Below are 57,522 nucleotides of genomic sequence, written 5' to 3'. Positions count from 1 at the left end.
CGTTTGAAATCGTATTTTTTGTTCCGTGCAGGAAGGTGAGCAGCATCGCAGGCCACGGTCCGGATCGTCGATTGGCCCGATATACGCCTTGCCTGACAAGCCGCACTCGAGCCGACCTTGCCGTAATGCCGTCCAAGGCGCGGTCCGCTCCGCTGTCCCCATCGTCGTTCGCGACGGAGCCATGGCGAAACGAGCCTTCAAGACGTCCGGGCGCGCTCCTAGATTGCAGGCGGCCTGACCCCCCGGTCTCGGCAACGGCGAGTGTCTGGTATCCAGTCGCATGCGCCGTCCGGCGAGTGTCCGCGGCAGGCAACCAGGCGCTGCCGCGAAGAGGTCACCATGGCGAAGACATTGTATGAGAAAATCTGGGACGCGCACGTCGTCAAGCCACTGAGCGACGACAGGGCCATGCTTTTCGTCGATCGGCACCTGGTCCACGAAGGTGTGGCGACCTACGCTTTTTCGGGCCTGCGCGCGCACGGGCGCAAAGTCCACCGCCCCGATCTGACGATCGGTGTGGCCGATCATGTCGTGCCCACTACGCCCCGCATCAACGGGGTTGCCTACGAGGACGAGGACGCCCGCAAGATGGTCGAGGACATCGAGGCCTATTGCAGGGAGGCCGGCATTGACGTTTATTCGGTGGGCAACCGCCGCCAGGGCATCGTCCACGTAATCGGGCCGGAACTCGGCTTCGTCCTGCCGGGCGCGCTGCTGGTGTGCGGCGACAGCCACACCTCCACCCATGGCGCCTTCGGGGCGCTCGCCTTTGGCATCGGCATCTCCGAGGTCGAACATGTGCTGGCGACGCAAACCATCGTGCAGCGCAAGTCCAGGTCGATGAGGGTCAACGTCAAGGGCGAGTTGCCTCCCGGCGCGACGGCGAAGGACCTGATCCTGTCGATCCTGCACACGATCGGCGTTTCGGGTGGCACCGGCCATGTCATCGAGTATCAGGGGGAGGCGGTCCGCGCCCTGACCATGGAGCAGCGCATGACGCTGTGCAACATGTCAATCGAGGGCGGCGCGCGCGCCGGCATGGTGGCGCCCGACGAGAAGACCATCGCCTATTTGGAAGGACGCAAATACGCCCCGAAGGGGGAGATGTGGGATAGGGCGGTAGAGCACTGGCGCTCATTGAAATCCGATCCAGATGCGATTTTCGACAGGGATGTCGAAATCGCCGGGTCCGATGTGATGCCCTTTGTCACCTGGGGCACCAACCCCGGTCAATCGGCGCCGATTGGCGGCAGGGTGCCAGATCCGTCGTCCTTAGACGACGAGGGCGAGCGCGCGAGTATCCAGAGCGCGCTCGACTATATGGGCCTGCAGCCGGGACAGGCGCTGGCGGATATCCGCATCGATCACGTCTTTATCGGCTCTTGCACAAATGGCCGCATAGAAGATTTGCGCGCCGCTGCCGCTGTGGTGCGAGGGCGTAAGGTCGCCGAAGGTACGAGTGCCTGGATCGTGCCCGGTTCGGGGGCGGTCAAGGAGCAGGCGGAGCAGGAGGGCCTCGACCGGATCTTCATCGAGGCCGGCTTCGACTGGCGCGAGCCGGGCTGCTCCATGTGCCTGGCGATGAACGGAGAACGCCTGAATCCCGGCGAACGCTGCGCATCGACATCGAATCGGAATTTCGAAGGGCGACAGGGGCGCGGTGCGCGTACACATCTCATGAGCCCGGCCATGGCCGCGGCCGCGGCGGTCGCCGGCCATCTGACAGACGTGCGCGAACTGACTTGAGGCGAATATGGAACCGATCTCCATGCACAGCGGCATCGCCGCGCCCTTTCCGATGTCCGACGTCAACACGGATCTGATTTATCCCCAGCAGTTCCTGCGCAAGCCGGATCGCGGCGCGATGGCTCCCTTCCTGTTCCACGGCCTGCGCTATAGGTCGGACGGCACGCTGAATCCGGATTTCATCCTCAACAAGGAGCCTTATGACGAGGCAACGATCCTCATCGCCGGCCGCAATTTCGGCTCCGGTTCGTCGCGCGAACACGCACCCTGGGCATTGAAGTCGTTCGGCATACGTTGCCTGATCTCCTCCATGTTCGCCGACATATTTAAAGCGAACTGCATCAACAACGGCATCGTTCCCGCGACCGTCAGTGAAGGACTATTGACGGCCTGCCTGCACGCGGCCGCGAACCCGCAGGAATCGCGCTTCACCGTCGATCTGGAGAGGCGCGAACTCAGGAACCGGTTGGTCGGTACGGTGCCGTTCGAGATTTCCGATTCTGACCGGGACCGCTTGCTCAAGGGCAATGATTTCATCGACGATACGCTGGCGCAACTGCCGGCGATCGAAAACCATGAGAAGGTTTCGGCGGAAGCAGCGCCGTGGCTTAATCTCGGCGCTTCAGTCGAATGATCCCAGAGACGAGCGGCGTTGGCGGCCGCTCCCCATATTCAAACTAACCGGTGCGGCTCAGGGCAGTAGGCGGGCAACGTCGAAAATGTCGTCGGAGATGATGTAGCCGTTACCCTGCATGCGGCCGACGATGCGCATCTTCTCCGTGTCGACATAGAATCGTTCCGGATCGATAAGCAAATCGTCGCGGATATGCATGACTTGCACGAGGCCGAGGATCAGGGACCTATAAGGACCGAGCTCGACGATCCGCATCAGCTTGCACTCGAAGGATACCGGGCTTTCTACGATACGTGGCGCGCCGATCGACAGCGACGGAGTGGAGGTCAGTCCCGAGGCGCTGAATTCATCGATGCCCGGACCGTATTCGGTGGCTGTGACGTTCATCGCCTGCAACCGGTCCTCATCAACCAGATTGACGACAAATTCGCCAGTGGCGCGGACGTTGCGGCCGGTGTCCTTGCGGTCGCCCGGCGTACGGTCATTGATCGAGAATCCGACCACCGGCGGCTCCTCCCCGAAGACATTGAAGAAGGAGAACGGCGCGGCGTTTCGCTCGCCGGTTTCGCTGACCGTGGAAACCCAGGCGATCGGACGGGGCGTGATTGTGGAGGACAGGAGCTTGTATCGCTCGATGGGCTTCAGGTCGGAAAAATTGAAATGCATGCCTGCTCCGCTAGGTCTCGAAATCGGCGGTCTGGGCGCCCATTCGCCGGGACCGCTACGCCTGTATGCACTCCTGGCGCTGTTCGCCAAGACCCTCAATGCCCAGGGTTATAACGTCGCCGGCCCTGAGGAAGACATTCGGCTTCTGGCCAAGCCCGACGCCGGGCGGGGTGCCGGTGGAAATGATGTCGCCGGGGCGAAGGCTCATGAAATGCGACAGATAGGAAACCAGGTAGCGCACGCCGTAGACCATCGTCGCCGTCGAACCGTTCTGAAAGCGGTGGCCGTTGACCTCGAGATGCATTTTCAGGGCTTGTGGATCGGAGATCTCGTCGGCGGTGACCAGCCATGGACCGATCGGCCCGAAAGTGTCGGCCGACTTGCCTTTCGTCCACTGGCCTTGCCGTTCGGCCTGGAAGGCACGCTCCGACAGATCGTTGACCACGCAATAGCCGGCGACATGGTTCATTGCCTCGTCCTCGGAGACATACTTCGCCGTTTTGCCGATGATGACGCCAAGCTCGACTTCCCAGTCGGTCTTTTCGGAGCCGCGCGGAATCTCGACCCGATCGTACGGTCCGGTGATCGCCGACGTCGCTTTCATGAAGATGATCGGCTCGGGCGGCACCGTGGCGCCGGTTTCCTCGGCGTGGTCGGAATAGTTCAGCCCGATGCAGATGAATTTGCCGATGCCGGCGACACAAGGGCCGATGCGCGGATTGCCGTCGACGACCGGGAGGCTGTCGATATCGATCGCACGCAGCACGTCGAGGCCATCGGGGTACAGCGTCTCGCCGGCAATGTCGGCGACATGTTTGGAAAGGTCGCGAATCCGGCCATCGCTGTCGAGAATGCCAGGCTTTTCCGCGTCCGGTTCGCCGTAGCGCAGCAATTTCATCGGGTCTCGTACTCCAGTTGAATGTCTGTCGGGGTTTTCGGTCTGTCAGGAAGCCTGAATGGACACGCCCGGGCAGGAGACAGCCTCTTCTCCGGGCGCGCGAGGGACGCAGGACAGCTCAGCCGACCGCCCGCCTGCTGGTTTGGGCCAGGAGGGCCTCTACAACTGCGTCGCCCATTTCGCTGGTGCCGACCTGGCGGCAGCCGGGCCGCATGATGTCGGCGGTGCGGTAACCTGCGGAAAGCACCGAGCGGACCGCCACCTCGATGCGTGCCGCCTCGCGTTCCAGGGAGAAGGAATAGCGCAGCATCAGCGCCGCCGAGAGAATCGCCGCCAACGGATTGGCGATGTCGCGGCCTGCGATGTCGGGCGCGGTGCCGTGGACAGGTTCGTATAGTCCCTTGTTTCCGGCACCCAACGAGGCCGACGGCAACATGCCGATCGAGCCCGCCAGCATCGCCGCGGCATCGGAAAGGATGTCGCCGAAGACGTTGCCGGTGACGATGACGTCGAACTGCCTGGGATTGCGGATGAGCGCCATGGAGGCCGCATCGACATAGAGGTGCGTCAGTTCCACGTCCGGATAGTCCCTGCCGACCCGGGTAACCACCTCGCGCCACAGCATCATCGTCTCCAGTACATTCGACTTATCGACAGAGCACAGCTTCCTGCCGCGCTTCTGCGCCGTCTTGAAGCCTACGTGGGCAATGCGCTCGATCTCGCTCTCGGTGTAGCGCATTGTGTTAATGCCTTCGCGCTCGTTGGCCGCGTTGACCGAGATGCCGCGCGGCTCGCCGAAATAGAGATCGCCGTTCAGCTCCCGCAGGATCACCATGTCGACCCCGTCGACCACTTCCGGCTTCAGCGTGGAGGCGTCGAGCAATTCGGGATAGAGCACGACGGGGCGGAAATTGGCATAGAGCGACAGCGCCCGGCGGAGCCGCAACAGACCGTTGCCGGCGCCGTCGGCCGGCGGACGATGCTCGTCAGCGGGCACGCCGGTGCCCCCGAGAAGGATGGCGTCGACCTCGCGGCAGAGCTCAAGCGTTTTCGGTGGCAACGCATCGCCGACCGTCTGAATGCCTTCGTCGCCGATCACGGCTTCGATCATCTCGAAGGCCAGGCCTTTGCCGGCGAGTGCGCGCAACACTTTGACCGCCTCGGCGGTCACCTCCTTGCCGATTCCGTCGCCGGGAAGTACCGCGATTTTCACGTCCTGTTTCTCCAGATAGCTCGCTCAGCAGCGCAACCCACCATGGCCCGCGCCCTGTCCGGCGTCTTATAGGTGTGGCGTGCGCATCCTCGAAGTCGTCCTTCGGAAGCAGTCCATCGCCATAGGCGAATGCGCGGCGAGCGGCGTCGGCACATCGCGCCGACGCCGGAGGCGGTCGAGGAACCGGCGGAGGGAGCGTTATCGGGTTTCGCTGTTGGTGAGGTGGTTGAGCAGCAGGCGCACGGACGGCGGCATGGTCTGGCTTTCCTGCACGCAGAGGTTCCACTGTCGCTCGGACCAGGGTTCGTCAAAAACGATGGCAACGGTGTTGCCGCTGGTCACGTAGCGCTCCGCGCATTTCTCCGGCACCAGGCCGATGCCCAGCCCTGCTTCAACCATGCTGAATACGGTCTCGAAACCGTTGACGCGGACCGGCATCCGCAACGAGCGGGTGAGATCGGCGGCCGCGCGTAGCACGAGCGAGTCCAGGAAAGACCCCTTCATTGGCCCGATGAGGTCGAAATCGGTGAATTCGGCAAATTTGACGATCTCGCGATCCGCCAGCGGGTGGTCCTTGTGAACCAGTGCGACAATGCGATCGACCCGATAGGGAATGACCTTGAGGCCCTGGCGCGGCACGACGCCGCCGAACACGCCTATGTCAGCGGCGTTCTCCGCCACTGCCTCAACGGCCTGCTGGCTGGTCCCTTCCTGCAAGTCGATGCGCACGCCTTTATGCAAGGCTAGGAACTCGCGCAGGTCTCGCGGAAGGTGTTGGATGATGGTGGAAACGCTGGCGTGGACGCGGATATGGCCGCGCATGCCGCTGGCATGGTTAGAAAGCTCCGATTCCATCTGGCGCAGGTCGCGCATGACCACGCGGGCGTGGTGCAGCATAGAATGGGCGGCTGCAGTCAGTTCCAGCCCTTTTGAGCCACGCACGAACAACGGCGTCTTCAACCGGGCTTCGAGATCGGAAATGCGCTTGCTGACCGCCGACGCGGCTATGTGCTCGCGGTCGGCGGCCTTGGCTATGCTCTGCTCCTCACAGACGGCGACGAACAATTCCAATGACAACAAGTCGAAACGCACGCGCTACCAATCTCCATGCTTCGATTGCACGATTACCATCTGCGATCCTCGTGCAAGGGAGAGCAGCAATCGCCAATATTCAACCCGGCCGGGCACATCGCCGATCACGACGGGCCCGTTCCCAATAAAGGCTTCGCGCTGCCCGCCGTATCTTCAATAAGGTCGTATTCCGGTCTGGAAGACAATACAAAATCAAATTGCTCACGTCCGGCGAAGCGTGGCGCCAACGGAAGAAGTCAGGATCCGTCCACACATGAATCGATATGATCTCGAAGGCCGTACCGCAATCGTCACGGGCGGCGCTCAGGGCATCGGATTGGCCGTCGTCGAGCGCATGCTCGAATCGGGCGCAAGCGTTTCGATATGGGATCGCGACAAGACGGTGCTGAATGCCTGCGCCGACAAGATCGGACAGCCCGACCGCGTGCAGTGCCTGACGGCCGATATCGGCGTGCTTGCATCGGTAGAGGCGGCGGCGAAGGCGACGCTCGATCGTTACAGCAGGATCGACATCCTGATCAACAATGCCGCTCTTGTCGGCCCTAACATGCCGACTTGGGAGTATCCGCCGGAAGCGTTCGCGGAGGTGGTCCAGGTCGGTCTCAACGGCACCTTCCACTGCTGCCGTACCATCGTGCCGCACATGATGGAGAAGGCCTACGGACGTATCGTCAATCTCAGCTCCATAGCCGGCAAGGAAGGCAATCCCAACGCAGTCGCCTACTCCTCGATGAAAGCCGGCGTGATTGCGCTGACAAAGTCGCTTGGCAAGGAATTGGCTGGTCGCGATATCGCGGTCAACTGCGTGACGCCGGCCGTCGCAAGGACATCGGGAGCAATGGCCCAGGCGCCCGAGCACATAGCCTATATCCTCGGCAAAATCCCGCGCGGGCGCATGCTCGAACTGGAGGAGGCGGCGTCGATGATCTGTTGGCTGGTGACGCAGGAGAACTCCTTCACCACCGGTGCGGTCTTCGACCTGTCGGGTGGACGGGCGACGTACTAGGTCGCCGCAGCAGGAATGATTGAAGAGGAGATTCCCGTGGATTCATTTGTTTTCGAGAACGCACGCGTGCTTGACGGTTCCTCGGACGAAGGCGAGTACGATCGTCACGTACGAGTGTCGGAAGGCATCATCGACGAGGTCTCCGACAAGCCCATCAAGGACACCAACGCCATCAGGATCGACCTGAAGGGCAAGACGCTTATGCCCGGCCTGATCGATTGCCACGTCCACGTCTATTCGGCGGCTGAAGATCCGTCCACCAGTTCACGTATGCCCAACGAACTGGTTGCGCTGCATGCGGCCAGGATCGTCAAGGGCATGCTGATGCGCGGCTTCACGACGATCCGCGACGTCGGCGGCGCAACGCTTGGCTTCAAACATGCGCTCGAGACCGGTCTGATCGAGGGACCTAGGCTGATCATGTGCGGCAAGGCCTTCGTCCAGTCGGGCGGCCATACCGATCCGCGCGAGCGCGGCGAACTGATCTCGGCCGAGACCTTCAACAATCAGCTCGGGAACGTGTCGAAGATCGTCGACGGCGTTGACGAATGTCGCCGCGCGGCGCGCGAGGAGATCCGTAAGGGCGGTCAGTTCATCAAGGTGATGGCTGGCGGTGGCGCGGCGCAGCTGCGGATGCCACGCTCATGGAATGCCTATTCGATGGACGAACTTCGCGCCTTCCAGGAGGAGGCGGACAATGCCAAGACCTATGTCTGCGTGCACGCCCATTCCGACGAGTCGATAGCGCGCGCGCTGGCCTGCGGAATCAAGTCGATCGAACACTGCACGCTGATCACCCCTGAGACGGCCGCGATCATGGCCGGGAAGGGGGCCTATTCGACACCGACGATCAGCGCCTACGAGGCGCAAATCGTCGAAGCCGATCGACTGGGATTGGACGCGGGCGCCGTCGAGCGCCTGAAGTGGGTGCGCGATCGTGGACCGGAATCGCTTGAGATCATGCACAAGGCGGGTGTGAAGATCTGTCACGGCTCGGATCATCTCGGCTTCCTTCACCCTTACCAGAACCTGGAATTCAACATCCGGGCCGAGGCGCTGCCGCCCATCGAAGTGATCCGCTCGACCACTCTTAACGCGGCTGAACTATGCTTGATGCCTGGCAAGGTCGGCACCATTGCCGCTGGCGCCTACGCCGACATGATTGTCATCGACGGCGATCCGCTAAAGGACATCTCTCTGCTCGGCAACGAAGGCAAAGCCTTCCAGGCGATCATGAAGGGTGGTGCCTTCTACAAGAACGAACTTGCCCACTAGCCATGGGCGGATTTGGCAGAGATGAGGGCCGCAGCGGAGCGACGGCGAAATTCCGCTGCATCTCTTCTCGCATTGTCGTGCAATGCGCAGCCGAAGGACAAGAGGTTTTTTTACCGGACTATGCGGTCCAGTGAGCTTAATCTGGTGCCTGAAAACTTGGCGGCTGGCCAGCTATGTCCGACATAGCCAAAAGCCTCGAACGTGATCCGCAACTGGAATCCATCCTTGCCAATCACAAAAAAGGCGCTTGGCATCCAGGTTGAATCCGACAGGCGTCTTGGCGTCGAACTCGCCTTCAACCACGCCATCGGGCTCGGTAGGGGCTGTGATATCGGACTGTGATCCGTCCAATTGCAGCCATCTCTGCGCCGAGGCCAGCGGCAAGCCGATGCTGACGCAATATATCCGCAATCTCCGCGACAAGGCGCGCATGGCCTATGTCGTGCGCATGGAGAAGAAGTTCGAGCGGCAGGCGCTTGAGCACATCGCCGTCCTGCAGGCGGTCGCCGATAAGAGTTCGGACGAGGCCCGTCTGGCTATGTCGCTCCATATTGACCGCGTTCGCGAGCGCTTCATGCGGTGGCTGTTCGCAGATTGACGTGCTTGACGGATCGTCCTGTCGCCGGAATTTCGGACGCCATCGGCCCTTGCCCGCTCTGGACCATCAGGCGCCTGTTTCAGGACGCACTCATCATATTCGCGATGAGCCATCGTCGCTCTCGCCACGGGCTTCATCCTGGCCAAATCCCAAAGATCCATACGGTGACAGACCTGTTGGGCGGACCGCCGTCCTGCCGCTCACCGCAGCAATCTTGTCGGCATAACGGTGACCAAGCCACTGCTGGATGACGATCTCTGGTAGCACGGCAAAATCGCCGGCACCGCCGCGGGGACGACGAGACGATCATCCGTCCCGGACTGGGTTGCTTACGAGCCGGGCCATTTCGTCCATTAAGCGAAGAATCTTGCGAGCCTCATCTGAGACTATGTCGCTGGCGTATCGGCGAAGGCGTTGCGGCTGGTCCCGATACTTGACCTCAAATCCGAAAAAGAAGAAGTTGACAGGCTAATCATCGACCTTTTATACCACATGTCTTGTCTCTAGGGAGGATCAATCCATGAAATCAGTGTTATCGACTCTCGGAATCTGCGGAATCGCTACGGTGGTCGGCTTGATCGCCGCCAGCGGCGCCTCCGCCGAAATGCGCGCCAAGCCATTCCCGGCTTGGGAAACGCCCCAGATCATGTCGACGATCTCCATCGACCAGGCCAAGGAAATCGTTGCCAACCGCACCAAGCCGCAAACCGAATGGAAAGGGCCGGCCGACGGGCCCCGTGCGCCCGAAAAGGCGATGCGCATCGTCTATGTATCGGCCGATCAGTCCTACGTGTCGTTCGTGAACTGGGGGCGCGGCGTCGAAGAAGCAGCTAATATCCTTGGCTGGAAGGTCGATATCCTGAACGGCCGTGGAGCGGTGACGAGCACACTTCAGGCCATGCAGCAGGCCGTCGCCAGTCGGCCCGATGCAATCATCACCTCGGCTGACGCGAGTGCCTTGCAATCGCCGATTTCGCAGGCGGTGGCGGCAGGCATCCCGGTTATCGGGATCCACGCTTCAGCGTTTCCAGGCCCCGACCCCAAGCTGAACCTGTACACCAACATCACGTCCAACCCCGCCGAGATCGGCGAGACGCAGGCCGCCTACGTCCTTGCCCAGTCCAATGCGGAGGCAAAGGTCGTGCATTTCCTCGACAACAGCTTCGCCATCGCCCGGTTCAAGGCTAAGGCGGCCACGGATCCGATCAAGAACTGCAAGGGCTGCACCTTCGTGGACATGGCCAACATACCGATCGCCGACCAGACCCAGCGCATTCCGACCGTGATTTCGGGTATCCTTGCCAACACCGGCAACACGTGGTGGGGCACGACGTGCTGCGACAATTTCTTTCCATACGTCGCCTCGGCCCTGCGCGCGGCCAACGTTCCCACCGATCAGGTCAAGCTTGTCGGCTCGGACGGCCCGCCGTCCGCCTATGACATGATCCGCAAGGGCGAATACGAGGTCGCCACTGTCCCGGAGCCGAGCACCTTGTTCGGGTTCCAGGCGGTCGATGCGGTTGTGCGTGCTGCGGCAGGCCAGGAGCCGTCTCACTTCGTGCAGCCGACCTATCTCGTGACGAAGGAGAATGCAGACGCGGAAGGTGGTGAAAAGAACGAATTCATCCCTTCAAACAATTTCGCCTGCCACTACGAGAATATCTGGAAGGGCGAGAAGAAGGACTGCTCCACGAACTGACCACAGGTCTTTGCGTTGTCCTGGCCATTTTTGACGACCGTCCAAAGCAGGCCAGGGCCATCGTTGGTTTCAGTGAAACGGAGGAGGCATCATGGATGCTGGCGACGATATTCTTTCCATCCGCGGCCTGACCAAGAGCTTTTACGGCGCTCTGGCGCTCGACAATGCTGATTTCACGTTGCGGCGCGGTGAAATCCACGCCTTAGTTGGTGAGAACGGCGCGGGCAAATCGACATTCATCAAGATCCTGGCGGGGGTTTACGAAAAGGACGCCGGGGAAATACGGATCGACGGTCGCATCGTCAATCCGCGGGCGGAACGGCTGCCGATCGCGTTTGTCCATCAGGACCACGCTTTTGCCGAAGACCTGAGCGTCGGCGAAAACATCGCGTTCGGTGCCGGATATCCTCGCCGCGCCGGCCTGATCGACTGGAAGGCGGTCAGGAGTCAGGCGCTGGAAATCTACGAGACCATGGATGTCGAGCCTCTCGATCCCGACAGGATGGTCTCCACGTTAAGCGCACCCGAGAAAGCGATCCTCGCTATCGTGCGTACGCTCGCCCGGACGCCGAAGGTCCTTGTGCTGGATGAGCCGACGGCAGCCTTGCCCGAGGCGGATTCCATGCAGCTCTTTAGGACCATGCAGCGTCTGCGCGACAAGGGAACGAGCATGATCTACGTCTCTCACAGGCTGAACGAACTGTTCGGCCTGTGCGATCGCGTCACGGCTTTTCGCGACGGACGCCACGTGGCGACGGAAGCAATAGCCGACACCAGCACGGACCGCCTGGTTGAACATATGCTCGGACGTCCTGTCGATGTGTTGGAGGCGGGTGATGAAAGCGCTCCGTCGAGCGAGAAGATCGCTCTCAGGGTCGACTCACTCGTCGTCAACGGTCGCGGTCCCGTTAGCTTCGACGTCAGGCAAGGCGAGATTCTGGGACTTGTAGGTTTGCGAGGCGGCGGCCAGGAAGCCATTGGCCGGGCGATCTTCGGAGCGGTTCCGATCGACGGGGGAGCGATCTCGCTCTTCGGTCGGCTCCTGCCGAAGAAGCGCACGATCGGCGGATCGATCGAAGCCGGACTACGGTTGCTCGCCGGCAACCGGGCTGCGGAAAGCACGTTTCCGGGAATGTCCCTGACCGAAAACATCTTCGCAAATCCACGCATCGTCGGCGGGTCGCTCTGGCGATGGAATGCGCCGAAAGACGAGCGCATTGCCGCGCGTCAGCTTCTGGAGCGGTTCGACGTGCGCCCGCGAAACGAGGCGGCGCTGATCGATTGGCTGTCGGGTGGCAACCAGCAGAAGACCTGCCTCGCCAGATGGCTTGGCGACAGCGGGCGCTTGCTGATCCTCGAGGAGCCCACCGCCGGCGTCGACATCGGGGCCAAGCTGGCAATCCACGACATCCTGCGCAAGGCCGCCGCGGCCGGTGTGTCCATGCTGGTCGTTTCGACCGACATGGAAGAGGTCGCCGCCCTGTGCCGGCGAGCCATCATCATCGACCGCGGACGCAAGGGAGCGGAGCTCTCCGGCGCGGCCCTGACCATGGACAACCTGATTTCGCGTTCTTCGCAGGGCAGCCTCAATGCGGCCTGACACGAACAAGACAAGCGTCGATCTCCTTGGGAGAGTTGAATGAGCAATTCCGGCAACGAGACAACCACGACCACGGCGACTCGAGCGCCCGCCAGATCGGGTTCGGGCCTCGTCAACATCGCGGCGAACTACGGTCTGGCGATCATCTTCGTTCTGGTCCTGATCGTGTTCGGCTTCCTGCGGCCCGACACGTATCTGAGCCAGTCGAACGTGGGCAACCTGCTGACCAGCCAGGCTGTCACGGCACTGTTGGCGCTGGCGGTCATGATGCCGTTGACGACGGGCCGGTTCGACCTGTCGGTCGGCTATCACGTCGGCCTCGCCCAGGTGCTCGTCACCGGTCTTCAGGTCAATGCCCATTTGTCCTGGCCGCTTGCGGCCGCGATCGTCCTGCTTCTCTCGATCGCCGTCGGGCTGTTGAATGGCTTTCTGGTGACGCGCATGAAGATCGACAGCTTCATCGCCACCATGGGCGTCGGCTCGCTGCTCTACGGTATCTCCAACTGGTACACGGACGGGATGCAGATTCCGGGACTGGACCTCCCCGATAGCTATGTGGGGCTAGCCGGATCCATCGGCCCCGTCCCCATCCCCGCGCTTGTGGTGCTGGCGGCGGGTGTCATTCTGTGGACCCTCCTGGAGCGCATCCCGGCAGGGCGGGGCCTTTATTTCATCGGGTCCAATTCGCGAGCGGCCGAGCTGTCGGGCGTCAACGTCGATCGTTCGGTCGCCGCCACCTTCGTCGTGGCCGGCGCGCTTTGCGGGATCGCCGGCGTTCTGCTTGGCGCCATCCTGCGTTCGGGGACGCCATCGGTCGGACCCGAGTATCTGCTGCCAGCCTTTGCCGCCGCGCTCCTGGGGGCGACGTCGATCCGACCCGGCCGGGTGAACGTCGGCGGAACGCTGCTGGCCATCCTTATCCTGGCATTCGCGTTCTCGGGCGTCCAGCAACTCGGCGCCGCCTTCTACGTCGAGTATCTCTTCAACGGCGCGATACTCATCATCGCGGTCGCGCTTTCCGTCTATGCGGCGGCTCGCCGTCGCCGTGCGGCAGCCGCCCGGCCCAAGAACTGACACCACTGGATGGAAGGTAAAAGACATGAGAACAGCAATCATCGGATGCGGCACGGTCGGTTCGTCCTGGGCCCTCGTGTTCTCGAGGGCGGGGCACGACGTCGCGATCTACGACAAGTCCGCGTTGGCTGCCGAAGACACGCTGCGCTACGTTAAAGCGAACCAGCCGGAAGCGGCGGGCCGAGTCTCGATCACCCTCGATCTCGAAAAGGCCCTGGCCAGCGCCGACTATGTCCAGGAGAGCGCGCCAGAGAGGCTGCCTATCAAGCGCGAGCTCTACGCGACGATGGATGGCCTGATCGGTGAGAAGACCATCATTGGCAGTTCCACGTCAGGCATCCCGTCTTCGAGCTTTACCGAAAAGCTCGCATGCAGGGACCGCTGTCTGGTCGTGCACCCTATCAACCCGCCCCACCTGATTCCACTAGTCGAACTCGTTCCGGCACCCTGGACGTCTCCCGATACGCTGAGACACGTCAAGGACCTCATGGAAAGCCTGGGACAGCAGCCGATCACCCTGTCGCGCGAAATAAACGGCTTTGTCGTCAACCGCCTGCAAAGCGCGCTTCTGGGCGAGGCGTTCCGCTTGGTCGAGGATGGCATCTGCCTCCCAGGCGACATCGACAAGGCCGTCGCGGACGGCCTGGGACTGCGGTGGAGTTTCATGGGTCCGTTCGAGACGATCGATCTCAACGCGGCCAATGGCATATCGGAGTATTGCGCCAATCTCGGTCCCATGTATTTCGGACTCGCGAAAGAGCAGGCCGATCCGCGCGAATGGGGACCGGAACTGGTTGCCGGCATCGAGAAAAAGATGCGCGCCGCCCTGCCCGCGTCGGACCTTGCGAAGCGCAGGGACTGGCGCGATCGCTTTCTTGAGGCCATCGTGAAGGCCAAGAATTCCATAAGAAGGGACGTTGGCGCGTGATCGCATTTGCAAAGCCTGCCGCAGCACTCCGGCGTGATCGCCTGTCGGATCAGATCGCGCGGGATATCGAGGAGCGCATCGTCGCCGGCGAGCTGTCGATAGGCGATTCCCTGCCCTCCGAGCGCGACCTGATGGCGCACTACGGAGTGGGGCGGCCGGCGGTGCGGGAGGCTTTGCTTTGGTTGAACAAGAAGGGGCTCCTTGCGGTCTCGAACGGCGACCGGGCCCGTGTCAGCGAACCCGACCCCAAGGAGTTGCTTAACCTGTTGTCGGGGGCGGCCAAGATGCTCGTGGCGCGCCCGCAAGGCATAAGGCTCTTCCAACAGACCCGCCGTTTCGTCGAGGCCGCGATTGCGCGGGAGGCTGCCATGTGCGCCACCGACCAGCAAATCGCACGGCTGGAGAAGCTGCTGGTGGCGAATGAAGAGGCCAGGTCGGATCTCCAGGCTTTCGCGCGCAGCGACGATGATTTCCACTACGGCATCGCCGCGACCGTGCGAAATCCGCTCGTCAGCGCTCTCTATCAGGCGGTTTTGGAACTGCTGGAGGAGCAGAGGCGGATTTCCTTGAGCCATCCCCAAGCGCTGACGAAAGCCATGGCTTCCCATCGCAAGCTTTTCGAAGCGATCCGCGACCGCGATCCCGATCGGGCGGAAGCCGAGATGCGCGCGCATCTCGATACTGTCGAACAGACCTATTGGGACATCCGCAAGACCGAGCTGAAGGACGAGAAATGACGTACTACGAGGTGCTGGACGAACGGTTTGCCGACTATATCATTCCTGTTTGCCAGTTGGAGGTCCTGTCGACGGGGTTGCGCTGGGGCGAGGGGCCGGTCTGGTTCGGCGACGGGAGATACCTGCTCTTCAGCGATATTCCCAACAACCGGATTCTGAAATGGGATGAGGTCAGCGGCGCGACCACGCTGCATCGTTATCCGTCCAATTTCGTCAATGGCGGTACCCGCGACCGCCAGGGCCGGCTGGTCAGTTGCGAGCATGGCGGCCGCCGCATCAGCCGTACCGAACATGACGGAACCATCACCGTTCTCGTCGACAGCTTCGAGGGCAAGAGGCTGAACTCGCCCAACGACGTGGTGGTCAAGTCGGACGGAACGATCTGGTTCACCGATCCGCCCTACGGCATCCTGACCGACTATGAGGGCAACAAGGCCGAAAGCGAACTGGGCGCTTACAATGTGTTTCGCTTCGATCCGGACAGCTCGCGGCTGCGGATCGTCGCAGGTGATTTCGTCAAGCCGAACGGCCTCGCCTTCTCGGCGGACGAGCGCAAACTCTTCGTTGCCGACAGTGGCCGCTCGCACGATGCCGGCGCGCCGCATCATGTGCGGGTATTCGATGTCGGCGCCGACGGCTCGCTTTCCGGCGGCGATGTATTCGCGCAGGTCGACCCCGGCATTCCCGACGGCATCCGGGTCGATGAGCGCGGCTCGCTCTGGGTGGCGGCCGGCGACGGGGCCCAGTGTTTCGCATCGGACGGAACCCTGATCGGGAAGATCAAGCCCGGAGAGGTGATCGCCAATATCTGTTTTGGCGGTGCCAAGAAAAACAGGCTCTTTATGACGGGACAGAACGCGCTCTACTCCGTGCATTTGAACACCCGTGGCGTCCAGAGGCCCTGACATGCTGCTCGGCTGCATAGGCGACGATTTCACCGGATCGAGCGATTTGGCCAACACGCTGGCCAAGCAGGACATGCGGGTGACGCAGTATTGCGGCATTCCGGATCGACCGTCCGCTGCGGAGGTGGAAGCGGGCGTCGTCGCGCTCAAGTCACGCAGTATTCCCGCCGAGCAGGCGATCGAGGAATCGCTGAAGGCCCTTCAATGGCTTCAACAGCAGGGCTGCACCCAGTTCCTGTTCAAATATTGCTCGACGTTCGACAGCACTCCGGAAGGCAATATCGGTCCGGTAGCGGCGGCGCTGGCTGAGGCGCTGGATGCCCGCAAGGTGCTTGTCTGTCCCGTGTTTCCCGGCGCGGGCCGATCGCTCTTCCAGGGTCATCTCTTCGTTAACGACCGGCTGTTGAACGAGAGTGGAATGGAAAATCATCCGCTGAACCCCATGGTGGACGCCGACATACGGCGCTGGCTGGCGTTGCAGACCGACATGCCTGTCGGCCATGTCGGTTTCGACGCCGTTCGCGGTGGTCGCGGCCCAATCGCCGATGCGCTGGAAAAGGCCGATGCGCAGGGCGCGCGTCTCATCGTGATCGATGCCGTCTCCGACGACGATCTGATGGAAATCGGGGTGGCCGCCGCCGATCTGCCGCTGTTGACTGGCGGGTCCGGCATCGGAATGGGATTGCCTGAGAATTTCAGGCGGCGTGGCCTGCTTTCGGGTGCGGGCGGCGGATGGCGGGGCGTCGCCGGCCCGTGCGTCGTCCTGTCAGGGTCGTGCTCCGGCGCGACGCGATCGCAGGTCGCACGCCACAAGCAGGCCGGCCTGCCGGCCTTCGAGATCGAAGCCGACGCGGTGATCGCCGGAAGCCTCGACCCGCGCGAACTCGCCGGCTGGGCGTTGTCGCAACCGGCCATGCCGCTGATATATTCCTCCGCTGACCCAAAGGCGGTGCGCGCCGCGCAAGAGCATCACGGAGCCAGCCGGGTCGCCCACGCGATCGAATCGCTTTTCGCAAACATCGCGACGGAGCTTGTGGCGAAGGACATGGGGCGACTGGTGGTGGCGGGAGGCGAGACATCCGGAGCGGTTGTCGAGGCATTGGCGATCTCGGAACTGGAGGTGGGGCCTGAAATCGCGCCCGGCGCGCCGGCCCTGCGCACGGAACTGCCGAATGGGCGGCCACTGGCCATAACCCTCAAATCGGGTAATTTCGGCGGGCCGGACTTCTTCGCCGAAGCAGCCGCGATACTGGGCGCCACATGAGCGAAGAAGCCAGACTGCGTGAGAATATCTGCGCCATGGCGCGGTCGATTTTCGATCGTGGTCTGACCGCCGGCGCATCGGGCAACATTTCGGCCAGGCTATCTGACGGCGGACTTCTGGTCACGCCCACCGGGTCGAGCCTTGGGCGGCTCGATCCGGCAAGGCTATCGCATTTCGATGCCGGCGGCAGGCTCGTTTCGGGCGATCCTCCGACCAAGGAGATGTCGCTCCATCAGGCGTTCTACGAAACGCGAAACGAGGCGGGCGCCGTCGTCCATCTTCATTCGACACATTCGGTCGCCCTTTCTGTTCTTCCCGACACCGATCCCGACAACGTCCTGCCGCCGATCACGCCCTACTCGATCATGCGGCTCGGGAAGGTGAAGCTGCTGCCTTATTTCTCTCCCGGCGACCCCGGAATGGGCGATGCCGTTCGCAGCCTTGCCGGGAAGCGCTCCGCAGTTCTGCTGGCAAACCATGGCCCTGTCGTCGCGGGCAAGGACCTCGAAGCGGCTGTTTACGCGATGGAGGAGATGGAAGAAACGGCCCGCCTCGTCATGTTGACGCGTGGGCACGGACCGGTTCTGCTGACCGAGGGCCAGGTGCGCGATCTGGTGCGAAAGTTCGGGCTTGAATGGGAGAATTAAGATTGAGAATTGAGATCTTCAGCACAGCAATTGATGAAGATCTGAGAAATAGTTTGCAGATTGGTCTGACCTCACATTACGATCGAGCGGTCCAGGAGACAACAAAAATCTGAAGAATAGGTGGCAAGACGATCAAACGAAGCACATCACCTGCAAACCAGTATCGGGTCATTTTATTATTCCGATCTTCTGCCGGTCGATGGTGGCGAACACCGCGCAGATCAGGACGCTCCCCTTGATGATGTTTTGCAGATAGGGATCGACGCCCGCCATGTTCATGCCGTTGGACAGCAGCGTGATGATGAGCACGCCGATCACGGTGCCGAAAATGCTGCCGACGCCGCCGGTCAGCGGCGTGCCACCAACGACCACCGCCGCGATGACATCCAGCTCCAGCCCTTCGCCGAGCTGCGCGGTGGCGGCCATGGCGCGTGCGCCCTGCAACAGGCCCGCGATGCCGCAGAGCGCACCCAGCAGCACGTACATGACGATCTTCGTGCGCGCGGCACGGATACCGGTCAGGATCGCGACACGTTCGCCGCCGCCGATCGCCCTGACCTCGCGGCCGAAGACGGTCCGGTTGAGGATGACATAGGTGACCACGGCCAGGCCCAGGCCGATCATGACGGAGTGGGGGATGCCGAAGCTGCGGTCCGCATAGGCGCTCAGAAACCCGTCGTCGTCGATCGAAATCGGCGCGCCACGCGTGAAAAACAGCAGCACCCCGCGATAGACCACCATGGCGCCCATCGTGGCGATGAAGGAGGGCACCTTGCCCTTGGCGACGAGGATGCCGTTGACCGCGCCGGCCAATGCGCCGACGGCGATGGCCGGAACGATGGCGGCCGCGCCCATGCTGGCGGAGGCCAGCGCCGCGACCAGGGCCGCCAGGCCGACGATCGACCCGACGGACAGGTCAATCGACCCGGCCATGATGACGAAGGTCATGCCCAGCGCGGCTACCAGCAGCACCGTTCCCTGTTGAAGGACGATGAGAAGGTTACTGACCGTCAGGAAGCGGGGCGACGACAGAGAGAAGATGACGATGAGCACCAGCAGCACCGCAATGGGAAAGGCGCGCCGCATCACGTTCACGCGCCAGGCCGGAGCGGCGGGGGACGGTGAAGCGGTGTGGACGGACGAACTGGCAGTATCGGTCACGGGATCCTCTCAGGCCATATGCTTCACGATGTCATGCTCGGTCAGCCCGGCCGCCAGGTCGAACATGTGAGCAATTCTTCCCTGTTTGAGCACTAGCAAGCGCTCTGCCATGCCGATGAGCTCGGGCATGTCTTCCGACGACAGGATCACCCCCAGCCCCTTAGAGGCCTTCTGGCGGATCACCTTGTAGATTTCCATGCGCGCCCCGACATCCACGCCGCGCGTGGGATTGTTCAGCAGAAGCAGGCGAGGGGAGATCGAAAGGCACTTGCCGATGACGACCTTCTGGAGATTGCCGCCCGACAGCGTGCGGCAGACCGTATCGGGCTCGCCTTTGATCCCGATGGTCGAAATCAGCTCGTTCGCGGCCGCGAGCGCCTGTCGCCTCGAAAAGAACGGGCCGCGTCGTGGCGGCCGGGCCATGGTCAAGTTGTCAAGGACGGTGAAATCCCCGATCAGACCCTCGTTGCCGCGGTCGCCGGGCAAGTGCGCGATCCCCTCGCGCCAGGCGTTCACCGGGCTTACGGGACGATAGGGGCGGCCCTCGAGGCGCATGGCGCCGTGCTGGATCGGCCGGTCCCCCGCAATGGCGGCGAACAGCGCCTCGGCGCCGGCGCCCTTCAGCCCCGCGATGCCGAGGATCTCGCCGGCGCGCACAGTGAGGCTGACGCCTTCGAGTTCGCGGTCGACGGCGATGTCGTTCGCTTCGAAGACAACCTCGCCGGCGTCCGAGCCGGCCTTTGGCCGCGCGGGATAGAGGCCCTGGGACAGGTCGCGGCCAACCATGAGGCGATGGATCTCGTCGGGCGCGATGTCCTTGGTCAGGAACGTCCCGGCCAGTTGCCCGTCCTTGAGGATTGTGAGTTCGTCCGACACGGCGACGACTTCGTCGAGGTGATGCGACACGAACGCGACCACCACGCCTTGCGCCTTCAGGCCGCGGATCGCACCAAGTACGGCGTCGACCTCGCGATGATCGAGATAGGCCGTAGATTCGTCGAGCAGGAGAATTTGCGGGTCGGTTGACAATGCGCGCGCGATCTCGACGCATTTCAACTCGCCCAGGTTCAGCCTCTCTATATCGCTCGTCGCCGAAATGCCCGCTCCGATACGGTCGAGTACGGCCTGGGCTTCTTCCGTCATGCGGCGGAAGTCGACGAAACCCATCGGCGCGAAACGGCGCAGCCGGTCGATGAAGATGTTTTCCGCGATGCTGAGCGCGCGGTTGATGGTGATTTCCTGATGGACAAGCGCCACGCCCGAGGCCGAAGCCGCCATCGTGTCGCGCGGCGCATATGGCTTACCGTCGAGCCGCATCTCGCCCGTGTCGGGCACGATTGCGCCTGCGAGCATGCGCAGCGTCGTGGATTTTCCCGCGCCGTTCTCACCGACGATCGCATGGACGAGGCCCGGACGAAGGGTGACCGACACGTCGTCCACCGCGCGGCTGCGACCGAAGGTTTTTGTCAGATTCCGGGCTACGAGACTCATTGGCCCTCACCGCGATGCGGAAGCCGGCTCGGGCGAAGAGTGCCCGAGCCGGTCCGACCATTGGTCAATCGCTGTACTTCATTTCGAAGGCAGCGGGCTTTGCATCCTTGTTGTAGAAGCGCGAATGTTGCTTGAAGTCATAAGGCGGCACGCCACCGGGGAAATCCTTTTCGAACTGGGCCACACGGTTCTGGGTCAGCGGCAAGAGCTTGAGCTTGATGTTGTCGGCCTCCTTCGGCACCGGGAAGCCCTTGATCTGGTCGAACAGCGTCACCAGCGCAAAGCCGCCCTGTAGCCAATGCCCGCCGATGTCGAACAGCAATTCGCCCGACTTTACGGCGTCCACGTTTTCCGGATTGAGATCCATGCCCACGACGATAACGTCCTTGCCGGGCGTCTTGCCGTGCCCCTTCAGGGCCGCCATGACGCCGGTGGCGGTGCCGCCATTGGCGGCCCACACGCCGGTGATGTCGGGATTGCCCTGGTAAAGCGATTCAAACACCGTCTGCGACGTGTCGCGAACGAAATTCCCGTCGACCTCGCCGGCGACGCGCACGTCGGACACTTCCTTGAGCGCGTCCTCCAGGCCCTTGCGGCGATCGATCGCCACTGACGTGCCGGCGGTGCCGTTGACGACGCCGATCACCTTCTTGCCGTCCGGCCCGGGCTTGATGGCATCGAACAGCGCCTTAGCCATCTGGTAGCCGGCGTCCTCGTCGCTCGGTCCGATGAAGGCGATATAGTTCGGGAACCGGTCCGACTGCGGCTGGAAGCTCGGGTAGCTGTCGGTCAGGACCACTGGAATGCCGGCGTCCTTGGCGAGCGACAGGCCTCTGGCCGCGGTCGCCCAGTAGGGCGTGAAGATGATGCCGTCGACATGCTGAGCGACCAGGTCCTCGAGCGACTTGACCATCTGGTCCGGCTTGTTGTCGGCATTGAGCACGACCAGGTGGACGCCCAATTCGTCGGCGCCCTTCTTCATGAAGGTGACGTAATTGTTCCAGAACTGCGCATCGAGCGTGGGAACCACCACGCCGATAGTCGGTTCGTCGGCCGCCGCGGCGGGCGCCGCCAGGGCGAGGGGGCCTATGGTTGCCGCGAACACGGCAAAGGCGGCTGATCGCAGCCGCGATACGATGGACATGAATACCTCCCAAGTCGTCGAAATCTAATTCCCAAAGGCCGCCCGTCGCGCGGAAGCTGCTCGCTTGTCCGCCGAATGGATGGATCCTCCGGCGCCACTCGTTATCATAATCAATCAAAAATAGTCAAAATAATTCTTGCGCGTGCATTAATCATGGTGGATAGCCAAGCGCGAGCATTAAAACATGCGCAGACCGCACGGATTTCTCTGGTATAGGTTGAGACGAATTGCCCGATCTGACCATTTGTCACGAAGTGCGAGATCTATAGCCTTGTCCAGGAAGAAAACTGCGGTGCACGACGACGCCGGTAGTCAGAACGCCGCATGGGAGGAGGAGGCGGGCCGCGGCCGCGTGGAGCTCATTCCGGCCAAGCGCCATGCCTTCATCCTGGAGCACATCAAGCGCCAGGGCACGGTCGCCATCCAGGAACTGATCGATCTCATCGGCGCGTCGCCGTCCACAATCCGGCGCGATCTCGAGGCGCTCGAGCGGCAGGGCGCGCTGGAACGCACGCATGGAGGCGCCATGTTGCAGCGCACCGAATTGGCCACGTTCGAGCCGGATATCGCCACGACAGCGCAGTTCGCACGGGCGGAAAAAGAGGCCATCGGTGCCGTGATGGCCGCCCAGTTGCGTCCCGGACAGAGCGTCATATTCGATTCCAGCACGACCGTTCTGGAAGTGGCGCGCGCCATCGCCGCCGCGCCGATGGAACTGACCGCCGTCACCAACAGCCTGCTGATCGCGCAGCTTCTGGCTACGGTCCCCGGCGTGCGGCTCGTGGTTCCGGGCGGCACGTGCAAGCCCGGCTCGCTGACCCTGGTGGGCCATCCGGGCGAGAACTTCCTGCGCACCATCCATGCCGACGTCGCCATCCTCGGGACGCATACCATCAGCGGCAATATCCTGACCGAGACCTCGCTCGAAGTGGCGGCCATGAAGAAGGCGATGATCGTTGCGGCGCGGCGCGTCGTCGTGCTGGCCGATCACTCCAAGTTCACCAGCCCGAACTTCTGCACCATCTGCGACGTTTCGGAGATCGACGAGATCATTACCGACGAAGGGATCGATCCCGCCCACCTCAGCGCCCTTCGCGCGCTCGGTGCGGAGGTTCGGATCGTCGACGTCGCCGAAAGACCGCGCGCCGCGCATGGGTGACCTCGACGTCAGGGTGCTGGCCGACGACTTGACCGGGGCGCTGGACAGCGCGGTCGCCTTTTGCACGCCGGCGGCGGGCATCGGTGTCAGCTGGTGGCCGCGTGCTGCCGAGCGGCGGCGTCTGGCGATCGATCTGGCGACGCGCGAAGGGTCCGAAGCCGATGCGGTCGGGCGCCACCTGGCGCAGGCGTCCTGGCTCTTTGAGGGCGAGACAAGCTTCAAGAAGATCGACAGCCTGTTGCGCGGTCACGTCATTGCCGAGATCGTCGCCGTTGCGCGCGGGCAGGCCTACGATCGCCTGATCGTGGCGCCTGCCTTTCCGTTTCAAAAGCGCGTGACGCTTGCCGGCAGGCAGTGGCGGCTCGACCGGTCCAGCCCGGAGATGGCAGGTCCGGATCTCGTCGCGGGTCTGGGGGCGTGGCGGCGAACGGGCGTTGCCCGCCCCGGTGATGCGCCGGCGCACCCGGTCACGGTCTACGACGCGCGAGACGACGCGGATCTGGATCGCATCGTCGAGTCCGCGCTGGGGGCGGGAGGCAAAACTCTCTGGATAGGAACCGGCGGGCTCGCGGCTGCCCTCGCAAGGCGGGCCGGCGTTCCGCCGCGCCTCAAGCCGGTGCTGCCCGCTCCGCTCTTGGCGCTGGTCGGGACCGACCACGAGGTCACCCGTGGCCAGGCGGCACACTTTGCCCGTGCCCGCCCCGAAGGATGCTTTCACGTCGGCGACGACGTCACCGCCGATCGCCTGCTGATCGCGCAACGCATTGCGCTGGGCGCGCCCTCGCTCGTTACCGTGGACGCTGCCGGGACGCGTCGGGAGGCTGCGAGCCGGATCGGACGGGTGTTGGCGCAACTGCTTGACGCCTTGCCGCGCCCGGGCGTCCTGCTGGTCACGGGCGGCGAGACGCTGCGGTCCGTCTGCGACAGCCTGGGAACGGCCTATCTGTCGATCGAGAACGAGGTCGAGCCGGGCATTCCGGTCTTCCGCATGGTCGGAGGTGACTTCGACGGGCAGTTGACCCTGTCGAAGTCCGGGGGCTTCGGCACCCCTGATCTGCTCTGCCGTCTCGCCGGCAGCAGCTGATAACGGCGCAAAGTTCGTCAAATTCGCGAAATTCTTTGAAATTCCCGATCGGCGGCCAGGCTATGTCGCCGGCGCGTGCCGATCTATCGAGCAGATATGACGACAAAAGAATTTATATGATCGCAAAAGAAAGAACTTGCGCATTTATGGAGGATCGCCTTAGAGGGTACTGAGAAATGATCATTGGGAGTCAGCATGTCTGGTCTTCGGCTCGGCGTGACGATGGGGGATCCGGCTGGCATCGGTCCGGAAATCATAGCCAAGGCGTGTGCGCGCCTTCGTCCCGAATTGGCGCGCAGGTCGCTTTCGCTCGTCATCCTCGGCAGCGCTGCCGCGATGCGCGGGGTCGAATCCCTGTCCGGCCCCATCCCGCTCGAAGACGGAAGTCACACGGCGCCGATCAGCATCTTCGATGTCGGGCCGGAACGCGTTCCAGTTGAGCCCGGCGTGATGTCGGCGGAAGGCGGTCGGCTTGCCTACGAGGCCATCAACCACGCCGTGCGATTGGCCAGCCAGGGCAGGATCGCGGGCATCGTGACGGCGCCCTTGAACAAGGAAGCCCTCAACCTGGCGGGCTACCACTATTCGGGCCATACCGACATGCTGGCCGACCTGACCGGCGCGCCGGACTCCGTGATGATGCTGGCTCATGGCGATTTCCGCGTCAGCCACGTCTCCACCCATGTCGCCCTTGCGCAGGTGCCCTCCAAGCTGACCGAACCGCGCCTGCGCCGCGTCATTCAGTTGACCGTGGAGGCGTTGCGCATGCTGGGGATCGCCCGGCCCCGGATCGGCGTCGCCGCGCTCAACCCACACGCCGGTGAGGGTGGGATATTCGGGCGCGAGGACATCGATATCACGGCGCCGGTCGTCGCGTCGTACGCGGATGCCGATTTCGACGTCTTCGGTCCCGTTTCCGGCGACACGGTGTTCGTGAAGCTGCGCGCGCGCCAGTACGACGCCGTCGTCGCGATCTACCACGACCAGGGCCACGTCCCGGTGAAGCTCCTGGGCTTCGACGTCGACCCGGTGACCGGCCAGTGGAAGGCCCTTTCCGGCGTCAATGTGACGCTCGGCCTGCCGATCATAAGAACCTCGGTCGACCACGGAACGGCCTTCGACATCGCCGGCAAGGGCATCGCCAACGAGGAGAGCCTCGTGGAAGCGATCGACTATGCCGTTCAGCTCGCCGGCCCGGCCGACGCCGCCGGCCGCTAGCCCGAACAAGCCTGCACGAAAGCGAGATGCTCATGACCAAGGACCAGACCGCCTACAAGATGTACATTGATGGCCGGTTCGTCGACGGCGATTCCGGCACCCGCGATGTGATCAATCCCGCCGATGGCAAGCCGTTCGCGTCGGTGCCGGAAGCCAGCGCCGACCAGACCCGGCAGGCGATCGCGGCGGCCCGCAAGGCGCAGCGCGCCTGGGGCCTGAAGTCGCCGCTCGAACGGGCCGGCGTGATGAAGCGCATTGCCGCCGCGATCCGCAAGAACCACGCGCGCCTGGCCGAGATTGTCGTTCGCGAGCAGGGCAAGCCGATTAACGAGGCGATGGGCGAAGTCGGCGGCGCGGCCGAGTTCTTCGACTATTTCGCCGAGTTCGCGCGCCGTATCCAAGGCGAGATCCTGCCGTCGGACTTTGCCGGCGAGCAGATATGGATCCAGCGCGTTCCGGTCGGCGTTGTCGGCGCCATCATCCCTTGGAACTATCCCTCCGCGCTGGTCAGCCGCAAGGTCGCCCCGGCGCTGATCGCCGGCGATACGATCGTGCTCAAGCCGCATGAGGACACGCCGCTTTCGGCGCTCGAACTGGCGCGCATCTTCGCCGAGGCCGAGGTGCCGGCGGGGGTTGTCAATATCGTCACCGGCCGCGGCGAGACCGTCGGCGAAGTGCTGTGCACCGAGCCGGGCGTCGACCTGATCACCATGACCGGATCGGTGCCGACCGGAAAGCGCATCATGGCGAACGCGTCGCGCAACCTCACGCCGGTCTCGCTGGAACTCGGCGGCAAGGCGCCTTTCATCGTGCTCGAGGACGCCGACATCGATCTCGCAGTGCGCTCGGCCGCCACGTCCCGCTACATGAATTGCGGCCAGGTCTGCATCTGTAATGAGCGCACCCTGGTCCACCGTTCCGTCTACGACCGCTTCGTCGAAGGCTTCGTGGAATTCTCGAAGTCGCTGATGGTTGGAGACCCGATGCGCACGACCACGGACATCGGTCCCAAGGTCAGTCTGGAAGAGTTGGAAAAGGTCGAAGGCGTCGTGGCCGAAGCCGTGTCGGGAGGCGCCCGCATGGCGCTCGTGGGCGGTCGACCGAAGACGCCGCCGGTCGAGGGCGGATACTGGCTCACGCCTACCGTCCTGACCGGTGTCACCGCCGACATGCCGATCATGACGCGCGAGATTTTCGGCCCGGTCGTGCCCATCATGCCTTTCGACACGTTCGAGGAAGCGGTCGAGATCACCAATGCGAGCCGCTACGGGCTCTCGGCCTATCTGTTCACCAACGATCTCGGCCGGGTGATGAACGCCGTCAATGACGTGTCGTTCGGCGAGATCTACGTCAACCGGATCGGACCCGAGGCGCTGCAGGGCTATCACGTCGGCTTCCGCGAGAGCGGCCTTGGCGGCGACGACGGCAGCCACGGGCTCGAAAGCTACCTTCGCAAGAAGACGGTCTACGTCAACTATTCGGGCGGCGCGACCGTGCCCCTGATGCCGTACGGGCGCTGACCGGTCGAAACTTCGCAATTCAATCCAAGGGAGGAACTTCGCATGTACAGGATCGCATCTCTCACGGCGGCGTTGGCCTTGTCCGTCGCGACCGCCGCGCCGGCGCTGGCGCAGGACTATAGCTGGCCGGACAAGATTCCACCCGAAGCCAAGGCGCTGCTCGAGCCGCTGCCGCTGTCGCCCCGGGGGCAGCCCGTTCCAGGCTTCCCCGATGGCCCGCCGGCGGCGTCGCCCGATGCGCTGAAGCTGAGCGATGCCGACATTGCCAAGCTCAAGGACGGAAAGTTCGCCGCCGGGCTCGTCATGCACACCATGGACGCCGGATGGCCGCAGTTGCAGGTGGCCGGTATCACCAACACCTTGAAGGAATACGGCATCGACGTCGTCGCCACTACCGACGCCAAGTTCCAGCCGGGGCAGCAGATCAGCGACCTGGAGCAGATGATCGCGCGCAAGCCGGACGTCATCTTCTCGATCCCGATCGATCCGAAGTCGGAAGCGGAAGCCTACAAGAAGGCGGCCGCCGCCGGCATCAAGCTTGTCTTCATGGACAACGTGCCCGTCGATATGGCTCCCGGCAAGGACTACGTGACCGTCGTCGCCTCCGACAACGAGAAGAACGCCTATTTCGCCGCGCAGGAACTCGTGAACGCGATCGGCGGCAAGGGCCAGGTCGGCATCATCACGCTGGTCTACGACTATTACTACTCGGTCGCCGCCCGCAAGGTCGGCGCGCAGAAGGCCTTCGCCGAGCATCCGGACATCAAGGTGGCCGATGTCGGCACCTTTACCGCGCCGGAAAAGGCCTATGAGGTGGCCACCGCCATGCTGACGGCCAATCCCGACATGAAGGGTATCTTCGTGGCCTGGGACACGCCGGCGCAGCAGGTGCTGGCGGCGGCCAAGACGCTGGGCCGCGACATCGTCATCACCACCAACGACATCGCCAGCGACAGCGCGCTCAATGTCGCGCGCGGCGAATTCCTGGCCGTGGGTGCCCAGCGTCCTTACGACCAGGGCGTCGCCGAAGCCAAAGCCGCGGCGATGGCGCTGATCGGCAAGGAGGTGCCTCCCTACGTGTCCGTCCCGACGCTGCGGGTCAAGAAGATCGATCTTCTCAGCGCTCTGAAGCTTGTCACGAAGGAAGATCCTCCCGCTTCCGTCGTGAAGGTTTGCGACGGCAAATGCTTCTGAGCCACATGGCGGCGGGCTGACCGCGCCCGCCGCCGCCTTTCTCGAAGAAGGCACGCAATGCCACACAATAAGACGCCGACGCCAGGAACCGCGATCGTCTCGATGGAGCATATCGTCAAGACGTTCGGCGCCAATCGCGTGCTGTCGGACGTGTCGTTCGAGGTCAAGGCCGGCGAAACGCACGCTCTGCTCGGAGAAAATGGCGCCGGCAAATCGACGCTGATGAAGGTGCTGATGGGCGTTTACCGGCCCGATTCAGGCCGCATCTTGTTCGCCGGCGAAGACGTCACCGCGCTCTCACTGCGCCAGAGGCTCGACCGCGGCATCGCCATGATCTTCCAGGAGCTGAGCGTGCTTCCCAACCGCTCGGTTGCGGAAAACCTCTTCGTCCTGCGCGAGCCGCGCGGCTTCGGATTTCGCGTCGACGGCGCCAGCATGATCAGTCAGGCGCGTGCCTTGATCGCCCGCTACGACTTCCCGCTCGATGCCACGGCGCGTGTCGGCGACCTGACCTTCGCCCAGCGCCAGATGGTCGAGATCCTCAAATCCATTTCCCGCGGCGCTAGGCTGCTGGTCATGGACGAGCCGACCTCGTCGCTGACCGTTCAGGAGGAGGACACGCTGTTTTCCACCATCGGACAGTTGAAGGCGGACGGCATCGGCATCGTCTACATTTCCCATCGCATGGCCGATGTGCTGCGGCTGTCGGACCGGATATCGATCGTCAAGGACGGCCGGGCTGTCGGGCCGCTCGATCCGGCCGAGACGTCGATCGAAAAGATCGCCGCCCTCATGTCGCGGCCGCCCAGGAATGATGAACCGGCGCCGGCGGTGGCCGCAACCGTGGCGAAAGCCGCGCGGCATGAGGATGGCGCGGCTCCTGTCCTGGCGGTGCGCGGGCTGCGCACGGCCCGCAAGCTGGTCGACATCGATCTCGATGTGCAGGCAGGCGAGGTCGTGGGACTGGCGGGTCTGGTCGGCAGCGGCCGTTCGACCCTGGCCAAGGCGTTGTTCGGCGTCATTCCCGATGCGTCAGGCGCGGTGAGCATTTCCGGCAAGCCGGTCAAGCCGGGGTCGGTGCGCGCCGCCGTCACGGCCGGCGTGGCGCTTGTTCCCGAAGACCGTCGCCTCGAGGGACTGGTCGGAGGTCGGCCGCTCCAGGAAAATATCTCGCTGCCGGATCTGGGTTCCCTCACGCTTGGCGGCAGGTTCGGTCCGGTCGCCTGGTGGCGTATCGCGGACCTGTTCAAGCGCTACCGCGACGATCTCAACATCGTCTGTCGCGGCGGGGGACAGCCGGCGCAGGAACTGTCGGGCGGCAATCAGCAGAAGGTCGTCTTCGCCAAATGGCTGGCGATGAAGCCGCGCCTGCTCATTCTCGACGAGCCGACGGCCGGCGTCGACATCAACGCCAAGCGCGAAATGCGCGACCTGGTCAGGAAGGCCGCGGGCGAGGGCATGGGCGTGCTCATGGTCTCCTCCGAACTGGAAGAACTGCTGGATCTGTCGGACCGCATCGCCGTGATGGCGGAAGGCCGCGTCACCCGTGTCCTTCAGGGCATCCAAAGCGAAACGACCCTGCGCGCACTGTTGCAGGAAGAAGCGGCCTGCCAGGGGCGCAAGCGAAACGAGGAACTGGCTGCATGAGTGATCTGTCATGAGTGATCTGTCAGCATCGACGGCACGGCAATCCGCCGCCAGCCGGATCGCCGACTTTTTGCGCGATCACATCACCTATGTGATCTTTTTGGGCATTACGCTCTACTTCATCCTGTTCGCCCCGCATTTCGCATCCCTGTCGACAGCCAGCGCTGTCTTGCGCATTACCGCCATCGTGTCGGTGATGGCGATCGGCATGACCTTCGTCATCGTCTGCGGCGAGATCGACCTGTCCGTCGGATCGGTGGCCAGTTTTTCCGGCATGATCGGCGCTCTGCTGATGGACCGCGGCATGTCGAGCTATGCCGCCGCCCTCACCGTGCTGGCCGAGGGCGCTCTGATCGGCGCGGTGTCGGGTGTGCTGGTGACGAAGGTGCGCATTCCGTCTTTCCTGGTCACGCTGGGAATGCTGTCGATCTTTTCCGGCCTGGCGCTGACCATCACCGGAACCCGGCCTGTGCCGATCGTCGACGACGGCTTTTCCAACCTGTTCTGGAACGGCGGCATGTTCGGCATCCAGGCCCCGATCTGGTGGACCATAGCGCTGACCATCGTCGGCTACTACCTGCTGCACCAGATGGCCTATGGGCGGCGCGTTTTCGCCACCGGCGGCAATGCGGTCGCGGCGCGCTTTTCGGGCGTGCGCACCGATTGGGTCAAGATCGTCGCCTTCATGCTTTCGGGCTCCACGGCCGCGCTGGCCGGACTGATGCTGGCCGCGCGCTCGACGGCCGGCAACCCCAGCCTCGGCGCCGGGCTGGAACTCGACGTGATCGCGGCCGTCATCATCGGCGGTACCAGCCTCTTCGGCGGCTACGGCTCGATCCTGGGTTCGGTGGTCGGCGCCATCTTTATCGGCATCCTTGGTTTCGGCCTGTTGGTTCTGGGGCTTTCCACCAGCATCCAGGAGGTGATCAAGGGCGCCATCATCATCATCGCGGTGTCGTTGAATCGGCGGTGAGGGCACGAAGCAACGATCGCTGCCGAGGCCAACAGCCAGCATTCATCAAGATCCCGGTGATGGTCACCGGCTAACAGGGAGGAACTGAAATGAAAAGACGAGCGACGTTATTGATGATGGGCACCCTTGCGGCGTCCGTCGCGCTGTTCACCTGCGGTGCTTCCGCGCAGGAAACCTACAAGCCCGAATGCTACGCACCTGCCCCGGACAGCGCTTCGGTGATATCCTATGCGAAGAAGGACGGACCCTACAGAATTGCCCTGGTCAACGGCTATGTCGGCAACGACTGGCGCGCCAATTCCATCCAGACCGCGAAGGCATGGGGTGCCCGTCCCGAGAACAAGTCCAAGCTGGCCGAATTCAAGATCATCTCGGTCGGTAACGATTCCACGGCCCAGATATCGGCAATCGATAACTTCATCGCCGCCGGCTACGACGCCGTGATCATCAATGCCGTCAATCCCACGGCCTTTGGCGCCGTCGTGCGGCGCGCCACGCAGGCCGGCGTGGTCCTTGTCACCTATGACAACGTTCTCGACTCCGACAAGGTCGTGCAGATCAACGAGGACCAGGTCGAGCTCGGCCGCCTCAAGGCGCAGGCCGTGGTCGACGGCATCAAGGCCAAGAAGGGCGACGTCTCGGGCCAGGTCCTGGAGGTCGATGGCGTTCCCGGCAACAGCGTGGATCGCGACAACCAGACAGGCTTCAGCTCGGTATTCTCCAAATATCCCGATCTGAAGGTGGTCAAGGTCGAGGGCGACTGGGACGTCGGCACCGCCTCGAAGGTGACATCCGACGCCATCGCCACCAACGGCAATTTCGACGGCGTGGTGGTCCAGGAAGGTTCCGTTGGTGCGCTCGAGGCGATGGCCGCCGCGAAGCATCCGGTCGTCCCGGTCGGCTTCGACGCGGGCAACGGCACGCGGATGCTGGTTCACCAGGGCAAGTACCCCGGCGTCACTGCCGCCCAGGCGCCGGCGTTGGCCGCCATGGCGCTGGAGGCGTCGGTGGTGCTGCTGGAGGGCAATGCCCTGCCGCAGAAGGTCTTCCTGCCGATCCCGCACAAGGACAACGCCGATCTGGTCGAGGGCAAGGACTTCTTCCCCGATCTGCCGAAGACTTTCTACACGGCTACCGGCTTTCCGCAGTGCTTTCCCGTCTTCACCCCGGATGAGCTGAACGGCCAGACCGCCGATAACGCCAACTAGGCAACGCCGCACCGATCCGGCCAGCGCGCCGGCCGGATCGGTGCGAGGGAGCATGCATGGCCGATCGCTATGTTGAATTGAAGTCGGTATCGAAGGCCTATGGCGGCGTTCCGGCGCTGACCGACGTGGATTTCCGCTGCGAGCCGGGACGCGTGCACGCCATCCTCGGGGAGAACGGCGCCGGCAAATCGACCCTGATGAAGCTGTTGGCCGGCGTCATCCAGCCGGACACGGGCACGATTTCCCTCGCTGGAGAGACGGTGCATCTTTCCTCTCCGCGCGAAGCCGCGGAGCGGGGCACGGTGTGCATGTTCCAGGAACTGTCGCTGATGCCGCATCTTTCGGTCGGCGACAATATCGTGCTTTCCGCTCCGCGGACGCGATTCGGGCTGATGCGCAGAAGCGTCTACCGGGAGGCGCGGGAAGCTCTCGATCTGGTTGGCGCCAGGTCGATCCCGCTCGGCGCCCGCGTCTCGGGACTGTCGCTATCCGAACGCCAGCTTGTCGAAATCGCCAAGGCGGTGTTTCGCAAACCCCGGCTTCTCATTCTCGACGAGGCGACCTCGGCTTTGACGAGCGATCTTGTCGACACCGTATTCGATGTCCTCAGGATGCTGAAGGAGCAGGGCGTTGCGATCCTGTTCATCTCGCATCGCATGCACGAGGTCGACGCCATCGCCGACCGCATATCCGTCTTCCGCAACGGCAGGCACATCGAGACCTTCGACGTCGGCGAACGCACGACCGACGAGATCGTTTCCCTGATGATCGGCCGCTCGCTGGAGGAATTGTTTCCGCCGCGCCGCCCGCCTGTGCCCGAGACAGCGCCGATCGTCCTGGATGTGTCGGACGTCAGTTGGCAAAATCAGCTTGCCGACGTGTCGGTGGCCGCCCGCGCCGGCGAGATCGTCGGGCTCGGCGGGCTGGACGCGCAAGGCCAGCAGCAGATCATGCACGCCGTCTTCGGCGTGCTGCGCGGCGTGTCGGGCCGCATCACGCTGAATGGCAGGCAACTGAATGGGCTGAAGCCGCCGAGGGTGAAGCAGGCCGATATCGGTCTGGCGCTAGTGCCGGAGGATCGCAAGACCGAAGGGCTGATCCCCGGCATGTCGGTGGCGCAGAACATGCGCCTGGCGGCGCTAGGACGTGCGCCCTTCGGCCTGCTCGACCTCAACGGACACAACGAGGCCCGGCTGCACCAGCTGATCGAACGGCTGGCCCTGACCTACGGCTCGCTCGATGATCCTGTCGCGACGCTGTCGGGCGGCAACCAGCAGAAGGTGGTACTGGCCAAATGGCTGGTGCTGTCACCGAAATGCCTCCTGCTGATGGACCCGACGCGCGGCATCGACCTGCCGACCAAGGCTCAGATCTACAGGCTGCTCGCCGATCTCGCCGCCGAGGGGATGGCCGTCATCTTGCAGTCGACCGACTATGAGGAACTTATCCACCTGTGCGACAGGGTCTATGTATTCTACCGGGGCAAGGTGGCTCGGGAACTCAAGGGTGAGCACCTGTCCGCCGACGCGCTCATCGCCGCGTCGATGAACGTACACCTTCATGCTGAGGCTCAACCATGACGACCTGGCTTCGCCGAAATGCGAAGGAAGCCATCGCTGCTCTGGCGCTGGTGGTGTTGTTCGCCTGCTATATCGCCATCCATCCACGCGGCTTCTCCACCTATGTGGTGACCATTTGGTCGAACCAGGGGGCCTTGCTCGGGCTTGCCGCAATCGCCCAGTTCTTCGTGGTTTTGGTTAAGGGAATCGACCTTTCGGTCGGCTCGATCATCGCACTGACCAATGTGGTGGCCTCGTTTCTTCTGAACGGCTCCCCGGCGTCGATCGCGCTTGGCACGGTGGTGGTGCTGGTCGTGGGGGTGGCATGCGGGCTACTAAACGGCGTCGTGGTCGTTTATGGCCGGGTACAGCCGATCGTCACGACCCTGGCGACCGGCGGCGTCTTCGGCGGCATCGCCCTGCTTTTGCGCCCGACGCCCGGAGGCAGCGTAGACGAGACGGTATCGGATGCCCTCACCTATGCGGTGGGAGGAATCCCGGTCTCCGCCATCATTCTTGTCGTCGTTCTTCTGGCGCTGCAGGTCTTTCTACGCTGGACGGCCGTCGGGCCGGCCCTCTATGGCGTCGGGTCATCCGAGCAATCGGCCTATATGACAGGCCTTCGCGTGAACCGGCTTAAGCTGATCGCCTACGGCAGCAGCGGTTTCGTCGCGGCCCTTGCAGGCATCTATGTCAGCATGGTCACGCTGACCGGCGATCCCAACATCGCGCCGTCCTACACGCTGAACTCGATCGCCGCTGTCGTGTTGGGCGGAGTGGCGCTGAGCGGCGGCGTCGGCAGCCCTGTCGGCGCCGTGATCGGCGCCCTGATCCTCAAGACGATCTCCTCGCTGACGTTCTTCTCCGGCCTGCCGCCGTTGGCGCAGCCTTTCTTCGAAGGACTGATCCTCGCAATCGCTATTGCACTTGGTGCACTCGGTGTCTTCCGGGTGCGCAGCCGGCTTGAGTTGTACCGCTGATGACCGCGACCGCACGAACCGTTCCGTCCCGCAAGTCCCACCGTTGGCTCGATCGCGACCGTATTTCGGTGCTGCTGATTATGCTGGGCTGCATCGTTCTGCTTCTGGGTGGCTCGCTGTTGTACCCCGGCTTCCTCAAGCTCGGCTACATCCTGCAGCAGCTTCAGATCGCCGCCTTTCTCGGCATCATAGCCACCGGCGCCATGCTGGTGATCCTGCTGGGCGAGATCGACCTTTCGGTCCCCTGGACCATCACGGGCACGGCCATTGTCGTCATCTCGGCTTCTGGCAGCTCCAATCCCATGATCGCCAGCCTGGCAATCCCGCTGGGCCTTTGTCTCGGCGCGGGCGTCGGGCTTTTGAACGCCGTCGGCGTCGCCGTTTTCCGCTTGCCGGCGATGGTCTGGACGCTGGCCGTCAACGCCATGCTACTTGGCGCGGCGGTCTTTTACACCGGCAACAGCCGCACCAACGGCGAGGTGCCGTGGCTGGCGACGCAGGCTGCCATCGGCAGGACCTTCGGCATTCCCAACGCCTTCATCGTGTGGCTTGTCATCGCCGTGGTGATGATCTGGGTGCTCAAGCGGACCGTCTACGGCAACTACCTGTATGCGATGGGCAACTCGCAACGCGCCGTCTTTCTCGCCGGCGCGCGGGCGCGGCTGGTGATCGTGGCGACCTTCGTCCTGGCCGGGATATTCTCCAGCTTCGGCGCCATTCTGCTGCTGGGCTATACAAATCAGGCCTATCAGGGCATGGGCGATCCTTACCTCATGCCGGTCATCTCCGCCGTGGTGATCGGCGGAACCTCGATCCAGGGCGGGCGCGGCAACTATGTCGGGACGTTCGCAGGCGCGCTCTTCATCACGCTTCTGTCGTCGATCCTTTCGGTGATGCAAATGCCCGCAGCCGTGCGCGACATCATCTTCGGCGCGATCATTCTCATCATGCTGCTGGTCCACGGTCTCACCGGCAAGAACGAAAACATCTGAACGATGGTGGCGTCTTGGCACTAGCCTGGGCCGGCGTCCGGTAGAGTTTTCTTCGCTGTTGTCGGGCACGACATGCACTCGGTCTGTTAGAGGTCAAACCGGCGAAGACGCTGTCGAACGCTCCCATCTAACTCCAGCGGATGAAGCGGTTGTATTGCGTCTTGTGCCGGCGGTAGTACCTTCGGTGCATCCTTCCACTGCAGGCAGTTGCGAATCACAAAGATGATGCCGCTCACCGCCCGCCGATCATCGACCCACGGAACGGCAGGCGACAGCGGGAAGAATGGCGATCCGCGCCATCTGGCGCTTGCTCAGCAGAAACAAATCACCCATCACGGCCTCCCGCATCGCTGCATCGTCAGCAAACACATGACGAACTATTTCGGGAAGGTGGACGCGGAAGCCGCCGCTGCCCACGCCACTCTTGAGCGCCGGACGTTGGCCATGGCGCTCGCCGAAATCCGGGAGGTGGAAGCGGCCGGTTAGAGGCTCCGGAGAACCTCATCGCAGAAATCGACAAACGCGCGAACCTTGGCCGGCGGATGCTGGCGGGAGGGATGGTAGGCGTAGAGAGGAAACAGTTCTCCATGCCACTCCGGAAACAGATCGATCAGGTCACCGGCAGCCAGCCGCCCACCGACGCTCCACCCAATCACCTGTGCGATGCCGGTGCCGGCCAGACATTCCTCCAGCATGGACTTGGGGTCCGTGAAGGTCAGCGGGCCGCTCGTCGGCACCTCGATCGTCTCGTTACCGCAGACGAACTCCCACTCAAAGGGCTTCCCCGAAGCCGGATCGAGAAACTGCAAACAGCGATGCCGGGGCAGATCCGAGGGATGCGCGGGACGTCCGTGGCGGCCGAGATAGGACGGCGAAGCCAGGGTGAGGATCGGTGCCTCGATCAGCTTGCGTGAAATCAGCGACGCGCCGCGTGGCTGGCCGAAGCGGATCGCGAGATCGATGCCGTCCGCGACGAGATCGCCGATATGGTCGCGTGTCACGAACTCCACCGACAGATCGGGAAAAGAGTCGCAAAATTCCCCAAGCCGCCCGGCGAGCACCAGAGGCAGGAAAAACGGGTCGATGTCGACACGAAGACGCCCCCGCACGGCGGAAGCTGTTCCGGCTGCTGCTACGGCAGCGTCTTCAATAGCGTCGAGATGGGGTTTGGCTTCCTCGTAAAAGCGGCGCCCCTCATCGGTCAGCGTGACCGAGCGGGTCGTGCGATCGAGCAGACGAACGCCGAGCCGTGCTTCCAGGCGGCTGATCGAGCGGCTAACGCCGGAGTCGGTGATGCCGATCAGTTCGGCGGCTTTAACGAAGCTGCCTCCCTCTATGACCGCAGCCAGCACGCTGACACCGGAGAGGATTCGTCCATCGAACGCCATACGAAGGTTTGCTCATACTCCAGTATGATTTTCAGTCAAGAATGATCTGACACAATCGCACTTAATTCAAGAGCGAAGGCGCGCGATATCAGTTGCGAGCCCAAGGCTGGAATTAAGAAAGGACTGGATCATGAGTACGCAAGGCAATCTCCGCACCCTCTTCAAGGGCGGCACGATCATCACGATGGACAGGACCGTCGCCGCGCCGCCGGTTGGCGATGTGCTGGTCGAGAACGGGCGGATCGCCGCCATCGACACGAACCTCCAGGTGGCGGACGTCGAAGTCATCGACGCCCGCGGCGGCATCGTCATGCCCGGCCTCGTCGACGCTCACCACCACATGTGGCTCGGTGTGATGCGCCGCATGATGCCAAACGTCGAAGATCTCTTCGCCTATATCGACGTCGTCGCAGAGCAGATGGGATCCCACTATCGCCCGCTCGACATGTATCTCAGCACCAGGCTGACGGCGCTCGCCTGCCTCGATGCCGGCATCACCACGGTGATCGACGCCTGCCATTCGTCGCGCAGCCCAGAGCATACCGATGCGGCGCTCGACGCGCTCGACGACAGCGGCATCCGCGCCCTGCACATGGTCGGCGCCGCGATGGACAAGAAGGCTTCATCCGCGCACATTCCCGGCGATCTCAAGCGCCTCGCCGACAACTGGAACCAGGGCGACGGTCTGGTGCGGGTCGGCCTGTTCGGCCAGCTCAACGTCGACTGGTGGCGGGCGGCTCGGGCGCTCGACATGCGCATCCTCACGGAGTTCATCGGCGACCTGGCCAAGCTGGGGCCGGAGTTCGACGAGCCGGGCCTGCTCGGAGCCCACAACATCTTCAACCACTGCACGCGCGTGCCGGAAGACACCTGGAAACGTCTTGCTGCCGCTGGGGTGAACGTGACCGTCAATCCGCGCTCGGATGCATTGTTCGGCTTCGACGACGAGGGCTTCGCCTGGCAGCAGGCGATCGAACACGGTCTCACGCCCGCGCTCGGCATCGATCTCGACACCGCCTTCGGCAGCGACCTGTTCGGCGAAATGCATGCGCTCTTCGGCCAGCAGCGCTCTGCCATGCGCTATCGCCGGTTCCGCCGCGAGGAGAATGTACCGGGGCCGATCTCAGTCCAGGCCGTGCTCGAGGCCGCGACCGTCAACGGCGCCCGTGCTGCCGGCCTTGAGGACCGCATCGGCACGCTGGCGGTCGGCCGTGAAGCGGACGTGATCATGGTCCGAACCGAGGATGTCGCAGTCTTCCCGGTCACCGATCCGGTCGGAACCATCGTCCAGGCGGTGGAGCGCGCGAATGTCGACACAGTGATGGTCGCAGGCGAGATCCGCAAGCGCGGCGGCAAGCTGGTCGGCGTTGATCTGGCGAAGCTACGGGCTGAGGTCACTGGCTCTCTCGACTATCTGCTCGAGGCCAGCGGCTATCAGCCAGAAGGCTCTTGCAAGCGCGCGGTGGCAGCCGCCTGAACCGCCATGGGCGCCGCCTCGCGACCGGAGCGACGCCCACTGATCCCAACTCATCTTATGGAGGCTGTCATGTCAGCACTCGCCGTCAATGGTGCGCGCCGTCTCGATGCCGCGCCGCAATTCCTTTCCCGCCCCGCTCCGGGCATCATCGCAGCACTCTTCTGCGGCTATCTCGCCGTCGGCCTGCCGCTCCCGGTCATTCCGCTCTTCGTCCACGATAAGCTCGGCTTCTCGACCTTCGTCGTCGGACTGGTAATCGGGATCCAGTTTCTGGCGACCGTGCTGACACGCGGTTATGCCGGCCGCCTCACCGACCAACATGGGGGCAAGCGCTCGGCGTTGCAGGGCGCGGCGGTTAGCGCGCTTGCAGGCTTGCTCTATTTCGTTGCGGCCATGCCCGGTCTTTCCCCCACGATCAGCCTGGCTATCATCATCGTGGGCAGGCTCGCGGCCGGTCTCGGCGAGAGCCAGTTCGTCACAGGCTGCGTGTCCTGGTCGATCGCCTCGGTCGGACCCGAGCGCGCAGGCATGTCGATGTCCTGGACCGGCATCACTATGTTTGCCGCCCTCGCCATCGGCGCGCCGACCGGCATGCTGCTCTACCAGAGCTACGGCCTGGAGGCCGCGATGATCGCCTGCGTCGTCGCGCCGCTTCTGGCCGCCGCCATCGCGCTTCGCGAGACCTCCTATGCCACGCCTGCCGGTCCCCGGCTGCCCTTTTACAAGGTCATCGGTCAGATCTGGCGTGAGGGAACCGGCCTGATGTTGCAGGGCGTCGGCCTCTCCGGCCTTACGGCCTTCGCCTCGCTCTATTTCGCGGCGCGTCATTGGGACAATGCCGGGCTGGTCATGACCGCGTTCGGCGTGGGCTTCATCTTCGTGCGGGTCGTCCTCGGGACGCTTCCCGATCGGGTGAGCGGCTATCGTGTCGCGCTTTGGTCTCTGGTGATCGAAGCCATCGGCCAGGCGATGATCTGGCTCGCTCCGAATGATGTCGTGGCGCTTGCCGGTGCCCTGGTGACCGGGCTTGGCTGCGCGCTCATTTTCCCAGCCCTCGGTGTTGAAGCCCTGAAGCGCGTCCTGCCCGCCAATCGCGGCAGCGCCATGGGCGCCTTTGTCGCCTTCCTCGACATCGCCTACGGCATTTCGGGACCGGTCGCGGGCGTGATTGCGGGACAGTTCGGCTACGCCGCCGTCTACCTCTTCGGCGCGGGCTGCGCATTGGCGGGGGCGGCGCTCGTCGTCACCGCCCGCAGCCCGCAATCCTGAAACATTCTTTGGAAAAGGAGAAATTCATGTCACGCATTTTCATTTCCGGTTCTTCGACGGGCCTTGGGCTGATGGCAGCAGAATTGCTCGTCAGCCAAGGCCACCAGGTCGTCCTCCATGCCCGCAACAGCGATCGGGCGAAGGATGCCCGCAAGGCCCTGCCGGCGGCCGAGGCGATCGTTGTTGGCGACGTCGCAACCATTGCTGGCGCCAAGGAAGTGGCCGCGCAGGTCAATGCGCTCGGCACATTCGATGCCGTGATCCATAACGCCGCCGTGGGCTACCGCGAGGCGCACCGCCTCACCGCCGATGGCTTGCCGCATGTCTTCGCGATCAACACGCTGTCGGCTTATATCCTGACCGCCCTGATCGAGCGTCCGAAGCGGCTCGTTTATCTGTCGTCGGGGATGCACCACCATGCCGACGCCAACCTATACGACATCCTGTGGAAGAAGCGGCTCGGAAGCCTATGCCGAGAGCAAGCTGCACGATGCCATGCTGGCGTTCGCGGTCGCACGGCGTTGGCCAGGTGTCTTCTCCAACTCTCTGGAACCCGGCTGGGTACCGACCAAGATGGGCGGTCCTGGCGCGCCAGATGACATGGAGCAAGCCCACCTGACGCAGGCTTGGCTCGCTGCCGGTGATGACCCCAAGGCCGATGTGACGGGACAGTATTTTTACCACATGAAGCGTATGGAGCCGAACCCGCAGGCGCTCGATTCAAGGTTGCAGGATCGGCTGATCGAGAGCTGCGCCGGGATTTCGGGCGTCCCTAACAGTTTTTGATGGCAGCTTTGTCCCGCAACTCGGTCGTCGCCCCGGGCTTGTCGAACGTCCGCGGTTGGTAGAACCTGCCATTAAAGTTAGGACCCGTTTATGGCCCTGACCCTAGTTGGTTCAATCTGGTATTTGAAAACTCGGCGGAAAGCCAACTGGCATCCCCCAGTGAGTGGATAGACGTAGCTTTTGCTCAAATGATCCGCCTTCAGATCGGTCAAAAACTGCGATAGCAAAGTGCCCATGAGTTTCCGAAAGAGCACTGAAGGAGTTTTTCAGCCCACTGAAAATCATGGTCAATAGCGACGAAGTACAACGATCGGATATAAATACGTGGATGGCGAATTACGCACGTCGGACGCAGAGGCGAGAGGATTTCGAAATCCGGTAAAACTGGTGCGAGATGGCAAATCGATAGGGTGTATGAGACGCGAAATGCAATTTTCTGTGGAAAAGCGGAGCCGAACCACCGGTATGATTTTGGATTGGGTAATTTTACGGGTATCGACTGTTACCCATACTGGCGATTTATAAACAAAATCAAATAGTTACCTTAAAGTTCGATTCCGCCCCTGGCACCAATGACTTCAAGCGCTTATAAACAATCCTGCGCGGCCTGCCGCCGCAGGCCTGTCGGCGCGCCGAACGCGAGGCGATGGCGCTGATGCGCAGCCGGCCGGTGGCGAAATCCTGACGGTACGGCGGCACGGAAGCGGCGGCGATCAGATCTCGGGGATGTTTTCCTTGAAGACGATCTGCAATCTGGGAGGGTGGTAGTCGCCGGCCTGCCCGCGCACGGCACGCGACAGCACGTTCAGCGCTTCGCGCGCCTCGACGCGCGGGTTCTGATCGATGACGGCGTCCATCGTGCCGTCGAGGAGCAGCGACTTGGTGCCCTCCGTGACCTCATGGCCGACGAACACCACCGAGCGCTCACGGCCACGTTCCTTGAGCGCGCGCGCTATGCCCGGATTGCCGGCGCCGATATTGTAGATGCCGGCAAGGTCGGGATGGCGATCGAGCAGGGCCGCCGCTTCCGAATAGGCGCGCTCGCGGTCGTCGAGCATCTCGCGCAGTTCGACGATCTCCAGATGCGAATGCTCCTCCGCCAGCATGTGGCGGAAACCCATCTCGCGCTCCTCATGGCCGCGATAGGACAGGGAGCCGGCGAAAAGCGCCACCTTCCCCGCCCGCCTGGCGCCCATGAAACGGCTCATGACATGGCCGGCCAGGCGGCCGGCCGCCCGGTTGTCGATGCCGATATAGGCGACGCGCGGCACGTGCAGGATGTCGGAGGCGATCGTCACCACCTTGACGTCGTCGGCCGCCAGCGACCGCAGCGCTTCGCGCACCGTCGGATGGTCGAGCGCGATGACGCCGACGCCACGCGCCGCACGCGGCAGTTCGGACAGGCTTTTCGCCAGCCGATCGGGGCTGAAGCCCTCTATCGTCGTGATGCGGACGTCGAGGTCGGGCCGCGCCTGCGCCTGCGTCTCGATCTGCCGGTGCAGCATCTTGATGAAGGTATTGGTGCCTTCCGGCAGGATGAAATCGAGGCGCACGACCTCCGTCTCGCGCACGCCGGCAAAGCGCCCGCCAGCCTCGGCGATGTAGCCGAGGCGCCGGGCGGTCTCGATCACGATCTCGCGGGTGCGCGGGCGCACGCCCGAACGGTTGTTCAGCACGCGGTCGGCCGTGGCCGGGGAAACGCCTGCCTCGCGGGCGACGTCAGCGAGCGTGAAGCGCACGGCCGATCTGCCTTTCAGTGCCGGTAGCAGCCGCGATGCGGCATGGGAGAGGGAATCCGAATTGATTCTGGCCGACGATAATGGGTCCAGCCCCGATTCTGCACAAGTTGGCGGGCGCGTCTCCAGTGGCGTGGATCGCCCTTTGCCGGCCTTGCCGGTCTCCTCCCTGAAGGACGCTTTCGTACAGCATCGATTGTGGCCCCTGGCGCCGGAGTTCGTCGTTCGCGCACCATGATGGTTTTTGAGTAGTATTGATGTTGACTATGATGGTTTGCCTCGTCAATATCCCTCTTGCGGATTGCTGACGGCGTCCGAAGGGGGAGGAGCCCCAAGTACCGAATTCGATCCGGCCGGTCGGCGTGCAATGCGCCGCCGTGTCGAACGAGGGGAATTGTCGACGTGGCAGACGCCAGGGGATTCGAGCCCGACGCCAGAATCCGCAGCCGGGACTACCGGATCGGCTGCATCGGCGCCGGCATGATCATGGCTGAATGCCATTTGGCCGCCTACCATGAAGCCGGCTTTCCGGTGGCGGCGATCGCATCGCGAACCAGGGCGAATGCCGAAAAGGTCGCCGCCCGCTGGAGCATTCCGAAGGTGCACGACACGCCGCTGGCGCTGATCGAGGACCCGCAGGTCGAGATCGTCGACCTCGCCTTTCCGCCGGACCAGCAGCCGCAACTGATCCGCCATGCGCTGAAGCAGAAGCACATCAAGGCGATCCTCGCCCAGAAGCCGCTGGCGCTGTCGCTGGAGGAGGCGATCCGGCTGCGCGACGAGGCGGCGGCCTCCGGCAAGATCCTGTCGGTCAACCAGAACATGCGCTACGACCAGTCGATGCGCGTGCTCAAGCAGATCATGGATTCGGGCGCGCTGGGCGACATCGTCTTCGCCGAAATCGACATGCACGCCATCCCGCACTGGCAAGGCTTTCTCCGGGAGTACGACCGGCTGACGCTGTCCAACATGGCCGTGCACCATCTCGACGTACTGCGCTTCCTGTTCGGCGAGCCGGACGAGATCACCACGCTGACCCGCAAGGACCCGCGCACGACCTTTCCGCATTCGGACGGCATCACCGTCTCGACGTTGCGCTTTTCCTCCGGCGTGCTGGCGGTCTCGCTGGAGGACGTGTGGTCCGGTCCGCGCCACGAAGGTTACAAGGACGACCAGCACATCGCCTGGCGTGTCGACGGCACCGAGGGCGTCGCCAAGGGCACGATCGGCTGGCCGACGGGCACGGCCTCGACGCTGACCTACGCCTCGACCAGGACCACCGGCGGCGAATGGGTGACGCCGACCTGGGAGACGATGTGGTTCCCGCACGCCTTCATCGGCGTCATGGAGCAGTTGCAGCACGCGGTGAAGACCGGCACGCCGCCTGCACTGTCGATCGCGGACAATGTCCGCACCATGGCGCTGGTCGAGGCCGGCTACCGCTCGATCGAGGAGAAGCGAACCGTGAAGCTGTCGGAGGTTTTCGCCGGCTGAGCGGCCAGCCGCGGCCGGCCGTCGAGCCTACCCAGAGTCCATACAGGGAGAAGTTTTCCATCATGATGCAGGCAGGCATTTTCACGGGCTACTTCCCGTATGGCCTCGAGGAGACCGCGAAGAAGATCCGCGCGCTCGATTTCAACACCGTGCAGCTCGATCTGCACTTCAAGGACATCGACCTGTCCGCCGGCCAGATCACCAAGGACAAGGCGAAGAAGGTGCGCGACGTCTTCCGCGACCACAACCTGCCGATCTGCTGCGTTTCCGGCTACACCAACATCATCCATCCCGACAAGGACGAGCGGGCGAGGCGCGTCGGCTATCTCAAGGAGATCATCCGCCACGCGCGCGACTTCGGCTCGGCCTACGTGATTTCGGAAACCGGCACCTTCAACACCGAATCCGATTGGGTGCATCACCCGAAGAACAAGACCGAGGAGGGTTTCGAGGAATGCCGCAAGGTGATCGCCGAGCTTGCCCAGCTCGCCTATGACCACGGCGCGGTGTTCTGCCTCGAAACCTACGTCAACAATGTCGTCGGCTCGGTCGAGGAGACGGTGAAGATGTTCGCCCAGGTCGATCATCCCGGCCTCGGCCTGCTGATGGACCCGACCAACTATTTCGAGAGCCACAACATCGACCGCATGGGCGAGATTTTGAATCAGGTGTTCGACACCTTGCAGGACAAGATCAGGATCGCCCACGCCAAGGACGTGAAGCGTTCGGGCAGCGACAAGTCGGAGAAGCACGCCGACATCGGCGATGCGGAGGCGATGGAAAGCCACACCTTCCGCGGCGTCGGCGAGATCGAACTGCCGGCGCCCGGCCTCGGCGAACTGGATTACGACCTCTACCTGCAGCTGCTGGCGCGCAAGCACTCCAACATCCCCGTCATCATCGAGCATCTGGCGGAAGACGACATTCCGCGCGCCAAGAAGTTCCTGGACGGCAAGTTCCGCGCCAACGGTCTTTGAGAGGCCGGATTACCGGGCGGGAGGAGAAGAAGTTCGTTTTCACATGGGAGGTAATCGATGCTGAGTAAACTGAAACTGCTCATCTACGGCCTGGTCCTTGCGATGGTCCTGCCGCTCGCGGCGCAGGCGAAGACGTTCTACTGGATTTCGCACGGCAGCCCGGCCGACCCGGTCTGGACCTACTTTCTGCAGGGCGCGGAGATGTGGGCGAAATCGACCGGCCAGACGGTCAAGACCTCGTTCCACAACGGCGATGTTCCGGCCCAGCAGGAAGCGCTGCGCGCCGCGATCGCCGCCAAGGCCGACGGCATCGTCACCACCAGCCCCGATCCGGGCAGCCTGGTCGACATCGTCAAGGAAGCCAAGACGGCGGGCATCCCGCTCATCAACTTCAACACGCCCGATCCGTCGGCGCATTTCCAGGCCTATGTCGGCACCGATCTGGTCGTCGTCGGCAGGGGCTGGGCGCAATATCTCGTCGACCATGACTTCGTGAAGAAGGGCGATTTCGTCTGGATGCCCGTCGAGGTTCCCGGCGCCAGCTACGGCGTCGAGGAGACGAAGGGCATCAAGGAGGTCTTCGATCCGCTCGGCATCACCTACGAGGTCACCGAGACGACGCTCGACCAGGCCGAGATCATCACCCGCATGAGCGACTACCTCAACGCCAACAGGACCAAGGTCAAGGCCATCATCGGCCTCGGCGACCTGGCCACCGGCTCGATCAAGCGCGTCTTCGACCAGGTCGGCGTCAAGGCCGGCGAAATCCCGGTCGTCGGCTGGGGCAACTCGCTGGACACCACCAGCGAGGTCACCGAGGGCTATGTCAACGCCGCACAGTGGCAGGACCCGCAGGCGACCAGCTACCTGGCGCTGACGCTGGCGATGATGGCCACCGACGGCGTGCCGCCGGCCTTCAACATCACCACGGGCGCGCTCTACGAGAAGGACACGGCAGACGTCTACGCCAAGGTCATGTCGGCCAAGTAAGGCCCGCGCATCTTCGTTTCCGCGGCGCCATGCGCGCCGCGGAAACGGCTCCACAGGCAACCGGCCGCTTCGCGGCACCCGCAACGCAGCCCTGAAAGGCGGACATGCAACGTTTGTTCTCCAGACCCGAATTCGGGCCGCTCGTCCTGCTCATCGTCGAGTTGATCGTTTTCCAGTCGATCAACCCGCAGTTCCTGTCGGTGCTCAATATCTCCAACACGCTGGCCTTTTCGGTCGAACTCGGCCTCGTCGCGCTGGGCATGACGTTGTTGATGACGTCGGGCGAATTCGACCTGTCGGTCGGCTCGGTCTTCGGTCTGTCGCCGGTGATCATGTGGTCGCTTTTCAACAGCGGCGCACTGCCGCTGGAGGCCGCCTTCGTCGTTGGCCTTCTGATCGCGGCGGTGATCGGCTTCGTCAACGGCTGGTTCGTCATCCGCCTGAAGATCCCCTCCTTCCTGGTGACGCTGGGCATGCTCCTGATCGCGCGCGGCACGGCGCTGTTCATCACCGACGGCTTTCCGCAGCGTACCTGGGATGCCAGCGGCCAGTGGCTGGCGGAAATCCTCGTAGGCGACTTCTACATCGGGCCGTTTCGCATCTACATGTCGCTGTTCTGGTTCATCCTCGCCGCCGTCATCCTCGGCTACGTGCTGACGCAGACGAAGTTCGGCAACTGGGTCCAGGCTTCCGGCGGCAACCCCAATGCGGCGCAGGCGCGCGGCGTCAATGTCGGCCGCACCAAGATCATCCTGTTCGTGCTGTCGGCGATGCTTTCGGCCTTCGCCGGCATCATCAGCTCGATCCGCACCTCGGCCGCCAATCCCAACAGCGGCACCGGCTATGAACTCGAAGTCATCGCCATGGTGGTGATCGGCGGTACGGCGCTGACCGGCGGACGCGGCACCATCATCGGCACGGTGATCGGTATCTTCATCCTGCGCATCATGCGCAACGGCATCGTCATGGTCGGCGTGCCCGGCCTCGCCTACAACATTTTCATCGGCGCGATCATCCTCGGCATGATGGCGCTCCATTCGGGCCTCGAGCGCCGGCACCAGTCAGGGAACTAGAGCGATGGCCGAAGAACTCGTCCTGATGGACAATGTCAGCAAGTACTACGGCCGCGTCCGTGCCCTCGACGGCGTCACCTTCCGCGTCTTCAAGAACGAGATCGTCGGCCTGCTCGGCGACAACGGCGCCGGCAAGTCGACGCTCATCAAAGTGTTGTCGGGGGCCGTGCGCGCCACCGGCGGCACCATCTCCATCAAGGGCCGGAAAGTCGATATCCGCAGCACCGCCGACGCCATCGCCAACGGCATCGAGACGATCTATCAGGATTCGGCGCTGGTCACGCAGCTTTCCATCGCCCGCAACCTGTTCCTCGGCCGCGAGCCGATCAAGGGGCCGGGCTTCTTCAACAAGATGGACCAGGCCAAGATGGAGGAAGTGGCGACCGCGCTGCTCAAGCGCGTCGGCATCTCCAAGAACATTCCGGTGACGACGCCGATCGGCTCGCTGTCGGGCGGCGAGCGCCAGGCCGTCGCCATAGCGCGCGCCATGCACTTCCACAGCGACTTGATCATCCTCGACGAGCCGACCAACAATCTGGGCGTGGCCGAGACGCAAGGGGTGCTGCGTTTCGTGCGCAACGCGCGCGACACAGGCCATTCCTGCATCTTCATCGCCCATAACATCCATCACGTCTTCGAGGTGGTCGACCGCATCGTCGTCATGCGGCAGGGCAAGGTGGTGGCCGACGACATCGACCCGAAGAAGACCAGCGTGCGGCATGTCGAGGAAGTCATCACCGGCATGTCCGAAGCCGAACTCAGGAACGCGGTGGCGCACTAGAGAGAGCGAAGGCAATCGAAGCAAGCCTGCGATCATGGTGAACCTCTACGGACAGACGCTCTCGCGCCGGCAACTCGCCAAACGCACCGGCTCGCTTTCGCAGTTCGCCGGCGTCAGGCTAATGACGCTCGGCGACGGGGCGGAGCGCGGCATCCGCATGCTGGAGTTCCGCACCGGCACCGGCCTGCGCTTCACCGCGCTGGTCGACCGCGCGCTCGACATCGCCGACTGCGACTACAAGGGCCAGGCGATCGGCTGGCATTCGCCGAGCGGCTTCCGTCATCCCGGCCTGCACGACACCGAGGGCGAGCAAGGGCTCGGCTGGGCGCGCTCCTTTTCCGGCCTGCTCCTGACCTGCGGCCTCGATCACATACTGGGGCCGGCGGAGGTGTCGGCCGAGACATACAACTATCCCGGCAAGGCGACGGTGCGGCACGGCCTGCACGGCCGCGTCAGCACCATCCCGGCGCGCCTGACCGGCTATGGCGAGCGCTGGGAAGAGGACCGCTGCATCCTGTGGGCGGAAGGCGTCGTGCAGCAGGCGGCGGTCTTCGGCGAGGACCTGCACCTGATCAGGCGCATCGAGGCCGATGTCGGCACCAACGAGATCCGCCTGTCGGACAGGGTGGTCAACCACGGCTTCCTGAAAACGCCGCACATGTTCTTCTATCACGTCAACATCGGCCATCCGGTGCTGGACGAGGGCTCGCGCTACCTGGCGCCGATCCGCGAAACGGTGTGGGCCGCGCATGAAGACGCCTATCGCCGGCAGGAGGTCGGCTACCGTGCCATGCCGGCGCCGCAGCAGGATTTCCGCGAGCAGGTGTGGGAGCACGAGACGGCGGCGGATGCGGCCGGCCTCGTGCCGGTTGCGCTGGTCAACGACCGCATCGGCCTCGGCTTCGAGGTCGAGACGCGCAAGGACCAGCTTCCCTGCCTCTACGAGTGGCAGAATTTCCAGGCCGGCTCCTACGCGCTTGGCATCGAGCCGTCGACGCACCACGTACTGGGAGACGCCGCGGCGCGTGAACGCGGCGAGATGATCTGGCTGGAGCACGGCGACAGCCGCGCCTACGACACGACTTTCCGTGTGCTCGATGGCGCCGGTGAGATCGCGGCGGCGGAGCGCCGCATCCGCGCGATCGCCGACCAGCCCGACGACGACTACCCGGCCCCGTCCGGCAGGTTCACGACCCTTGGAGGCCCTCGATGACGACGGCGACATTCCAGAAGGCGAAACGCGACTACAGCCTTGTCGGCGAAAGCACCAGACGCGCCATCGAGACGGGGCTGGCCTCGGCCGAATGGTATCATACCGAGGTGCCCCGCAAGGTCATGAAGGAGCTGATGCAGCGCTCCGACGGGCCGGCGATCCGCGACACGATCCTGTGGATCGCGCTGATCCTCGGCTCGGCCGCCGGCGCGATCTTCTTCTGGGGCACCTGGTGGTGCGTGCCGTTCTTCCTCGTCTATGGCGTGCTCTACGGGTCTTCCAGCGATTCCCGCTGGCACGAATGCGGCCACGGCACCGCCTTTCGCACGCGCTGGATGAACGACGTCGTCTACCAGATCGCCTCCTTCATGCTGATGCGCAATCCGGTGCAATGGCGCTGGAGCCACGCCCGCCATCACACCGACACCACCATCGTCGGCCGCGACGCCGAGATCGCCGTGATGCGCCCGCCGGACCTGTTGAAGGCGGCGCTGATGTTCACCGGCCTGCTCGATCTGCGCTATTCGCTGCCGGCGCTTTTCCGCCAGGCCTTCGTCGGGCTGAACGCCGAGGAAAAGAGCTACGTGCCGGAGATGGAGTACCGCAAGGCGGTGGTGGCGGCGCGCTGGCATGTGGCGATCTACCTCGCCACGGTCGCGGCGGCCATCGCCATGCGCTCGTTCCTGCCGCTGATGTTGATCGGCGGCCCGCGCCTCTACGGCTCCTGGCACATGATCCTGACAGGCCTGCTGCAGCATGTCGGGCTGGCCGACAACGTCACCGACCACCGGCTGAACACGCGCACCGTCTACATGAACCCGGTTAGCCGATGGATCTACTGGAACATGAACTACCATGTCGAGCACCACATGTTCCCCATGGTGCCCTATTACGCGCTGCCGAAGCTGCACGAGCTGATCAAGCACGACCTGCCGGCCCCGAACCCGTCCATGTGGCACGCCTACCGGGAAGTATGGCCGGTGCTTTTGCGGCAGCTCAGATACGAGGACTATTACCTCAAGCGCGAGCTGCCGCCGACGGCCAAGCCCTACCGGGACGAGTTCCACAACATGACGATCCCGGCCGCCGCCGAATAGGCCGACCCGCCGCGCGCAAAGAGGATATCCATGAGCCGAAAGAGACCGACCATCGCAGACCTCAGGGCCATCAAGGGCAAGCGGCAGCTGACCATGCTGCGCGTCACCACGATGGAGGAGGCTGAAGCCGCCGAAAAAGCGGGCATCGACATCGTGTCGATCACCCCCGAACTCATCCTCGACCCTGCCTATCGCGAGGTCGCGCCCAGCCTGTTTTCCATGCCCGGCGAGAACTTTTATGAGATCGGCACGGCCGACGATTTCGTGCGCTGGGCGTTCAAGATGTATAAGGCGGGCGCCGACGCCGTCTATTGCAGCGCCAGCATCGCCACCATCAAGCGCATGGCCGACGAAGCGATCCCGGTGATCGGCCATGTCGGGCTGATCCCGTCGCGGCGCACCTGGACCGGCGGCTTCAAGGCGGTCGGCAAGACGGCCGACAGTGCCATGGAAATCTTCGAGGCGGTCAGGCAGCTTGAGGCGGCGGGCGCCTTTGGGGCCGAGATCGAGGTGGTTCCCGTGGAGGTCGCCGAAGCGATCTCGAAGCGCACGTCGCTGTTCCTGTTGTCCATGGGGGCGGGGACGGGCTGCGACGCGCAATACCTGTTTGCCGAGGATATCCTCGGCACCAATCGCGGTCACATGCCCCGGCACTCCAAGGTCTACCGCAACTTCGCCGCCGAATACGACCGGTTGCAGCAGGAGCGCATCGCCGCTTTTAAGGAGTATGTCTCCGATGTCGAAAGCCGAACCTATCCGGAGGAAAAGCACATCGTGCGCATGCCGCCGGCCGAACTGAAAGCCTTCCTCGACCGGCTCGGCTCCTGATCCCTACAGGTCGGTCCAGGCGCCGTCCTTCGCCTGCGAACCGACGGCGGCCGCGACGAATTTGACGCCGCGCGCGCCGTCCTCGACGCTCGGCACCAGTGCCGCCTGGGCCGCATCGATTTCCTGACCGCGGCGATGGGCGCCGATGATCTGAGCGGCGTCGCGGTAAAGGTTGGCGAAGGCCTCGATATAGCCTTCCGGATGCGCTGCCGGCATGCGCGAGACGCGCCGGCTTTCGCCGAAGGAGCCGGCGCCGCCGCGCGTAATTATGCGGGGTTCTTCGCCATAGGGAGTGAAGCGCAGTTCCTCCGGCCGCGTGCCGCGCCATTCCAGCCCGGCCTTGTCGCCGTAGATGCGAACCGACAGGTCGTTGTCGTGGCCGGGCGAGGTCTGGCTGGCGAGGATCGTGCCGCGCGCGCCGCCGCTCCAGCGCACCAGCACATGGGCGTTGTCGTCGAGCCGGCGGCCGGGAACGGCGGTGAACAGGTCTGCCGCCACCGCCTCGGCGTCGCGACCGGAGACGAAGCAGGCGAGGTTGAAGGCATGGACGCCGATGTCGGCCAGCACGGCGGACTGGCCGGCGCGCGCCGGGTCGGTGCGCCACTCGGCCTGCTTCTGTCCCTCAGCGTCGATCGGCTTGGTCAGCCAGTCCTGGATATACGAGCCGTGGATCGACACCAGTCGCCCGAGCGCGCCGGCCGCGACCATCTCGCGCGCCTGCCGCACCATGGCGTAGCCGGTGTTGTTGAGCGTGACGACGAACCTGCGCTTCAGCCGCGCGGTCAGTGCCACCAGCGCCTCGGCGTCGGCCACGGTGGTCGAAAGCGGCTTGTCGCAGATGACGTCGATGCCGGCTTCCAGGAAGGCGGTGGCGACCGGCGCGTGCAGGTGGTTGGGCGTAACGATGACGACGGCCTCGATGCCGTCGGGCCGTGCCACCTCGGCGCGCGCCATCTCGCGGTAGTCGGCATAAGCGCGGTCAGGCGCGATGCCGAGTTCGGCGGCCGAGACTGCCGCATTTGCCGGGTCGGAGGAGAGCGCTCCCGCTACCAGGGCGATGCGGTCGTCCAGCCGCATGGCGTAGCGATGTACGGCGCCGATGAAGGCGCCCTGGCCGCCGCCGACCATGCCGACCCGCAGCCGCTCGTTGTTCGTCCCGTCAGCCGTCGCGTAAACCATGTCCGTTCTCCCTTCCTCTGCGCAACGAATACACGTCCGGCGAAAAACTTCGAAGCGAATTTCCATTTTTCAAATTATGAAATAGCTCTATCATCGGCATCGAAGCCGGGTGCAGGTGGAGAGCCTGCGACCGCCGCCGACCGGGAGGAAGACCATGCCGGCATTCGCCTTCGAGACCGCCTGTCCCTTGCACCCTATGCCGGCCTGACGCCGATGCCGGCACGCAAGCCCGCGACTTCCGCTCCCCGGCCGATGCGAACCGCCGGCGGCAAGGGCGGTGGCAAACCGAACCGGTCCACGCTCGGCTACACGAAGCCGAAGACCTACGAGGACCTGCGCGCGGTGCTGTCCTCGGGCACCATCCATTTCCCCAAGCGATTGCGCCAGGTCGCTATCTTCCTGTGGCAGCATCCGGGCAACGTGGCGCTGGGCACGATCAGCCAGGTGGCGGAGCAGGCCGGCGTGCAGCCCTCGACGCTTGTGCGCTTCGCGCAGATCTTCGGTTATGCCGGCTTTTCCGACTTCCAGGAACTGTTCAAGGAACACATGAAAGGTTCCTGGCAGGAAGGCCGACCGCGAGGCGAGGGGCCGGCGGGCGGCGACGAGAACCTGCATTTCGTCAACGGACTGGTGGCTGCCTCGCAGGCCTCGCTCGGCCGCGTCGGCGAGGGTTTCGATGCCGCCGGGTTCCGTCGGATGATCGAACTCCTGGCTGGGGCGGACCTCCTCTATATCGTCGGCAGCAAGCGCGCCTTTCCCGTCACCGCCTATGTCTCCCTCGCCTTGTCGCAGCAGGGCATCCGCAACGTGCTGGTCGACAATGTCGGTTCGACCGCCTTCGACCAGATCAATTGCGCGCGGCCGGACGATGCCGTCCTCGCCATCAGCTTCAGCCCGTACAATTCGATCACGCCCGACCTGGTCGCCTCGGCACGCGAGCGCAACGCCCGCATCGCCTCGATCACCGACAGCACCTTCAGCCCGCTGGTGAATCTGTCGGACGTGTGGATCGAGGTCATCGAATCCGATTTCGCCGGCTTCCGCTCGCTGGCCGCGACGCTCGCCGTCGGCATGGCGCTGGTCCATGGCGTCGCCGCCCGCAGGCACGGCGAAACCGGCGACGCCGATTGACGGTCGGGAAATAGCGTTCCATATTGAAAAAAATAGAAACACAATTCCGGAGGAGGCTGTGGAGGCGCGGGTTGACGGCAAGGTGGCGCTGGTCACCGGCGCGACGCAGGGCATCGGCCGGGCCATCGCCGAAACGCTGGCGCGCTCGGGCTGCGCCGGCCTGCTCCTGACCGGTCGCAATGCCGTGCGCGGCGAGGCCGTTGCCGCCGAGATGGCCTCCCTCGGCACGCCGGCCCGGTTCGTCGCCGGCGATCTCGGCGATCCCGCCTCGCCGCCGCTGCTCGTCGAAACATGCCTGCATGCTTTCGGCCGTATCGATGTGTTGGTCAATGTCGCCGCGCTCACCGATCGGGCATCCTTTCTCGACGCCGACCCCGCTTTGTGGGATCAACTGTTCAGCGTCAATGCGCGGGCGCCGTTCTTCCTCATGCAGGGTGCAATCCGGGCGATGCGCGAGCGCGGACAGGGCGGCGCGATCGTCAATATCCTGTCGGTCAACACCCATTGCGGCGCGCCGGACCTCGCCGTCTATTCCGCCACCAAGGCGGCGCTTGCGCTGCTCACCCGCAACGCCGCCGACGCGCACCGCTTCGACCGCATCCGCGTTAACGGCATCAATGTCGGCTGGACCGACACGCCGGCCGAACGCACCATGCAGGCCGAAACGCTGGGGCAGGGCGAGGCATGGCTGGAAAAGGCCAGTGCGGCGCAGCCCTTCGGGCGGCTTCTGTCGGTCCAGGACGTCGCCAACCTGACGGTTTTTCTGCTCAGCGACGCCGGCGGACCGATGACCGGCTCGATCGTCGATCAGGAGCAGTGGGTCGCAGGGTCGGGCCGATGAGCGCCATGCCCCTCGAACAGGCCGGCAGGCTCGGCCCGCATCTGCTCAGCCGCCTGCCGCCAGCGGTCCGCCGTCCCGCCTACGACCGCTCGAAGCTGAAGCCGGGCATGGCGCATATCGGCGTCGGCGCCTTCCATCGCTGCCACCAGGCCGAATACACGGAGGACTTTCTGGAGGCTCGGTTCGGGCCGTGGGGCTCGATCGGCATCAACATCCGCCCACCGGGGCTTGCCGAAACGCTCGGCCGGCAGGACGGCCTCTACACACGCCTGATCCGCGAGGGCGACCGGATGGAGGCGCGCGTCGTCGGCAGCATCTGTGCTGTGGTCGACAGTGTGCAGGACACCGCATCGGCGCTCGCCGTGCTGGCGCGCGCCGATATCCATGCCGTCACCATGACGGTGACGGAAAAGGGCTATTGCCATCGCCCGTCAACCGGTGCGCTCGACCTCGGCCATCCCGAGATCGAACATGACCTTGCGCATCCGCATAATCCGCGCAGCCTGCCCGGCCTGCTGGTGCGGGCGCTGGAACTGCGCATGGCCTCGCACGGGCGGCCGCTTACGCTACTGAGTTGCGACAACATCCCGACCAACGGCACCATCCTCGGCACGGTCGTGCGCACGCTGGCAGAGCGCCGCGGCGCCGCCTTTTTGAAGTGGGTCGACGTCAACGCAGCCTTCCCCTCGGCCATGGTCGACCGCATCGCGCCGGCCGTCACCCAGGCCGACCGCGATCAGGTCGAGCGCGATTTCGGCTATCGCGATGAGGCGGTCGCCGTCGGCGAGCCGTTCCGGCAATGGGTGATCGAAAACCGCTTCGCCGGGCCGATGCCGCAATGGGATCTCGCCGGCGCGACATTCGTCAGCGATGTCGAGCCGTTCGAGCATCTGAAGATGCGGGTGCTCAACGGCGCCCAGTCGACGCTTTCCTATCTCGGCGTTCTGGCCGGCCACGAGCACACCTGCGACGACATGGTCGATCCGCTGCTGGCCGGCTTCGTGCGGCGCATGCTCATGGAGGAAACGCTGCCGACCTTGCAACCGGTTCCGGGTATCGACGCCGCACGCTATGTCGAGCAGAGCCTTTCACGTCTGCGCAACACCGCGATCCGTCACCGCAACCACCAGATCGCCACCGACGGCTCGCAGAAGATCGTCCAGCGCATCCTCAATCCCGTGCGCGAGCGGCTCGGCCGGGCCGAGCCGGTGACGCTTCTGGCCGTGCCCGTCGCAGCCTGGATGGCCTATCTGGTGCGGGCTTCCGCGCGCTTCGGCCGCCAATGGCCGGTGGCGGATCCTTATGCCGGCCGCATCGCGGCGATCGCCGACCGTATCGGTGACGATGCCGCCGCGCTTGCCGGCGAAATCCTGTCCATCGACGCCATTTTCGATCCGGCGCTGGCGGCGGACGCGGCCTTCCGGTCGGAAGTGGGGGCCTTGCTGCAAGGGTTTCTGGGGACAGAGCCGCTCGGCTGCCTCCGGCGGGTGATGGAAGGCGATTCAAGCCTTTCAAAATCGACCGCAAAGCCACTATCGTAGGAACGGGAGAAGGACATGAAGCTTGGGATACTGACCGCACCGTTTCCGGACACGCCGCTGACCGAGGTCGCGGCATGGGCGGGCTCGGTCGGCTTCGAGGCGCTGGAAATCGCCTGCTGGCCGAAATCGGCCGGCCCGAGCCGCCGCTATGCCGGCACCAGCCACATCGACGTTGCCGCGCTGTCGAAGGCCGAGGCCGGCGAGATCGTCGCCGCGCTCGGCGAAAAGGGGCAGACGGTGTCGGCGCTCGGCTACTATCCGAACCCGCTGCATCCGGACGCCGACCATCGCGCCACGGTGATCGCGCACCTGAAGAAGGTGATCGAGGCGGCCGGCCTGATGGGCGTCGGCGTCGTCAATACGTTCTGCGGCGGCGATGCGCGCCAGGCCGTCGACGACAACTGGCAGGAGGCGCTGAAGGTCTGGCCCGCTCTCATCGCCCATGCGCGCGATCACGGCGTGCGGCTCGCCTTCGAAAACTGCCCGATGATCTTCAGCAATGACGAATGGCCGGGCGGCCACAACATCGCCTATTCGCCCTACGTCTGGCGCCGCATCATCGAGACCTGGGACGGCGCGGTCGGCATGAACTTCGATCCCTCGCACCTGGTCTGGCAGATGATCGACCAGGCGCGCTTCATCCGCGAGTTCGGCGCGCACATGCTGCATGTCCACGCCAAGGACCTGATGATCGACCGCGACGGCCTCTACGAACGGGGCATCATGTCGGCCGGCATGGGATGGCAGGTGCCGCGCATGCCGGGCCTCGGCGACGTGAACTGGAACACGATCTTCTCCGGCCTGTATCGCGCAGGCTATGACGGACCTGTCATCATCGAGCATGAGGACAGGAGGTTCGAGGGAAGCGACGAGGCGGTCAAGCGCGGGTTTCTTCTCGCCCGCGACGTGCTGCGCCCCTTCGTCAAATGACGACAGAACAACAACAACCAGACTGATATCGAAGCGGAGGAAAGGACATACAATGCGTATTGTGAAATCCCTGGGGTGGCTGTCCCTTCTGGCCGGCACGGCGCTGATGGCGTCGGCTGCCGGCTCCATGGCGAAGGACAGCTACACGATCGGCATCTCCAACACAGTGCAGGGCAACGGCTGGCGCGAGGAGATGGTGTGCGCGATGAAAGCCGAGGCACTCGCCTCCGGCAAGGTCTCCAAGCTCAACATCGCCCACCGCAACACCGACGCGGCCGGGCAACTGGAAGACATCCGCAATCTCATCAGCGCCGGCGTCGACGCCATCGTCGTCAACCCGTCCGATCCGTCCGGCGTCAATGCCGCGCTGAAGGAAGCCACCGACAAGGGCATCGTCGTCGTCGCCGTCGACCAGGGCGTGACGGAGCCGTCGGCCTACGTCATCTCCAACAACCAGGAGGAATACGGCTATCTCGGCGCCAAGTGGCTGTTCACGCAGATGGGCGGCAAGGGCGACGTGGTCTACATGCGCGGCGCCGCCGGCGCTTCCGCCGACAGCGACCGCGATAAGGGCTTCAAGAAGGCGCTGGCCGAGTTCCCGGACGTGAAGGTCGTGCACGAAGTCTACACCGGCTGGCAGCAGGACCAGGCCAAGCAGCAGATTCTCGACTTCATCGCCACCGGCATGCCGTTCAACGGCATCTGGACCTCGGGCATCGACAACGTCATCGTCGACGCATTGCAGGAATCGCAGACGCCGCTGGTGCCGGTCGTCGGCGCCGACAATGCCGGCTTCGTCGGCCAGCTCAGCTCGGTCGAGGGCCTGCAGGGCGCGGCCGTCACCAATCCCGGCTCGATCGGCGGCGCCGGCGTGACGCTGGCGCTCCAAATTCTCGACGGCAAGAAGCCGGCCGACCAGACCGTTCTCGTCGAGCCGCAGATCTGGGACAACACCACCGACGAGGGCAAGGCCAAGCTGAAGGCGGCGTCCGATCCGTCGCTCAACCCGGAATGGCCGGTCTCGATCTCGATCCCGGACTGGACCACCTACACCAAGGAGCAGATCATCGCCTGCAAGGGTCCGGGCGAATAAGCTCCGCTGATCCGCAAACCGGACGGGGCGACGGAAAGCCGTCGCCCCGCGTCAACCGTTGCAGCCCAGGACCGAGCAGATCGTGACAATCCAGCCCGTCCTCGACGCCGCCGGCGTCGCCAAGAATTACGGTGCCGTCGCCGCGCTGCGCGACGCCTCGCTTTCCGTGCTGCCGGGCGAAGTCCATGCGCTGATGGGCGCCAACGGCGCGGGCAAGTCGACGCTGGTGAAAATCCTCACCGGCGCGGTGCGCCCCAGCGCCGGCACCATCCTCATCCGCGGCAAGCCCCTCGACGTGCGCTCGCCCGCGCAGGCGCGCCGCGCCGGCCTGGTGCCGGTCTACCAGGAACCGGCGCTCATCCCCGATCTCGACATCGCTTCGAACC

The 57,522-nt window shown here is 63.9% G+C and carries 52 protein-coding genes and 2 pseudogenes (2 of these 54 running past the window's edge); 42 read left to right on the top strand and 12 right to left on the bottom strand.

Annotation, left to right across the window (positions count from 1 at the left end):
- The 3 genes from ABMA46_RS18505 to leuD all read left to right on the top strand — a co-directional run.
- On the top strand, positions 1-7 hold the end of the coding sequence (locus tag ABMA46_RS18505; protein WP_349001486.1) for an ABC transporter ATP-binding protein. It extends 686 nt beyond the left edge of the window; the window shows 7 of its 693 coding nt (coding positions 687-693); its start codon lies off the left edge, out of view; it ends in the stop codon at positions 5-7.
- Between the two features lie 332 nt (positions 8-339).
- The gene (gene leuC / locus ABMA46_RS18500; RefSeq protein WP_349001478.1) at positions 340-1,746 is read left to right on the top strand and encodes a 3-isopropylmalate dehydratase large subunit; all 1,407 of its coding nucleotides are present in this window, start codon (positions 340-342) and stop codon (positions 1,744-1,746) included.
- A 7-nt stretch (positions 1,747-1,753) separates the two neighbouring features.
- Positions 1,754-2,380 (top strand): 3-isopropylmalate dehydratase small subunit, encoded by a 627-nt coding sequence (gene leuD, locus ABMA46_RS18495; protein WP_349001477.1) that lies wholly within the window; start codon positions 1,754-1,756, stop codon positions 2,378-2,380.
- Between the two features lie 57 nt (positions 2,381-2,437).
- On the opposite strand, the gene ABMA46_RS18490 is transcribed toward leuD, so the two are convergent.
- The 4 genes from ABMA46_RS18490 to ABMA46_RS18475 all read right to left on the bottom strand — a co-directional run bounded on the left by ABMA46_RS18490 (position 2,438) and on the right by ABMA46_RS18475 (position 6,249).
- Positions 2,438-3,046, bottom strand: a complete 609-nt coding sequence (locus ABMA46_RS18490; RefSeq protein ID WP_349001476.1) for a flavin reductase family protein — start codon at positions 3,044-3,046, stop codon at positions 2,438-2,440.
- A 55-nt stretch (positions 3,047-3,101) separates the two neighbouring features.
- A complete protein-coding gene (locus tag ABMA46_RS18485; protein ID WP_349001475.1) occupies positions 3,102-3,944 on the bottom strand; it encodes a fumarylacetoacetate hydrolase family protein in 843 nt (280 codons plus the stop codon).
- Between the two features lie 118 nt (positions 3,945-4,062).
- Entirely contained in the window at positions 4,063-5,157 is a 1,095-nt protein-coding gene (gene leuB / locus ABMA46_RS18480; protein ID WP_349001474.1) for a 3-isopropylmalate dehydrogenase, read from the bottom strand.
- 198 nt (positions 5,158-5,355) lie between these two features.
- The gene (locus ABMA46_RS18475; RefSeq protein ID WP_349001473.1) at positions 5,356-6,249 is read right to left on the bottom strand and encodes a LysR family transcriptional regulator; all 894 of its coding nucleotides are present in this window, start codon (positions 6,247-6,249) and stop codon (positions 5,356-5,358) included.
- A gap of 253 nt (positions 6,250-6,502) precedes the next feature.
- Here ABMA46_RS18475 and ABMA46_RS18470 point away from each other — a divergent pair, with 253 nt between their 5' ends.
- The 3 genes from ABMA46_RS18470 to ABMA46_RS18460 all read left to right on the top strand — a co-directional run bounded on the left by ABMA46_RS18470 (position 6,503) and on the right by ABMA46_RS18460 (position 9,128).
- Positions 6,503-7,255, top strand: a complete 753-nt coding sequence (locus ABMA46_RS18470) for an SDR family NAD(P)-dependent oxidoreductase (RefSeq protein WP_349001472.1) — start codon at positions 6,503-6,505, stop codon at positions 7,253-7,255.
- Between the two features lie 36 nt (positions 7,256-7,291).
- Positions 7,292-8,530, top strand: coding sequence for a metal-dependent hydrolase family protein (locus ABMA46_RS18465; RefSeq protein WP_349001471.1), 1,239 nt, complete (start codon positions 7,292-7,294; stop codon positions 8,528-8,530).
- A 325-nt stretch (positions 8,531-8,855) separates the two neighbouring features.
- Positions 8,856-9,128, top strand: a complete 273-nt coding sequence (locus tag ABMA46_RS18460) for an FCD domain-containing protein (RefSeq protein ID WP_349001470.1) — start codon at positions 8,856-8,858, stop codon at positions 9,126-9,128.
- Between the two features lie 513 nt (positions 9,129-9,641).
- Here the strand turns inward: ABMA46_RS18460 and ABMA46_RS18455 are convergent.
- The gene (locus tag ABMA46_RS18455; RefSeq protein ID WP_349001469.1) at positions 9,642-9,890 is read right to left on the bottom strand and encodes a hypothetical protein; all 249 of its coding nucleotides are present in this window, start codon (positions 9,888-9,890) and stop codon (positions 9,642-9,644) included.
- Between ABMA46_RS18455 and ABMA46_RS18450 the strand changes: the two genes are divergently transcribed.
- The 8 genes from ABMA46_RS18450 (at position 9,883) to otnC (ending at position 17,982) form a co-directional block, all read left to right on the top strand.
- A complete protein-coding gene (locus tag ABMA46_RS18450) occupies positions 9,883-10,827 on the top strand; it encodes a substrate-binding domain-containing protein (RefSeq protein ID WP_349001468.1) in 945 nt (314 codons plus the stop codon). The two genes, ABMA46_RS18455 and ABMA46_RS18450, sit on opposite strands and share 8 nt — an antisense overlap.
- A 91-nt stretch (positions 10,828-10,918) precedes the next feature.
- Complete coding sequence (locus tag ABMA46_RS18445) at positions 10,919-12,427, top strand: sugar ABC transporter ATP-binding protein (RefSeq protein WP_349001467.1); 1,509 nt, start codon at positions 10,919-10,921, stop codon at positions 12,425-12,427.
- A gap of 39 nt (positions 12,428-12,466) precedes the next feature.
- On the top strand, positions 12,467-13,501 hold the full coding sequence (locus tag ABMA46_RS18440; RefSeq protein WP_349001466.1) for an ABC transporter permease: 1,035 nt from the start codon (positions 12,467-12,469) through the stop codon (positions 13,499-13,501).
- Complete coding sequence (locus tag ABMA46_RS18435; RefSeq protein WP_349001465.1) at positions 13,452-14,429, top strand: 3-hydroxyacyl-CoA dehydrogenase; 978 nt, start codon at positions 13,452-13,454, stop codon at positions 14,427-14,429. The genes ABMA46_RS18440 and ABMA46_RS18435 overlap by 50 nt, the downstream gene beginning before the upstream one ends.
- Complete coding sequence (locus ABMA46_RS18430) at positions 14,426-15,166, top strand: FCD domain-containing protein (protein ID WP_349001464.1); 741 nt, start codon at positions 14,426-14,428, stop codon at positions 15,164-15,166. The genes ABMA46_RS18435 and ABMA46_RS18430 overlap by 4 nt, the downstream gene beginning before the upstream one ends.
- Positions 15,163-16,071: an SMP-30/gluconolactonase/LRE family protein gene (locus tag ABMA46_RS18425; protein WP_349001463.1), complete on the top strand. Its 909-nt coding sequence runs from the start codon at positions 15,163-15,165 to the stop codon at positions 16,069-16,071. Before ABMA46_RS18430 ends, ABMA46_RS18425 begins: the two co-directional genes overlap by 4 nt.
- A gap of 1 nt (position 16,072) precedes the next feature.
- Entirely contained in the window at positions 16,073-17,335 is a 1,263-nt protein-coding gene (gene otnK / locus ABMA46_RS18420; protein WP_349001485.1) for a 3-oxo-tetronate kinase, read from the top strand.
- A complete protein-coding gene (gene otnC, locus ABMA46_RS18415; protein WP_349001462.1) occupies positions 17,332-17,982 on the top strand; it encodes a 3-oxo-tetronate 4-phosphate decarboxylase in 651 nt (216 codons plus the stop codon). Before otnK ends, otnC begins: the two co-directional genes overlap by 4 nt.
- Positions 17,983-18,150: 168 nt before the next feature.
- Here the strand turns inward: otnC and ABMA46_RS18410 are convergent, their stop codons facing one another.
- The 3 genes from ABMA46_RS18410 to ABMA46_RS18400 all read right to left on the bottom strand — a co-directional run bounded on the left by ABMA46_RS18410 (position 18,151) and on the right by ABMA46_RS18400 (position 21,778).
- Positions 18,151-19,143 carry an ABC transporter permease gene (locus tag ABMA46_RS18410; protein ID WP_349001461.1) on the bottom strand — a complete coding sequence of 331 codons (993 nt, stop codon included), beginning with the start codon at positions 19,141-19,143 and terminating at the stop codon, positions 18,151-18,153.
- A gap of 9 nt (positions 19,144-19,152) precedes the next feature.
- Positions 19,153-20,634 carry a sugar ABC transporter ATP-binding protein gene (locus ABMA46_RS18405; protein ID WP_349001460.1) on the bottom strand — a complete coding sequence of 494 codons (1,482 nt, stop codon included), beginning with the start codon at positions 20,632-20,634 and terminating at the stop codon, positions 19,153-19,155.
- 64 nt (positions 20,635-20,698) lie between these two features.
- Positions 20,699-21,778 (bottom strand): ABC transporter substrate-binding protein, encoded by a 1,080-nt coding sequence (locus tag ABMA46_RS18400; protein WP_349001459.1) that lies wholly within the window; start codon positions 21,776-21,778, stop codon positions 20,699-20,701.
- Positions 21,779-22,070: 292 nt separating this feature from the next.
- Here ABMA46_RS18400 and ABMA46_RS18395 point away from each other — a divergent pair, with 292 nt between their 5' ends.
- The 11 genes from ABMA46_RS18395 (at position 22,071) to ABMA46_RS18345 (ending at position 35,312) form a co-directional block, all read left to right on the top strand.
- Positions 22,071-22,937, top strand: coding sequence for a DeoR/GlpR family DNA-binding transcription regulator (locus ABMA46_RS18395; protein WP_349001458.1), 867 nt, complete (start codon positions 22,071-22,073; stop codon positions 22,935-22,937).
- Complete coding sequence (locus ABMA46_RS18390; protein ID WP_349001457.1) at positions 22,930-24,021, top strand: four-carbon acid sugar kinase family protein; 1,092 nt, start codon at positions 22,930-22,932, stop codon at positions 24,019-24,021. Before ABMA46_RS18395 ends, ABMA46_RS18390 begins: the two co-directional genes overlap by 8 nt.
- Before the next feature lie 195 nt (positions 24,022-24,216).
- Complete coding sequence (gene pdxA, locus ABMA46_RS18385; protein WP_349001455.1) at positions 24,217-25,239, top strand: 4-hydroxythreonine-4-phosphate dehydrogenase PdxA; 1,023 nt, start codon at positions 24,217-24,219, stop codon at positions 25,237-25,239.
- 32 nt (positions 25,240-25,271) lie between these two features.
- Entirely contained in the window at positions 25,272-26,759 is a 1,488-nt protein-coding gene (gene aldA / locus ABMA46_RS18380) for an aldehyde dehydrogenase (protein WP_349001454.1), read from the top strand.
- Between the two features lie 42 nt (positions 26,760-26,801).
- Entirely contained in the window at positions 26,802-27,953 is a 1,152-nt protein-coding gene (locus tag ABMA46_RS18375; RefSeq protein ID WP_349001453.1) for a substrate-binding domain-containing protein, read from the top strand.
- Between the two features lie 57 nt (positions 27,954-28,010).
- Positions 28,011-29,600 carry a sugar ABC transporter ATP-binding protein gene (locus ABMA46_RS18370; protein WP_349001452.1) on the top strand — a complete coding sequence of 530 codons (1,590 nt, stop codon included), beginning with the start codon at positions 28,011-28,013 and terminating at the stop codon, positions 29,598-29,600.
- A 10-nt stretch (positions 29,601-29,610) separates the two neighbouring features.
- Positions 29,611-30,573, top strand: a complete 963-nt coding sequence (locus ABMA46_RS18365) for an ABC transporter permease (RefSeq protein WP_349001451.1) — start codon at positions 29,611-29,613, stop codon at positions 30,571-30,573.
- 113 nt (positions 30,574-30,686) lie between these two features.
- Positions 30,687-31,781, top strand: a complete 1,095-nt coding sequence (locus ABMA46_RS18360; protein WP_349001450.1) for a sugar ABC transporter substrate-binding protein — start codon at positions 30,687-30,689, stop codon at positions 31,779-31,781.
- A gap of 56 nt (positions 31,782-31,837) precedes the next feature.
- Positions 31,838-33,361, top strand: coding sequence for a sugar ABC transporter ATP-binding protein (locus ABMA46_RS18355; protein ID WP_349001449.1), 1,524 nt, complete (start codon positions 31,838-31,840; stop codon positions 33,359-33,361).
- Positions 33,358-34,320 carry an ABC transporter permease gene (locus tag ABMA46_RS18350; protein WP_349001448.1) on the top strand — a complete coding sequence of 321 codons (963 nt, stop codon included), beginning with the start codon at positions 33,358-33,360 and terminating at the stop codon, positions 34,318-34,320. The genes ABMA46_RS18355 and ABMA46_RS18350 overlap by 4 nt, the downstream gene beginning before the upstream one ends.
- Entirely contained in the window at positions 34,320-35,312 is a 993-nt protein-coding gene (locus ABMA46_RS18345; RefSeq protein WP_349001447.1) for an ABC transporter permease, read from the top strand. Before ABMA46_RS18350 ends, ABMA46_RS18345 begins: the two co-directional genes overlap by 1 nt.
- 130 nt (positions 35,313-35,442) lie before the next feature.
- Here the strand turns inward: ABMA46_RS18345 and ABMA46_RS18340 are convergent.
- Positions 35,443-35,645 (bottom strand): annotated as a pseudogene (locus tag ABMA46_RS18340) (transposase); the annotation flags it as partial.
- Between the two features lie 149 nt (positions 35,646-35,794).
- On the bottom strand, positions 35,795-36,700 hold the full coding sequence (locus ABMA46_RS18335) for a LysR family transcriptional regulator (protein ID WP_349001446.1): 906 nt from the start codon (positions 36,698-36,700) through the stop codon (positions 35,795-35,797).
- Positions 36,701-36,830: 130 nt separating this feature from the next.
- Between ABMA46_RS18335 and ABMA46_RS18330 the strand changes: the two genes are divergently transcribed.
- The 3 genes and pseudogenes from ABMA46_RS18330 to ABMA46_RS18320 all read left to right on the top strand — a co-directional run bounded on the left by ABMA46_RS18330 (position 36,831) and on the right by ABMA46_RS18320 (position 40,232).
- Entirely contained in the window at positions 36,831-38,177 is a 1,347-nt protein-coding gene (locus ABMA46_RS18330) for an amidohydrolase family protein (RefSeq protein WP_349001445.1), read from the top strand.
- A 69-nt stretch (positions 38,178-38,246) separates the two neighbouring features.
- Positions 38,247-39,446, top strand: a complete 1,200-nt coding sequence (locus ABMA46_RS18325) for an arabinose transporter (RefSeq protein WP_349001444.1) — start codon at positions 38,247-38,249, stop codon at positions 39,444-39,446.
- A 26-nt stretch (positions 39,447-39,472) separates the two neighbouring features.
- Positions 39,473-40,232, top strand: a pseudogene (locus tag ABMA46_RS18320) (SDR family NAD(P)-dependent oxidoreductase).
- Between the two features lie 713 nt (positions 40,233-40,945).
- Here the strand turns inward: ABMA46_RS18320 and ABMA46_RS18315 are convergent.
- Positions 40,946-41,971, bottom strand: a complete 1,026-nt coding sequence (locus ABMA46_RS18315; protein WP_349001443.1) for a LacI family DNA-binding transcriptional regulator — start codon at positions 41,969-41,971, stop codon at positions 40,946-40,948.
- A 399-nt stretch (positions 41,972-42,370) separates the two neighbouring features.
- On the opposite strand from ABMA46_RS18315, the gene ABMA46_RS18310 reads away from it, so the two are divergent.
- From ABMA46_RS18310 to ABMA46_RS18275, 8 genes are all read left to right on the top strand, one after another.
- Positions 42,371-43,462 carry a Gfo/Idh/MocA family protein gene (locus ABMA46_RS18310; RefSeq protein ID WP_349001442.1) on the top strand — a complete coding sequence of 364 codons (1,092 nt, stop codon included), beginning with the start codon at positions 42,371-42,373 and terminating at the stop codon, positions 43,460-43,462.
- A 62-nt stretch (positions 43,463-43,524) separates the two neighbouring features.
- On the top strand, positions 43,525-44,439 hold the full coding sequence (locus ABMA46_RS18305) for a sugar phosphate isomerase/epimerase family protein (protein ID WP_349001441.1): 915 nt from the start codon (positions 43,525-43,527) through the stop codon (positions 44,437-44,439).
- Between the two features lie 57 nt (positions 44,440-44,496).
- A complete protein-coding gene (locus ABMA46_RS18300) occupies positions 44,497-45,429 on the top strand; it encodes a substrate-binding domain-containing protein (protein ID WP_349001440.1) in 933 nt (310 codons plus the stop codon).
- 104 nt (positions 45,430-45,533) lie between these two features.
- Positions 45,534-46,502 (top strand): ABC transporter permease, encoded by a 969-nt coding sequence (locus ABMA46_RS18295; RefSeq protein ID WP_349001439.1) that lies wholly within the window; start codon positions 45,534-45,536, stop codon positions 46,500-46,502.
- A gap of 4 nt (positions 46,503-46,506) precedes the next feature.
- Complete coding sequence (locus tag ABMA46_RS18290) at positions 46,507-47,283, top strand: ATP-binding cassette domain-containing protein (RefSeq protein ID WP_349001438.1); 777 nt, start codon at positions 46,507-46,509, stop codon at positions 47,281-47,283.
- Positions 47,284-47,317: 34 nt separating this feature from the next.
- Complete coding sequence (locus ABMA46_RS18285) at positions 47,318-48,496, top strand: aldose 1-epimerase family protein (protein ID WP_349001437.1); 1,179 nt, start codon at positions 47,318-47,320, stop codon at positions 48,494-48,496.
- A complete protein-coding gene (locus ABMA46_RS18280; RefSeq protein ID WP_349001436.1) occupies positions 48,493-49,593 on the top strand; it encodes a fatty acid desaturase family protein in 1,101 nt (366 codons plus the stop codon). Before ABMA46_RS18285 ends, ABMA46_RS18280 begins: the two co-directional genes overlap by 4 nt.
- 30 nt (positions 49,594-49,623) lie before the next feature.
- Positions 49,624-50,421 carry a 3-methyl-2-oxobutanoate hydroxymethyltransferase gene (locus ABMA46_RS18275; protein ID WP_349001435.1) on the top strand — a complete coding sequence of 266 codons (798 nt, stop codon included), beginning with the start codon at positions 49,624-49,626 and terminating at the stop codon, positions 50,419-50,421.
- 3 nt (positions 50,422-50,424) lie between these two features.
- On the opposite strand, the gene ABMA46_RS18270 is transcribed toward ABMA46_RS18275, so the two are convergent.
- A complete protein-coding gene (locus ABMA46_RS18270) occupies positions 50,425-51,600 on the bottom strand; it encodes a Gfo/Idh/MocA family protein (protein WP_349001434.1) in 1,176 nt (391 codons plus the stop codon).
- A gap of 252 nt (positions 51,601-51,852) precedes the next feature.
- Between ABMA46_RS18270 and ABMA46_RS18265 the strand changes: the two genes are divergently transcribed.
- The 6 genes from ABMA46_RS18265 to ABMA46_RS18240 form a co-directional block, all read left to right on the top strand.
- On the top strand, positions 51,853-52,731 hold the full coding sequence (locus ABMA46_RS18265; protein ID WP_425475771.1) for a MurR/RpiR family transcriptional regulator: 879 nt from the start codon (positions 51,853-51,855) through the stop codon (positions 52,729-52,731).
- 58 nt (positions 52,732-52,789) lie between these two features.
- Complete coding sequence (locus tag ABMA46_RS18260; protein WP_349001432.1) at positions 52,790-53,572, top strand: SDR family oxidoreductase; 783 nt, start codon at positions 52,790-52,792, stop codon at positions 53,570-53,572.
- Complete coding sequence (locus ABMA46_RS18255) at positions 53,569-55,113, top strand: mannitol dehydrogenase family protein (protein WP_349001431.1); 1,545 nt, start codon at positions 53,569-53,571, stop codon at positions 55,111-55,113. Before ABMA46_RS18260 ends, ABMA46_RS18255 begins: the two co-directional genes overlap by 4 nt.
- A 15-nt stretch (positions 55,114-55,128) precedes the next feature.
- Positions 55,129-56,043 carry a sugar phosphate isomerase/epimerase family protein gene (locus ABMA46_RS18250; protein WP_349001430.1) on the top strand — a complete coding sequence of 305 codons (915 nt, stop codon included), beginning with the start codon at positions 55,129-55,131 and terminating at the stop codon, positions 56,041-56,043.
- Positions 56,044-56,095: 52 nt separating this feature from the next.
- Positions 56,096-57,136 (top strand): ABC transporter substrate-binding protein, encoded by a 1,041-nt coding sequence (locus tag ABMA46_RS18245; protein WP_349001429.1) that lies wholly within the window; start codon positions 56,096-56,098, stop codon positions 57,134-57,136.
- A gap of 82 nt (positions 57,137-57,218) precedes the next feature.
- Positions 57,219-57,522, top strand: the 5' portion of a protein-coding gene (locus tag ABMA46_RS18240) for a sugar ABC transporter ATP-binding protein (RefSeq protein ID WP_349001428.1). It continues 1,232 nt past the right edge of the window; only the first 304 of its 1,536 coding nucleotides appear in the window; its start codon is at positions 57,219-57,221; its stop codon lies beyond the right edge, outside the window.

The sequence above is a fragment of the Mesorhizobium hunchu genome, assembly GCF_040081975.1.
Taxonomy (GTDB): Bacteria; Pseudomonadota; Alphaproteobacteria; order Rhizobiales; family Rhizobiaceae; genus Mesorhizobium; species Mesorhizobium hunchu.
Note: the sequence above shows the minus strand (reverse complement) of the source record. Positions and strands in the feature narration are given on the sequence as shown.

Bases quoted from the DNA above. Each gene is read 5' to 3' on its own strand.
- ABMA46_RS18295 (WP_349001439.1), top strand. From the start codon at position 45,534: ATGCAACGTTTGTTCTCCAGACCCGAATTCGGGCCGCTCGTCCTGCTC.
- otnK (WP_349001485.1), top strand. From the start codon at position 16,073: ATGCTGCTCGGCTGCATAGGCGACGATTTCACCGGATCGAGCGATTTG.
- ABMA46_RS18275 (WP_349001435.1), top strand. From the start codon at position 49,624: ATGAGCCGAAAGAGACCGACCATCGCAGACCTCAGGGCCATCAAGGGC.
- ABMA46_RS18335 (WP_349001446.1), bottom strand. From the start codon at position 36,700: ATGGCGTTCGATGGACGAATCCTCTCCGGTGTCAGCGTGCTGGCTGCG.
- ABMA46_RS18445 (WP_349001467.1), top strand. From the start codon at position 10,919: ATGGATGCTGGCGACGATATTCTTTCCATCCGCGGCCTGACCAAGAGC.
- ABMA46_RS18280 (WP_349001436.1), top strand. From the start codon at position 48,493: ATGACGACGGCGACATTCCAGAAGGCGAAACGCGACTACAGCCTTGTC.
- leuC (WP_349001478.1), top strand. From the start codon at position 340: ATGGCGAAGACATTGTATGAGAAAATCTGGGACGCGCACGTCGTCAAG.
- ABMA46_RS18400 (WP_349001459.1), bottom strand. From the start codon at position 21,778: ATGTCCATCGTATCGCGGCTGCGATCAGCCGCCTTTGCCGTGTTCGCG.
- ABMA46_RS18375 (WP_349001453.1), top strand. From the start codon at position 26,802: ATGTACAGGATCGCATCTCTCACGGCGGCGTTGGCCTTGTCCGTCGCG.
- ABMA46_RS18255 (WP_349001431.1), top strand. From the start codon at position 53,569: ATGAGCGCCATGCCCCTCGAACAGGCCGGCAGGCTCGGCCCGCATCTG.
- ABMA46_RS18350 (WP_349001448.1), top strand. From the start codon at position 33,358: ATGACGACCTGGCTTCGCCGAAATGCGAAGGAAGCCATCGCTGCTCTG.
- leuD (WP_349001477.1), top strand. From the start codon at position 1,754: ATGGAACCGATCTCCATGCACAGCGGCATCGCCGCGCCCTTTCCGATG.
- ABMA46_RS18250 (WP_349001430.1), top strand. From the start codon at position 55,129: ATGAAGCTTGGGATACTGACCGCACCGTTTCCGGACACGCCGCTGACC.
- pdxA (WP_349001455.1), top strand. From the start codon at position 24,217: ATGTCTGGTCTTCGGCTCGGCGTGACGATGGGGGATCCGGCTGGCATC.
- ABMA46_RS18325 (WP_349001444.1), top strand. From the start codon at position 38,247: ATGTCAGCACTCGCCGTCAATGGTGCGCGCCGTCTCGATGCCGCGCCG.
- ABMA46_RS18435 (WP_349001465.1), top strand. From the start codon at position 13,452: ATGCGGCGGCTCGCCGTCGCCGTGCGGCAGCCGCCCGGCCCAAGAACT.
- ABMA46_RS18345 (WP_349001447.1), top strand. From the start codon at position 34,320: ATGACCGCGACCGCACGAACCGTTCCGTCCCGCAAGTCCCACCGTTGG.
- ABMA46_RS18360 (WP_349001450.1), top strand. From the start codon at position 30,687: ATGATGGGCACCCTTGCGGCGTCCGTCGCGCTGTTCACCTGCGGTGCT.
- ABMA46_RS18270 (WP_349001434.1), bottom strand. From the start codon at position 51,600: ATGGTTTACGCGACGGCTGACGGGACGAACAACGAGCGGCTGCGGGTC.
- ABMA46_RS18330 (WP_349001445.1), top strand. From the start codon at position 36,831: ATGAGTACGCAAGGCAATCTCCGCACCCTCTTCAAGGGCGGCACGATC.
- ABMA46_RS18450 (WP_349001468.1), top strand. From the start codon at position 9,883: ATGCGCATCGTCTATGTATCGGCCGATCAGTCCTACGTGTCGTTCGTG.
- ABMA46_RS18370 (WP_349001452.1), top strand. From the start codon at position 28,011: ATGCCACACAATAAGACGCCGACGCCAGGAACCGCGATCGTCTCGATG.
- ABMA46_RS18470 (WP_349001472.1), top strand. From the start codon at position 6,503: ATGAATCGATATGATCTCGAAGGCCGTACCGCAATCGTCACGGGCGGC.
- ABMA46_RS18300 (WP_349001440.1), top strand. From the start codon at position 44,497: ATGCTGAGTAAACTGAAACTGCTCATCTACGGCCTGGTCCTTGCGATG.
- ABMA46_RS18490 (WP_349001476.1), bottom strand. From the start codon at position 3,046: ATGCATTTCAATTTTTCCGACCTGAAGCCCATCGAGCGATACAAGCTC.
- ABMA46_RS18285 (WP_349001437.1), top strand. From the start codon at position 47,318: ATGGTGAACCTCTACGGACAGACGCTCTCGCGCCGGCAACTCGCCAAA.
- ABMA46_RS18440 (WP_349001466.1), top strand. From the start codon at position 12,467: ATGAGCAATTCCGGCAACGAGACAACCACGACCACGGCGACTCGAGCG.
- ABMA46_RS18405 (WP_349001460.1), bottom strand. From the start codon at position 20,634: ATGAGTCTCGTAGCCCGGAATCTGACAAAAACCTTCGGTCGCAGCCGC.
- ABMA46_RS18305 (WP_349001441.1), top strand. From the start codon at position 43,525: ATGATGCAGGCAGGCATTTTCACGGGCTACTTCCCGTATGGCCTCGAG.
- ABMA46_RS18245 (WP_349001429.1), top strand. From the start codon at position 56,096: ATGCGTATTGTGAAATCCCTGGGGTGGCTGTCCCTTCTGGCCGGCACG.
- ABMA46_RS18425 (WP_349001463.1), top strand. From the start codon at position 15,163: ATGACGTACTACGAGGTGCTGGACGAACGGTTTGCCGACTATATCATT.
- ABMA46_RS18290 (WP_349001438.1), top strand. From the start codon at position 46,507: ATGGCCGAAGAACTCGTCCTGATGGACAATGTCAGCAAGTACTACGGC.
- ABMA46_RS18485 (WP_349001475.1), bottom strand. From the start codon at position 3,944: ATGAAATTGCTGCGCTACGGCGAACCGGACGCGGAAAAGCCTGGCATT.
- ABMA46_RS18355 (WP_349001449.1), top strand. From the start codon at position 31,838: ATGGCCGATCGCTATGTTGAATTGAAGTCGGTATCGAAGGCCTATGGC.
- ABMA46_RS18390 (WP_349001457.1), top strand. From the start codon at position 22,930: ATGGGTGACCTCGACGTCAGGGTGCTGGCCGACGACTTGACCGGGGCG.
- ABMA46_RS18265 (WP_425475771.1), top strand. From the start codon at position 51,853: ATGCGAACCGCCGGCGGCAAGGGCGGTGGCAAACCGAACCGGTCCACG.
- ABMA46_RS18455 (WP_349001469.1), bottom strand. From the start codon at position 9,890: ATGCGCATCGCCTTTTCGGGCGCACGGGGCCCGTCGGCCGGCCCTTTC.
- otnC (WP_349001462.1), top strand. From the start codon at position 17,332: ATGAGCGAAGAAGCCAGACTGCGTGAGAATATCTGCGCCATGGCGCGG.
- ABMA46_RS18365 (WP_349001451.1), top strand. From the start codon at position 29,611: ATGAGTGATCTGTCAGCATCGACGGCACGGCAATCCGCCGCCAGCCGG.
- aldA (WP_349001454.1), top strand. From the start codon at position 25,272: ATGACCAAGGACCAGACCGCCTACAAGATGTACATTGATGGCCGGTTC.